Source organism: Actinoplanes subtropicus (assembly GCF_000721705.1).
Classification (GTDB): Bacteria; Actinomycetota; Actinomycetes; order Mycobacteriales; family Micromonosporaceae; genus Actinoplanes; species Actinoplanes subtropicus.
Map to the genome: position 1 here is coordinate 111,137 of NZ_JOJL01000024.1, position 46,995 is coordinate 158,131.

49 protein-coding genes (1 of these 49 running past the window's edge) are annotated in these 46,995 nt (G+C 71.7%); 27 read left to right on the top strand and 22 right to left on the bottom strand.

Annotation, left to right across the window (positions count from 1 at the left end; genetic code table 11):
- Positions 1–108, top strand: partial view of an aminotransferase class V-fold PLP-dependent enzyme gene (locus IH26_RS0131620; RefSeq protein ID WP_051808832.1) — the final stretch only. 1,242 nt of this gene lie to the left of the window's left edge; 108 of the gene's 1,350 nt are visible here — the last part of the coding sequence; the start codon falls outside the window, past its left edge; its stop codon occupies positions 106–108.
- A 27-nt stretch (positions 109–135) separates the two neighbouring features.
- Positions 136–1,362: a putative acyl-CoA thioester hydrolase gene (locus IH26_RS0131625; RefSeq protein WP_051808834.1), complete on the top strand. Its 1,227-nt coding sequence runs from the start codon at positions 136–138 to the stop codon at positions 1,360–1,362.
- Here the strand turns inward: IH26_RS0131625 and IH26_RS0131630 are convergent.
- A complete protein-coding gene (locus IH26_RS0131630) occupies positions 1,342–1,917 on the bottom strand; it encodes a dihydrofolate reductase family protein (RefSeq protein WP_030439919.1) in 576 nt (191 codons plus the stop codon). The genes IH26_RS0131625 and IH26_RS0131630 overlap by 21 nt on opposite strands.
- A 66-nt stretch (positions 1,918–1,983) precedes the next feature.
- Here IH26_RS0131630 and IH26_RS0131635 point away from each other — a divergent pair, with 66 nt between their 5' ends.
- Both IH26_RS0131635 and IH26_RS0131640 read left to right on the top strand, forming a co-directional pair.
- Positions 1,984–3,339 (top strand): pyridoxal phosphate-dependent decarboxylase family protein, encoded by a 1,356-nt coding sequence (locus tag IH26_RS0131635; protein ID WP_030439920.1) that lies wholly within the window; start codon positions 1,984–1,986, stop codon positions 3,337–3,339.
- 19 nt (positions 3,340–3,358) lie between these two features.
- Positions 3,359–4,792 carry a UbiD family decarboxylase gene (locus IH26_RS0131640; protein WP_034216355.1) on the top strand — a complete coding sequence of 478 codons (1,434 nt, stop codon included), beginning with the start codon at positions 3,359–3,361 and terminating at the stop codon, positions 4,790–4,792.
- Here IH26_RS0131640 and IH26_RS0131645 read toward each other — a convergent pair.
- The 7 genes from IH26_RS0131645 to IH26_RS0131675 all read right to left on the bottom strand — a co-directional run bounded on the left by IH26_RS0131645 (position 4,747) and on the right by IH26_RS0131675 (position 11,415).
- A complete protein-coding gene (locus IH26_RS0131645) occupies positions 4,747–5,856 on the bottom strand; it encodes a VWA domain-containing protein (RefSeq protein WP_030439922.1) in 1,110 nt (369 codons plus the stop codon). The genes IH26_RS0131640 and IH26_RS0131645 overlap by 46 nt on opposite strands.
- Positions 5,856–6,830 carry a VWA domain-containing protein gene (locus IH26_RS0131650; protein ID WP_030439923.1) on the bottom strand — a complete coding sequence of 325 codons (975 nt, stop codon included), beginning with the start codon at positions 6,828–6,830 and terminating at the stop codon, positions 5,856–5,858. The genes IH26_RS0131645 and IH26_RS0131650 overlap by 1 nt, the downstream gene beginning before the upstream one ends.
- Positions 6,827–7,711, bottom strand: a complete 885-nt coding sequence (locus IH26_RS0131655; protein WP_030439924.1) for a DUF58 domain-containing protein — start codon at positions 7,709–7,711, stop codon at positions 6,827–6,829. Before IH26_RS0131655 ends, IH26_RS0131650 begins: the two co-directional genes overlap by 4 nt.
- A 14-nt stretch (positions 7,712–7,725) precedes the next feature.
- Positions 7,726–8,724 (bottom strand): AAA family ATPase, encoded by a 999-nt coding sequence (locus tag IH26_RS0131660; RefSeq protein ID WP_030439925.1) that lies wholly within the window; start codon positions 8,722–8,724, stop codon positions 7,726–7,728.
- A gap of 16 nt (positions 8,725–8,740) precedes the next feature.
- Complete coding sequence (locus IH26_RS0131665; RefSeq protein WP_030439926.1) at positions 8,741–9,622, bottom strand: S1C family serine protease; 882 nt, start codon at positions 9,620–9,622, stop codon at positions 8,741–8,743.
- Between the two features lie 99 nt (positions 9,623–9,721).
- Positions 9,722–10,486, bottom strand: coding sequence for an ABC transporter permease (locus IH26_RS0131670; protein ID WP_030439927.1), 765 nt, complete (start codon positions 10,484–10,486; stop codon positions 9,722–9,724).
- On the bottom strand, positions 10,483–11,415 hold the full coding sequence (locus IH26_RS0131675; RefSeq protein WP_030439928.1) for a daunorubicin resistance protein DrrA family ABC transporter ATP-binding protein: 933 nt from the start codon (positions 11,413–11,415) through the stop codon (positions 10,483–10,485). Before IH26_RS0131675 ends, IH26_RS0131670 begins: the two co-directional genes overlap by 4 nt.
- Before the next feature lie 60 nt (positions 11,416–11,475).
- On the opposite strand from IH26_RS0131675, the gene IH26_RS0131680 reads away from it, so the two are divergent.
- From IH26_RS0131680 to IH26_RS0131700, 5 genes are all read left to right on the top strand, one after another.
- Positions 11,476–12,228 (top strand): TetR/AcrR family transcriptional regulator C-terminal domain-containing protein, encoded by a 753-nt coding sequence (locus IH26_RS0131680; protein WP_030439929.1) that lies wholly within the window; start codon positions 11,476–11,478, stop codon positions 12,226–12,228.
- A 66-nt stretch (positions 12,229–12,294) separates the two neighbouring features.
- A complete protein-coding gene (locus tag IH26_RS0131685; protein ID WP_030439930.1) occupies positions 12,295–14,022 on the top strand; it encodes a YncE family protein in 1,728 nt (575 codons plus the stop codon).
- Positions 14,019–14,435, top strand: coding sequence for a sigma factor-like helix-turn-helix DNA-binding protein (locus IH26_RS0131690; RefSeq protein ID WP_030439931.1), 417 nt, complete (start codon positions 14,019–14,021; stop codon positions 14,433–14,435). The genes IH26_RS0131685 and IH26_RS0131690 overlap by 4 nt, the downstream gene beginning before the upstream one ends.
- Positions 14,432–15,100 (top strand): anti-sigma factor, encoded by a 669-nt coding sequence (locus tag IH26_RS0131695; protein WP_030439932.1) that lies wholly within the window; start codon positions 14,432–14,434, stop codon positions 15,098–15,100. The genes IH26_RS0131690 and IH26_RS0131695 overlap by 4 nt, the downstream gene beginning before the upstream one ends.
- A gap of 69 nt (positions 15,101–15,169) precedes the next feature.
- The gene (locus IH26_RS0131700) at positions 15,170–16,546 is read left to right on the top strand and encodes a hypothetical protein (protein WP_034216358.1); all 1,377 of its coding nucleotides are present in this window, start codon (positions 15,170–15,172) and stop codon (positions 16,544–16,546) included.
- Positions 16,547–17,436: 890 nt separating this feature from the next.
- On the opposite strand, the gene IH26_RS0131710 is transcribed toward IH26_RS0131700, so the two are convergent.
- Both IH26_RS0131710 and IH26_RS0131715 read right to left on the bottom strand, forming a co-directional pair.
- Positions 17,437–19,974, bottom strand: coding sequence for a WD40/YVTN/BNR-like repeat-containing protein (locus IH26_RS0131710; RefSeq protein ID WP_245665699.1), 2,538 nt, complete (start codon positions 19,972–19,974; stop codon positions 17,437–17,439).
- Positions 19,975–20,216: 242 nt separating this feature from the next.
- Positions 20,217–20,507: a hypothetical protein gene (locus IH26_RS0131715; protein WP_157437482.1), complete on the bottom strand. Its 291-nt coding sequence runs from the start codon at positions 20,505–20,507 to the stop codon at positions 20,217–20,219.
- 397 nt (positions 20,508–20,904) lie between these two features.
- Here IH26_RS0131715 and IH26_RS0131720 point away from each other — a divergent pair, with 397 nt between their 5' ends.
- The 3 genes from IH26_RS0131720 to IH26_RS54220 all read left to right on the top strand — a co-directional run bounded on the left by IH26_RS0131720 (position 20,905) and on the right by IH26_RS54220 (position 24,280).
- Positions 20,905–22,251: a PepSY-associated TM helix domain-containing protein gene (locus IH26_RS0131720; protein ID WP_342668321.1), complete on the top strand. Its 1,347-nt coding sequence runs from the start codon at positions 20,905–20,907 to the stop codon at positions 22,249–22,251.
- A gap of 308 nt (positions 22,252–22,559) precedes the next feature.
- Positions 22,560–23,081, top strand: a complete 522-nt coding sequence (locus IH26_RS0131725) for a SigE family RNA polymerase sigma factor (RefSeq protein ID WP_034216362.1) — start codon at positions 22,560–22,562, stop codon at positions 23,079–23,081.
- Positions 23,063–24,280, top strand: coding sequence for a hypothetical protein (locus IH26_RS54220; protein ID WP_034216363.1), 1,218 nt, complete (start codon positions 23,063–23,065; stop codon positions 24,278–24,280). The genes IH26_RS0131725 and IH26_RS54220 overlap by 19 nt, the downstream gene beginning before the upstream one ends.
- Positions 24,281–24,600: 320 nt before the next feature.
- Here the strand turns inward: IH26_RS54220 and IH26_RS0131740 are convergent, their stop codons facing one another.
- A complete protein-coding gene (locus IH26_RS0131740) occupies positions 24,601–24,924 on the bottom strand; it encodes a hypothetical protein (RefSeq protein ID WP_157437484.1) in 324 nt (107 codons plus the stop codon).
- 290 nt (positions 24,925–25,214) lie between these two features.
- Between IH26_RS0131740 and IH26_RS0131745 the strand changes: the two genes are divergently transcribed.
- The 4 genes from IH26_RS0131745 (at position 25,215) to IH26_RS0131760 (ending at position 29,772) form a co-directional block, all read left to right on the top strand.
- The gene (locus IH26_RS0131745; RefSeq protein WP_030439939.1) at positions 25,215–25,718 is read left to right on the top strand and encodes a sigma-70 family RNA polymerase sigma factor; all 504 of its coding nucleotides are present in this window, start codon (positions 25,215–25,217) and stop codon (positions 25,716–25,718) included.
- 277 nt (positions 25,719–25,995) lie between these two features.
- Positions 25,996–26,277, top strand: coding sequence for a hypothetical protein (locus IH26_RS0131750; protein WP_030439940.1), 282 nt, complete (start codon positions 25,996–25,998; stop codon positions 26,275–26,277).
- A 170-nt stretch (positions 26,278–26,447) separates the two neighbouring features.
- On the top strand, positions 26,448–26,558 hold the full coding sequence (locus tag IH26_RS63285) for a putative peptidoglycan-binding domain-containing protein (RefSeq protein ID WP_245665701.1): 111 nt from the start codon (positions 26,448–26,450) through the stop codon (positions 26,556–26,558).
- 166 nt (positions 26,559–26,724) lie between these two features.
- Positions 26,725–29,772: an ExeM/NucH family extracellular endonuclease gene (locus IH26_RS0131760; RefSeq protein ID WP_034216366.1), complete on the top strand. Its 3,048-nt coding sequence runs from the start codon at positions 26,725–26,727 to the stop codon at positions 29,770–29,772.
- A gap of 159 nt (positions 29,773–29,931) precedes the next feature.
- On the opposite strand, the gene IH26_RS0131765 is transcribed toward IH26_RS0131760, so the two are convergent.
- The 9 genes from IH26_RS0131765 to IH26_RS0131805 all read right to left on the bottom strand — a co-directional run bounded on the left by IH26_RS0131765 (position 29,932) and on the right by IH26_RS0131805 (position 37,400).
- The gene (locus tag IH26_RS0131765; protein ID WP_084599209.1) at positions 29,932–30,681 is read right to left on the bottom strand and encodes an IclR family transcriptional regulator; all 750 of its coding nucleotides are present in this window, start codon (positions 30,679–30,681) and stop codon (positions 29,932–29,934) included.
- Complete coding sequence (locus tag IH26_RS0131770; protein WP_030439943.1) at positions 30,678–31,595, bottom strand: PDR/VanB family oxidoreductase; 918 nt, start codon at positions 31,593–31,595, stop codon at positions 30,678–30,680. The genes IH26_RS0131765 and IH26_RS0131770 overlap by 4 nt, the downstream gene beginning before the upstream one ends.
- Complete coding sequence (locus IH26_RS61530) at positions 31,592–31,765, bottom strand: hypothetical protein (protein WP_169789849.1); 174 nt, start codon at positions 31,763–31,765, stop codon at positions 31,592–31,594. Before IH26_RS61530 ends, IH26_RS0131770 begins: the two co-directional genes overlap by 4 nt.
- Positions 31,762–32,787 (bottom strand): aromatic ring-hydroxylating oxygenase subunit alpha, encoded by a 1,026-nt coding sequence (locus tag IH26_RS0131780; protein WP_030439944.1) that lies wholly within the window; start codon positions 32,785–32,787, stop codon positions 31,762–31,764. The genes IH26_RS61530 and IH26_RS0131780 overlap by 4 nt, the downstream gene beginning before the upstream one ends.
- Before the next feature lie 85 nt (positions 32,788–32,872).
- Positions 32,873–34,009 carry a hypothetical protein gene (locus IH26_RS0131785; protein ID WP_030439945.1) on the bottom strand — a complete coding sequence of 379 codons (1,137 nt, stop codon included), beginning with the start codon at positions 34,007–34,009 and terminating at the stop codon, positions 32,873–32,875.
- A gap of 88 nt (positions 34,010–34,097) precedes the next feature.
- Entirely contained in the window at positions 34,098–35,324 is a 1,227-nt protein-coding gene (locus tag IH26_RS0131790; protein WP_030439946.1) for a hypothetical protein, read from the bottom strand.
- On the bottom strand, positions 35,321–35,827 hold the full coding sequence (locus IH26_RS0131795; protein ID WP_245665703.1) for a SigE family RNA polymerase sigma factor: 507 nt from the start codon (positions 35,825–35,827) through the stop codon (positions 35,321–35,323). The genes IH26_RS0131790 and IH26_RS0131795 overlap by 4 nt, the downstream gene beginning before the upstream one ends.
- Before the next feature lie 111 nt (positions 35,828–35,938).
- Positions 35,939–36,781, bottom strand: a complete 843-nt coding sequence (locus IH26_RS54225; RefSeq protein ID WP_051808840.1) for a class I SAM-dependent methyltransferase — start codon at positions 36,779–36,781, stop codon at positions 35,939–35,941.
- Between the two features lie 10 nt (positions 36,782–36,791).
- A complete protein-coding gene (locus tag IH26_RS0131805; RefSeq protein WP_051808842.1) occupies positions 36,792–37,400 on the bottom strand; it encodes a TetR/AcrR family transcriptional regulator in 609 nt (202 codons plus the stop codon).
- A 110-nt stretch (positions 37,401–37,510) separates the two neighbouring features.
- Here IH26_RS0131805 and IH26_RS0131810 point away from each other — a divergent pair, with 110 nt between their 5' ends.
- The 6 genes from IH26_RS0131810 (at position 37,511) to IH26_RS0131830 (ending at position 43,058) form a co-directional block, all read left to right on the top strand.
- On the top strand, positions 37,511–38,398 hold the full coding sequence (locus IH26_RS0131810) for an alpha/beta hydrolase family protein (protein WP_030439950.1): 888 nt from the start codon (positions 37,511–37,513) through the stop codon (positions 38,396–38,398).
- A 281-nt stretch (positions 38,399–38,679) separates the two neighbouring features.
- Complete coding sequence (locus tag IH26_RS58535; protein ID WP_157437485.1) at positions 38,680–39,159, top strand: hypothetical protein; 480 nt, start codon at positions 38,680–38,682, stop codon at positions 39,157–39,159.
- Between the two features lie 125 nt (positions 39,160–39,284).
- A complete protein-coding gene (locus IH26_RS0131815) occupies positions 39,285–40,274 on the top strand; it encodes a C40 family peptidase (RefSeq protein ID WP_245665705.1) in 990 nt (329 codons plus the stop codon).
- Positions 40,275–40,387: 113 nt separating this feature from the next.
- Positions 40,388–40,780 carry a hypothetical protein gene (locus IH26_RS0131820; protein WP_157437486.1) on the top strand — a complete coding sequence of 131 codons (393 nt, stop codon included), beginning with the start codon at positions 40,388–40,390 and terminating at the stop codon, positions 40,778–40,780.
- A 60-nt stretch (positions 40,781–40,840) separates the two neighbouring features.
- The gene (locus IH26_RS0131825) at positions 40,841–41,455 is read left to right on the top strand and encodes a DUF305 domain-containing protein (protein WP_030439953.1); all 615 of its coding nucleotides are present in this window, start codon (positions 40,841–40,843) and stop codon (positions 41,453–41,455) included.
- Between the two features lie 79 nt (positions 41,456–41,534).
- Entirely contained in the window at positions 41,535–43,058 is a 1,524-nt protein-coding gene (locus IH26_RS0131830) for a multicopper oxidase family protein (protein WP_030439954.1), read from the top strand.
- On the opposite strand, the gene IH26_RS54230 is transcribed toward IH26_RS0131830, so the two are convergent.
- The gene (locus IH26_RS54230) at positions 43,055–43,549 is read right to left on the bottom strand and encodes a DUF1003 domain-containing protein (RefSeq protein ID WP_084599210.1); all 495 of its coding nucleotides are present in this window, start codon (positions 43,547–43,549) and stop codon (positions 43,055–43,057) included. The two genes, IH26_RS0131830 and IH26_RS54230, sit on opposite strands and share 4 nt — an antisense overlap.
- A gap of 107 nt (positions 43,550–43,656) precedes the next feature.
- On the opposite strand from IH26_RS54230, the gene IH26_RS54235 reads away from it, so the two are divergent.
- The 3 genes from IH26_RS54235 (at position 43,657) to IH26_RS0131850 (ending at position 45,577) form a co-directional block, all read left to right on the top strand.
- A complete protein-coding gene (locus tag IH26_RS54235; protein ID WP_281179804.1) occupies positions 43,657–43,866 on the top strand; it encodes a cupin domain-containing protein in 210 nt (69 codons plus the stop codon).
- Between the two features lie 255 nt (positions 43,867–44,121).
- The gene (locus tag IH26_RS0131845; protein ID WP_157437488.1) at positions 44,122–44,778 is read left to right on the top strand and encodes a hypothetical protein; all 657 of its coding nucleotides are present in this window, start codon (positions 44,122–44,124) and stop codon (positions 44,776–44,778) included.
- A gap of 61 nt (positions 44,779–44,839) precedes the next feature.
- Entirely contained in the window at positions 44,840–45,577 is a 738-nt protein-coding gene (locus IH26_RS0131850; protein ID WP_157437489.1) for an SDR family NAD(P)-dependent oxidoreductase, read from the top strand.
- Positions 45,578–45,644: 67 nt separating this feature from the next.
- Here IH26_RS0131850 and IH26_RS0131855 read toward each other — a convergent pair whose 3' ends face one another.
- A complete protein-coding gene (locus IH26_RS0131855) occupies positions 45,645–45,881 on the bottom strand; it encodes a DUF1059 domain-containing protein (protein WP_030439958.1) in 237 nt (78 codons plus the stop codon).
- A 99-nt stretch (positions 45,882–45,980) separates the two neighbouring features.
- Here IH26_RS0131855 and IH26_RS60195 point away from each other — a divergent pair, with 99 nt between their 5' ends.
- Both IH26_RS60195 and IH26_RS0131865 read left to right on the top strand, forming a co-directional pair.
- Complete coding sequence (locus IH26_RS60195) at positions 45,981–46,130, top strand: hypothetical protein (RefSeq protein ID WP_157437490.1); 150 nt, start codon at positions 45,981–45,983, stop codon at positions 46,128–46,130.
- Between the two features lie 329 nt (positions 46,131–46,459).
- Positions 46,460–46,918 (top strand): hypothetical protein, encoded by a 459-nt coding sequence (locus tag IH26_RS0131865; protein WP_030439959.1) that lies wholly within the window; start codon positions 46,460–46,462, stop codon positions 46,916–46,918.
- Positions 46,919–46,995 lie beyond the last annotated feature (77 nt).

Genomic DNA, 46,995 nt, shown 5'->3' on the forward strand with positions numbered 1-46,995 from the left:
GCCCTCTACAACACCGTCGAGGAGGTGGACCGCGCCGTCGAGGCGGTCGCCGAGATCGTGGCCGGCGACCGGATCCTATTGACATCGATCGATCATGAGCTAGCGTAGGAAAGCCCTTTCCTGCAGGAGGCTCCGATGAACATCGCGGTGGTCGCGACCATGCTCGCGCTCTCGATGGCCGCCCCTGGCACGGCCACCCGACCGGTCCTGTCCGCCGCCGAGGCCACCCCCTATGTCGCGGCCAACTACCTGGGCTATTCCGGTGCGTATGCGGCCCCGGTCGCCGACCCGTGGCACCCCGCCCCGATCGCCACCCCGCGCCGCCCCGACCTGCTCGTCGGCGGCCGCCACGGCTTCACCACCGTGCAGCAGGCGGTCAACGCGGCGTACCGGGCCGGCGGCACGAAACGGCAGTACGTCGGTGTCCTCCCCGGCGTCTACCAGGGCACCGTCTTCATCCCGGCCGGCTCGCCGCCGCTGACCCTCTACGGCCTGGGCCGCCCCGCCGACGTACGCCTGGAATTCAGCGTCGACGCCACGATCACCCCCGCCGCGTGGGCCGCCCTGGTCAACGCCGACGGCCGCTACGCCGAGGGCGACCCGGCCTGGCCGATGTTCCAGTCCTGCGCCACCAAGACCACCGCCACCGCCGCCCTGTGCGCCACCGTGGTCTGGGCGCAGAGCACCGACCTGCAGCTCAAGGGCGTGACCATCACCAACACGCTGCTCGACACGGTCGACAAGGGCACCCACCAGGCGCTCGCCCTGCGCACCGACGACGACCGCACCCAGCTCGAGGACATGCGCCTGATCGGCCGCCAGGACACCTTCATGGCCAACGCGAACGACGTGAACCGCATCGCCCGCGTCTTCGTCCGCGACAGCTACATCGAGGGCGACACCGACTTCGTCTTCGGCCGGGCGGCCGCCGTCTTCACCGCCACCAACTTCCACCTGGTCTCCACCCGCAAGCCCGCCGGCGGCGTCATCTTCGCCCCGAACACCGCACCGGCCTACCCGTACGGCTTCCTGGTCACCCACTGCCTGATCACCGCCGACCAGGGCTATGTCACCGCCCCGACCCCGACCGGCTACCTCGGCCGCTCCTGGGACCAGGGCGCGAGCGCCACCGGCTACCTCCCCGGCCGCACCCCGAACGGCCAACTCCTGATCCGCGACTCCCTGATCGGCCCCGGCTTCAACCCCACCACCCCGTGGGCCCCGGCCGCGACGACATCCCGCCCCTACCTCGCCCGCATCGGCGAGGGCCGAGACCTCAACGACATCAACTTCAACCGCCTCTTCGAGTACGCGAACCACACCCTCCCGGCCCTCCCCACCTCAGCCCCGGTCGCCGGGTAGGCGGAGGCCGTACCGCAGGTAGACCACGCCGCTGTCGAACCGGCGCTCGTCCACCGTCCGCAGATCGAGGCGAAGCCCGTCCGGCAGGAAGCGGGTGCCCCCACCCACCACGACCGGCGTGACGAAGAGGCGGACCTCGTCGATCAGCCCCGCGCGGAACGCGTGCGCCGCCAGCCCCGCCCCGCCGACGCTGAGATCCCGGCCGGCCGAGTCCTTCAACGCCCGCACGGCCTCCGGGTCGAAGGCGCGCGAAATCCGGGTGCGCTCGCTGCGCGCCGCCAGCAGGGTGGTCGAGTACACCACCTTGTCGGCGGCCCGCCACAGGGCGGCGTAATCCCGGACGGCCGGAGGCTCGTCCGGCGAGGCGCCCTCGGTCTCCCAGTAGACCATCGTGTCGTACAGGCGGCGGCCGTACAGATACGTTCCGATCGACCGTTCCTGGTCGTTGATGAAGGCGTGCACCTCCGCGTCCGGCGCCGCCCAGTCGAAGGTGCCCTTCTCGTCGGCGATGTAGCCGTCGAGCGAGGTAATTGCGGTACAGATCAGCTTGGCCATTCCTAGAGCTTGACGCCTCGCGGCCGCCCATGCTTATTTGGGTCCGAACGATCTGGGGGAGACGACGTGGATCTGAGCAGGTGGCTGGCCGCCGCGGCCGCGGCGAACGCCGAGTGGGCCGAGTCGTACGGGCCCTTCGAGCCGCATCCCGCGCTGGCCGTCGACGACGAGCGGTTCGCCGCCGCGTTCGGGCGGCTCACCGAGCGGCTCACCGACAACTATCCGTTCTTCCATCCGCGGTACGCCGGCCAGATGCTCAAGCCGCCGCACCCGGCCGCGGTGGTCGGCTACCTGACCGCGATGCTGATCAACCCGAACAACCACGCCCTCGACGGCGGCCCGGCCACCGCCGCGATGGAGCGTGAGGTGGTCGGGCAGCTGGCCACGATGTTCGGCTACGACACCCACCTCGGGCACCTGACCACCAGCGGCACCATCGCCAACCTGGAAGCCCTCTACGTGGCCCGCGAGCTGCACCCGGGCAAGGGCATCGCGTACAGCACGGAGGCGCATTACACGCACGGCCGGATGTGCCGGGTGCTGGGCGTGGCCGGCCACGCCGTGCCGGTCGACGACCGGGGGCGGATGGATCTCGACGCGCTCGAGGCGTTGCTGCGGCGCGAGGACATCGGCACGGTCGTGCTCACCGCGGGCACCACCGGGCTCGGCGCGATCGAGCCGGTGCACGAGGCGTTGGCGCTGCGGGAGCGGTACGGCGTACGGATACACGTCGACGCCGCGTACGGCGGATTCTTCACGCTGCTCGCCGGCGACCTGGGGATCCCGGCGGAGCCGTGGCGGGCCGTCGCGCGGGCCGATTCGATCGTGGTGGACCCGCACAAGCACGGGCTTCAGCCGTACGGCTGCGGTGCGGTTTTGTTCCAAGACCCCGCGGTCGGGCGCTTCTACCTGCACGATTCGCCCTACACCTACTTCACCTCGGAGGAGCTGCACCTGGGCGAGATCAGCCTGGAGTGCTCGCGGGCGGGTGCGTCGGCGGCCGGGCTGTGGCTCACCTTCCAGCTGCTGCCGCCGACCGCCGACGGGCTGGGCCGGGTGCTCGCGGCCGGGCGGCGGGCGGCGCTGCGCTGGGCCGAGCTGATCGAGGAGTCCGACCGGCTGCGCCTCTTCCAGCCGCCGGAGCTCGACATCGTCGCCTACTTCGCCGGCGACTCGCTCGCCGGCATCGACGAGGCCAGCAACCGGATCATGCACGCCGGCATGACCGACGCCGACGACCCGGTCTTCCTCAGCACGCTCCGGGTCGGCGCCGAACGGTTCGCCCGCCGGCACCCGAAGGTCACCGGGGGCGCCGACGGCGCGCGGATCCTGCGCAGCGTGCTGATGAAACCCGAGGCCGAGACGTACGTCGAAAATCTGCACCGCCGGATCGAGCGGCTCGCGACCCAGAGTATAGGTTGATACGAATATGGTGGCTCCCATGGAGCCACTCCTGAGCCTGCGCACCTTCCTGTCCGATGTGGAGAAGATCGGTGAGCTGCGCGACGTGCGCGGCGCCGACTGGGATCTGGAGATCGGCGCGATCGCCGAGCTCAGCTACCGCTCGCCGGAGCCGAAGGCGCTGCTCTTCTCCGAGGTGCCCGGCTACCGGACCGGCCGGGTGCTGACCGGCAGCACCGGCTCGGCCCGGCGGCTCGGCCTCACCCTGCGGCTGGGCGCCGACCACACCGACGAGTCGCTGGTCGACGCGTTGCGCGGCAAGCCGTCGGCGTGGGCCGCCGCGGCCGCCGACTTCCCGGTGCTGCCGGTGACCGACGCGCCGCTGCTGGCGAACCAGGTGGCCGGCGACATCAACCTGCTCGACTTCCCGGTGCCGCGCTGGCACCAGCACGACGGCGGCCGGTTCATCGGCACCGGCTGCCTGGTGGTCACCAGCGACCCGGAGACCGGGGTGCACAACGGCGGCTGCTACCGGATGGAGGTGCAGGACGACGGCCGGTCGGTCACCATCGCCGCCGTCCCCGGCAAGCACGGCGCCCAGCACATCGCCGCCTGGTTCGCGCGCGAGGGCAGGGCCCCGGTCACCGTGTCGTTCGGGCACGACCCGCTGCTGCTCGCGCTGGGTGGGACCGAGGTTCCGCTGGGCGTCTCCGAGTTGGCGTACGCCGGAGCCGTCGCCGGCGAACGCGTCCCGGTCATCATCGCCCCGGACACCGGCCTGCCCATCCCGGCCGGCAGCGAGCTCGCCATCGAGGGATGGCTGCGCCCCGGTTACACCCGGGAGGAGGGCCCGTTCGGCGAGTGGACCGGGTACTACTCGGGCAGCCGCCGCGCCGACCTGGCCATGGAGATCGTCCGGCTCTACCACCGGGACGACCCGATCCTGCTCGGCGCCCCGCCCGGCCGCCCGCCGCACGACTACTCCTACATGCGTACGGTGATGAAGTCCGCGATGATCCACGACGAGCTGGTCGCGACCGGGGTGCCCGGGATCGTCAAGGCGTGGGCGCACGAGGCCGGCGGCGGCCGGCTGTTCGTCGGCGTCGCGATCGAGCAGCGCTACGCCGGGCACGCCCGCCAGGTCGGCCACCTCGCCGCGCAGCTGCCGGCCGCGGCCTACATGAACCGGTACGTCGTGGTGGTCGACGCCGACATCGACCCGGCCGACCTGGACCAGCTGATCTGGGCGATCTCCACCCGCACCGACCCGGCCGAGGACGTCGAGATCCAGCGCCGCACCCGGGGCAGCCGGCTCGACCCGATGCTGCCCGACGGGGCGACGCCGTACAACAGCCGCGCGGTGATCGACGCCTGCCGCCCCTGGGAGCGGCTGCGCTCGTTCCCGCGGGTGGCCGAGAGCGACCCGGCCTACCTCGCCGCGGTGCGGGAACGCTGGGGAGCCGTCCTGGACTGAGCGGGACCGCGGTTCCACCACAGCGACAGCCCGGCACCGGCCAGCACCAGCAAGGTGCCGAGCAGCACGAACCAGACCGTGAGCTCCATCTTCTCCTTGTGCAGGCCGATCTCCCGGGGCAGGTCGTTGAGCACGCCGACGAGCTGGTCGGCGTCCTGGGCCCGGAAGTAGCGGCCGCCGGTGGTGTCCGCGACCTGCTGCAGCGCGTCCTCGTCGATCTCCTGGCTGCGGAAGCCGCCGCCACCGCGGCCGCCGAAGCCGCCGCCCGGGAAGCCGCCTGGGCCGCCGAACTGGTCGGCGCCCACCTGGCCGGGAGTGCACACCATCGGCGCCGGGTCGGTGGTGCCGAAGCCGATCGTGAAGATCCGCACCCGGCGGGCGGCGGCCTGGTGGGCGGCGGTGACCGGGTCGACGCCGGTGGTGTTCGAGCCGTCGGTGAGCACCACGATGGTGTCCGGCTGGTACTCGCCGAGCGTGTTCGGCGCGGCGTCGCCGAGGTCCACGCCGGTCTTCGCGACGTTCGGGTTGTGCTCGGCGATCGCGTCGATCGAGGTGAGGATCGCCTGGCCGATCGCGGTGCCGCGGGCCGTCTTCAGCCCGTCGATCGCGTCCAGCAGCGCGTCCTTGTCGGTGGTCGGCGGCACCAGCAGACCGGCGATCCCGGAGAAGGCGACCAGCCCGATCCGGGTGCCGTCCCTCTGCGCCTTGACGAACTTGCGGGCCGCCTCGCTGGCCACGGTCAGCCGGTTGGGCGGTACGTCGGTGCTGCACATCGAGCCGGAGACGTCGATGGCCAGCAGGATCGAGGTGTTGTTGGAGGGCACCTGCACGGTCGCCTGCGGCCGGGTCACCGCGGCGCCGACCGCGACCAGCCCGGCCAGGAACAGCCAGACCGGCACCCGGCGCCGCCACGAGCTGCGGCCGGGCAGCGCGGCCCGGATCAGCGCCACGCTGGAGACGGTCAGCGCCGAGCGCTTCCGCCGGCGGTTCATCCACCAGCGCAGGAGCAGCAGCACGGGCACGACGAGCAGGGCGAGCAGCGCCCACGGCCAGCTGATCGACATCAGATGAACCTCCCGTGCCAGCGGGTGCCGAGGAACGCGCCCAGCGCGAGCAGCAGCAGCGCGGCCCCGGCGAACGGCGCGGTCAGCTCGACCGGCTCCTTCTTGCTGGTCAGCCGCAGGTCGATCGACTTGGTCGTGGCGGCCAGCGCGGCGGCGTCGCCGGCCTGGTGGTACGCGCCGCCGGTGACGTGCGCGACGTTGGTGAGCAGCGTCTCGTCCAGGGTGGTGGCCAGCTGGTAGCCGTCCACCTCGACCGTGCCGCCCTTCGCGGTGCCGACGCCGACGGTCTGGATGCGGACGCCCGCGGCCGCCGCGAGCTCGGCCGCGGCCTCGGTGTCCGGCCCGCCGGTGTCCTGCCCGTCGGAGAAGAGCACGATCGTCGCCGACGGCCAGTAGCCGAGCGTCTTGGTGTCCGGGGAGGCGCCGTTGGCCGGCAGCGCCACCGGCTTGCCGGTGATCGTGCCGAGGGCGACCAGGATGGCCTGCCCGATCGAGGTGCCGCCGCTGGCGGTGGCCCGCCGGATCGCGGCCTCGGCCAGGCCGTGGTCGTCGGTCGGGGCCTGGGTGAGCAGCGCCTGGTCGCCGAAGACGACCACGCCGACGTCGACCGACTCGGGCTGGTCCTCGACGAAGCCGGTCGCCGCCTCCTGCGCGGCGGCCAGCCGGGACGGGGCCACGTCGGTCGCCTTCATGCTGTTCGAGACGTCGAACACCAGCAGGACGGTGCCGGCGACCCGGGGCACCTCGAGCTCGGCCGCGGGGCGGGCCAGACCCGTGATCAGGATGGGCACGGCGGCGAGCAGCAACGCGTACGGCAAATGTCGTCTGATGGACGCCCGGCGTGACGTGACCGGGGCGAAGCCGGACGCGGTCAGGGCGGCGGCGCGTCTCTTCTGGACGGCGACATAGCCGGCGATCGCCAGGGCCGTGACCACGGCGGCGATCCCGAGCACGAGCGGGTAGTCGAAGCTCATCGGCGTCCCCGTCTCGACTGCTGAACCATGGCGACCAGCGCGGCCAGCAGGTCCTGGTCGGTGGTGATCCGGTGCGCGGCCACCCCGGCGGTACGCATCGCCGCGGCCACCGCGTCCTCACGCGCGCCGACCTGGGTGGCCAGCCGGGAGCGCAGCAGCGGATCGCTGGTGTCGACCAGCAACTGCTCGCCGGTCTCCGCGTCCTCGACCAGGATCACGCCGAGGTCGGGCAGGTCGAGCTCGGCCGGGTCGACCACCCGGATCACCACGACCTCGTGCCGGTGGGTGAGCCGGGCCAGGTCACGCTCCCAGCCCGGGTCGCCGATGAAGTCGGACATCACGAAGATCAGGCTGCGGCGGCGGATCGTGGTGGCGGCGGCCAGGCTGAACATTTTTGACAAATCGGTAGTTTTACCGGTTTTTGCCGAGTAAGGCGGCTTGATCAGCTCGCGGGTGATCCGGAGGACCTGGTCGCGGCCGGTGCGCGGCGGGATCACCTGCTGGCGGTCGTTGTCGAAGAGGATCGCGCCGACCCGGTTGCCGCCCTGCGAGACCACCCGGCCCAGGGCGACCGCCAGATCGGTGGCCACCGACTCCTTACCCTGGGCGCCGAACCGCATCGACGCCGACCGGTCGATCACCAGCCAGCAGGTCAGCTCCCGGTCCTCGGTGTACAGCCGGACGTACGGCTCGTCGACCCGGGCGGTGACGTTCCAGTCGATGTGCCGCACGTCGTCCTCGGGCAGGTAGACGCGCAGGTCGGTGAAGTCGATGCCGGCGCCGTGCCACACCGTGCGGTAGGCGCCCTGCAGCCGCCCGTCGAGGCGGCGGCCGAGCCGCCACTCCAGGCGCCGCAGCAGCCGTTCCGGCGTGGTCGTCACGACTATCGCCCCTCTCAGCGGCCCCGCCCCGCCGGCTCCGGGACCGGCAGGTTCGCCATGATCTTGGAGAGGATCAGGTCGGGGCTGACCTCGTCGGAGAGCGCCTCGTAGGAGAGCACCAGCCGGTGCCGTAGCACGTCCAGGGCCAGATCGGTGAGGTCCTCGGGCACCACGTATTCCCGGCCGCGGACGTAGGCGAGCGCCCGCGCGGCCAGCACCAGGCTGATCGACGACCGTGGGCTGGCGCCGAAGGTGACGTACCGGGCCAGGTCGCTCAGGCCGATCCGGGCCGGCTCCCGGGTGGCATGGGCGAGCTGCACGGCGAACTCGATCAGCGACGGGTCCACGTACACCTGATCGGCCTGGTTCTGCAGCCCGACCAGGGTCTCCGGATCGATGATGCGCTGGATGACCGCGGCGGGCGTCAGCGCCCGCTCGACGACCACGAACTCCTCGGTCGCGCTCGGGTAGCCGACCAGCACCTTCATCATGAAGCGGTCGGTCTGCGCCTCGGGCAGCGGATAGACGCCCTCGTTCTCGATCGGGTTCTGGGTGGCCATCACCAGGAACGGGTCGGGCACCGGGTGCGTCTCGCGGCCGATGGTGACCTGCCGCTCCTGCATCACCTCGAGCAGCGCGCTCTGCACCTTCGCCGGCGCCCGGTTGATCTCGTCGGCCAGCAGCAGGTTGGTGAAGACCGGGCCGAGCTGCACCTGGAACTCGCCGGTCGGCTGGTGGTAGACCCGGGTGCCGACGATGTCCGCCGGCACCAGGTCGGGGGTGAACTGCACCCGGTGGAAGTCGCCGCCGATGGCCTGCGCGAGCGACTTCACGGCGAGCGTCTTGGCCAGGCCGGGCACGCCCTCGACCAGCACGTGGCCGCGGGCCAGCAGCGCCACGACGAGCCGCTCGAGCAGGGCGTCCTGCCCCACGATGGTCTTCTTGACCTCGTAGAGCACCTTCTCGATCGGGCCGGCCGAGGCGGCGGGGGCCGTGGTGTCGCTCCAGCTCATGCAGTCTGCCCTCTTTCTACAGTGGCGGGTTGCGGCCGTTGCCCTGACCGCCGCCGAGCGCCGCGCCGATGGGTACGGCGAAGCCGATGCCGATGAAGGTGCCCGCGTCGGTCGGGTTGGCCAGCGCCACCACGATCCCGGCGACCTGCCCGCGGTCGTTGAGCAGCGGCCCGCCCGAGGAGCCCGGGTTGACCGCCGCGTCGAACTGGATGAGCCCGGTGATGTCGCCGCCCTGCGCGCGGGCCATCGTGCGGTCGAGCCCGGAGACCACGCCGCTGGTGGTGCTGGCGGTCAGCCCGAGCGGGTTGCCCATCGCCACCACGTCGTCGCCGACGTTGACCGCGCCGCCCAGGGTGGCCGGCACCAGCGTCTCGGGCCCCTTGGCCGGGGTCAGCGTGGCGACGTCGTGCGCCGGGTCGGTGCCCTTCACCTCGGCGGCCGAGGTGGTGCCGTCGGTGTAGGTGACCTGGATCGCGACGGCGCCGGCGATGACGTGGTTGGCGGTGAGGATCGTGCCGTCCGCGTTGGCGATGATGCCGGTGCCGGTGGACGACTCGGTCATGCTCTTGGCCGCCGACGCGGCCGGCCCGGCCTTCCCGGTCGACCGGATCGAGACCAGCGACGGCAGCACGAGCTGATAGACCTGCGCGACGGTCAGCGGCGCGTCCGACGCGGACGGCGAGGCGCTCGGCCGGGCGGCGGCCTTCGATGTGTCGGCCCCGTTGCCCCGGAAGACCACGATGCCGGTGATCGCCACCGCCCAGACCACGACGGCGACGACCAGGGCCTTTTTGCGCAGCTGCGGGGTATTCCACTCCCGCCTGGGCTTTTCCTCTGGTTTGTCGGCGACGTCGGCCGCGAGCACCGTCATCTCCGGACGATCGCCGACGCTCCGCATTTCTCGACTGTAGGAGCGTTTTCTCAAAATTGGTTCGGAGCTACCTCAGGGTTCTTGGTCCGCGAGATCACCCACCGTCCGCGTACCCTTGCATTCCGGTCACGTCAAGCGCCGAAAACGACGCACCGCCAGCGGCCCGAAGACGGCGAGCAGGACCAGTGGCCAGACGACCGCCGGCCACACCGGACCGCTCCGGCCGGGGTTGCCGAAGAGCTCCCGGGTCGCGCCCGCGGTGGCCGACAGCGGGTTCCACGCCGCGATCGTGCCCAGCCAGGCCGGCATCGTCTCGGGCGCGGTGAAGACGCTGGAGAGGAACGCCAGCGGCCACACCAGGATCTGCACCGCCATCAGCGTCTCGGGGCGGCCCGCCGCCAGCGCCAGCCAGATGCCGAACCACAGCAGGGCGTACCGGAGCAGCAACAACAGCGCCACGGCCAACAGCGCGTCGCCGGCACCGTGATGCCAGCGCCAGCCGACCGCGAGCCCGCAGCCGACCAGCACGGCCAGGCTCACCGCCGCGTTCAGCATGTCGGCCACGCTGCGCCCGGTCACCACCGCGGCCGCCGAGATCGGCATGGTGCGGAACCGGTCGGTCACCCCGCGCTGCGCGTCCGTCGCCACCGCCGTATACGTGTTCTCCAGGCCGAACGCCATGGTCAGCGCGAACATCCCGGGCAGCAGGTACTCCCGGTAGTCGCCGCCGCCCGGCACCGCCATCGCCCCGCCGAACAGATAGGCGAACATCAGCAGCACCATCACCGGGAACAAAAGGCCCAGGATCAACTGCCCCGGTTGGTTGCGCCAGTGCAGAAGCGTGCGCCGGGTGAGGATCCAGCTGTCCGAGACCATCCAGTACGCCGTCACGCGGCACTCCGCACGGTGAGGGCGAGGAAGACCTCGTCCAGGGTGGGCCGGCGCACGCCGAGGTCCTCGGCCTCCAGCCCGCGGTCGGCCAGCTGTCGCGCGACCTCGGTCAGGGCGGCGACCCGGTCGTGGACCGGCACGCTGGCCAGCCGCCGGTCCGGGTCGAGTCGTGGCTCGCCGGCGCCGGCCCGGGCCAGCAGTGCGGCCGCCTCGCCGAGCCGGTCGGGGTCGCGCACCACGACGTCGAGGTGGTCGTCGCCGAGCCGGCCCTTGAGCTCGTCGGCGGTGCCGGCCGCGACGACCCGCCCGTGGTCGATCACGGTCAGCGCGTCGGCGAGCTGATCGGCCTCCTCGAGGTACTGCGTGGTGAGCAGCACCGTGGTGCCACCGGCGGCGAGTGCCCGGATGGTGCGCCACACCTCGGTGCGGGCCCGCGGGTCGAGCCCGGTGGTCGGCTCGTCGAGGAAGAGCACGGCCGGATCGGTGAGCAGGCCGGTCGCCAGGTCGAGCCGCCGGCGCATGCCGCCCGAATACCGCGCGGCCGGTCGCTCGCCGGCCTCGGCCAGGCCGAAGCGGTCGAGCAGTTCGGCGGCCCGGCGGCGGGCCGCGGCGGCGGCCAGGTGGTGCAGCCGGCCGAACATCTCGAGGTTCTGCCGGCCGGAGAGCTGCTCGTCGACCGCGGCCTGTTGGCCGACCAGCCCGATCCGGGCGCGCACCCGGTCGGCCTCGCGGACGGCGTCGTGGCCGGCGACCCGGGCCCGGCCGGAGCCGGGTCGCAGCAGCGTGGTGAGGATCCGCACCGCGGTGGTCTTGCCGGCGCCGTTCGGGCCCAGCAGCCCGTGCACGGTGCCGGCCGGCACGTCGAGGTCGAATCCGTCGAGAGCGGTGGTGGAGCCGAAATGCCGGGTGAGCCCCTCGGCAGTGATCATGACATCTCCTTACGGTGTACGGAGATGGCCGAGTATAGCCGACTCCGTACGCTGTATGGGGTGACCGTCGATTTCACCGGCGGGGGCGACCCGAAACGCAGCATCGAGCTGCTCTGGGGCCTCCGCGAGGGCCCGCGCCCCGGCCCCAAGCCGCGCTTCACCGTCGCCGAGGTGGCCGCCGCCGCGGTCGCGATCGCCGACGCCGAGGGGCTGGCGGCGCTCTCCATGCGCCGGGTCGCCGAGCGGCTCGGGGTCAAGGCGATGTCGCTCTACACGTACGTGCCGGGCAAGGCCGAACTGATCGACCTGATGTTCGACTCGGTGCTCGCCGAGGTGTCCGCCGCGGACGAGTCCGGCGGGGACTGGCGGGCCCGTCTCGAAGGCGTGGCCCGCGACAACTTCGCGCTCTATCTGCGCCACCCGTGGCTGCTCCAGGTGGCGACCAGCCGGCCGCCGCTCGGCCCGAACGTGGTCGCCAAGTACGACCGCGACCTGCGCGCCGTCGACGGCATCGGGCTCGGCGACGTCGAGATGGACCTGGTCGTGCAGATGGTCGGCGACTTCGTGCACGGCGCCGCGCGTACCGCGGTGGCCGCCGGCCAGGTCGCCCGGCGCACCGGCCTCACCGACGAGCAGTGGTGGGAGCGGGCCGGGCCGGTGCTGGCCCAGGTGCTCGACCCGGCCGCGCACCCCACCGCGACCCGCGTCGGCGCGGCGGCCGGCGCCGAGTACAACGCGGCCGTCGACCCGGCGCGGGCCTTTGAGTTCGGCCTCGCGCGCCTGCTCGATGGGGTCGCATCTTTGATCGAATAGATGCCAATCTTGCCCGCAGGGTTACGCTGACAAGCACCGTCACTGCATGATGATCGCGGGGACACCATGAGTGATCTAGGCCTGCCGACACAGGTGACGACCGAGATCGACAGCCCGATCCGGGAGACTCGTCTGACCGCGGTGGACGAGCTGTCCCGGCTCGCCGGCGAAGCCGATCTCGCCATGGCCGCTGCCGCGCGCCGGGCCCTCGAAACGCTCACCCAGGACGACAGCCGGACCGTCTCGGCCGCGGCCGCCGCCGCACTGGAACGCACGGCCATCCGGCTGCGCCCCGACCGCGTCGACTTCGGACAGGTCCCGCCCGGCACCCCGCGGGTGGTGGCCGACGTGCTGGTCGACGGGCCGCCGCTGGCCGCCGCGACGGCCACGGTCACCGTCTCCGGCCCCGGGCTGCGGGCCATGCTGGCCGGCCGTCAACTGCGCATCCTCTGGCAGCCCCGGTCCGAGTGGCTGGACGGGTCGGTCACCGTGCGCGGGCCGGCCGGCTGGGCCGACGTGCGGGTGACCGGGCAGGTGCCGGCGGCCGTGCCGCCGCCGATGACCCGCAGCGGGGTCGAGGCGCAGATGCGGGCGGTCGACGGGCTCAGCACGTACGGGCCGCCGCGGGTGACCGTGCTGCCGCCGCCGCGCCCGCGCCGCCGCAGCCGGGTCGGTGCGGTCGCGCTGATCGGCGGGCTGACCGCGCTGGTGCTGCTCGGCGGCGTCGGCGTGGCCTGGGCCCTGGTGAACGACCAGCCGAACGGCGACGGCCTCCTCGCCGCGCCGCCGCCTACCTCGGCCCCGGCGTTCGTAGCCGGCACCGCCCAGGCTGGCAACGCGCCCACCCCCGTCGCCACGCTCAACGCGGAACCGCTCGCGCACCGGGTGGTCAGCGTCGCCAAGCCCACCGTCATCGGCACGATCAAGGTCGGCAACGAGCCGGAGGGGATGGCGGTCTCACCGGACAGCCGCACCCTCTACGTGGCCGACCAGAGCTCCCACGTGCTCTCCATCGTGGACACCGGCACCCGCCAGGTGTCGAGCGTGACCCTGCGGGACACTCCGCGCTTCGTCGCCGTCTCCCGGGACGGCCGCCAGGTCTTCGTGTCGATGTACGAGAACGACAAGTCCGGCAGCGGGGTGGCCGTGCTCGACGCGGCCGGCCGCGACGTCGACCATTACCTCAACACCGGCAAGCAGCCGTACGCGTTGTCGGTCAGCCCGGACGGCCAGGTCTGGGTGCCGATCCACTCGGCCGGCCGGATCGAGATCTACACGGCCGGCCAGCAGCAGCAGGTCGGCCGGATCACGGTGCCGCCCAACCCGCACGCGATCGGCTACGCCGGCGACCTGCAGCGCGCGTTCACCGCCAACCACGAGTCCAACGTGGTCGCGGTCATCGACATGCGCTCCGACCAGCTGCTCGGGTCGGTGCCGGTGAGCAAGTCGCCGCACAGCCTCGCGGTCTCGCCGGACGGCCGCCGGGTGCTGGTGGCCGGCTACGACGCCGACGCGGCCGACCTGATCGACACCGTGACGCTGCAGCGCACCGGCCCGTTCAAGGTCGGTCACCAGCCGCAGAGCGTGGCCTGGGCGGCCGACGGCGCGCACGGCTACATCGTCAACGAGGGCGACAACACGATTTCGGTGCTGGACGGGCACACCGGTCAGGTGACCGCCACCGTCAAGGTCGGAAAGAGCCCGCGTACGGTCTCGGTCGCCCCGGACGGCCGGCTCGCCTACGTCTCGAACGGCGACGACGACACCGTCTCGGTCCTCCAGGTGGGTGAGTGAAGAGCCGCGGGCGCGCCGACGAGGTACTGATCCGTCGGGTCTGCGAGGAGCACGGGGCCGCCCTGCTCGCGTACGCGTCGAGGCTGGTCGGCGATCCGGCGCGCGGGCACGCGGTGGCCCGGGAGGCGCTGGTGGCCGCCTGGCGCGACCCCGAGGTGCTGGACGGCCCGGCCCGTACCCGGCTCTTCGCGATCGTCCGGGAGATCGCGGGCGCCGGCCCGGCCCCGGACATCGCCCTGCTCGGCGCGATGGAGGCGCTCGCGCCGGAGGAGCGGGACGTGCTGCGGGCGCTCTACTTCCAGGGGCGGGACGTGGCCGAGGCGGCCGAGTCGCTCGGGGTGCCGGCCGGGGCGGTCAAGATGCGCAGCTATCACGCGCTGCGGCGGCTGCGGGAGGCGGTGGCGGCCGGATGAGCGAGCACGAGACGGAGCTGCTCGGGGCGTACGTCCTCGGGGTTCTGGAGCATGGTGAGCAGGCGGCGGTGCGGGCCCACCTCGACGGCTGCGCGCCGTGCCGGCGCGAGGTCGAGGATCTCCGCGGGATGGAGGCGGCACTGGGCGAGTTGCCGCCGGAGGCGTTCCTGGACGGGCCGCCGCCGGATGGCGACTTCCTCCTGCAGAACACCCTTCGGGAGGTACGCCGGATCAGCTCCCGGCAAGCATGGCGGAACAGGGCCCTGGCGGCCGCCGCGGCCGTGGTCGCCGTGGTCGTGGCGCTCGGTGCCGGCGCGGTGGTCGGCCGGGGGACAGCCAGGCCGGTGGCCGTCGCGCCGACCGTTCCCGGCGCCCGTACCGGAGCGGGCGCCGACGCGGAGACCGGGGTGTCGATGAGCGCCACGGTCCGGCCGGCGGCCGGCTGGGTGCGGGTCAGCGCCACGGTGACCGGGGTGCCGGCGGGGGAGCAGTGCCGCCTCTTCGTGGTCGCGCGCGACGGATCCCGCGAGCCGGCCGGCAGTTGGCTGTCCTCGGCGTCCGGTTCGACCACGTTGGACGGCGCCGCCCTGATGGCCCCGGCCGACGTCGCCGCCGTGCAGGCCGAAACCTATGCGGGACAGATCCTCGTAGCGGTTCCGATCTAGGACGTTCGATGCATATCATCAGAGTGTGACTGCTCAATACACCCAGAGTTATCACGGCAGGTGGCTGCCATGACCGTCACCGGCTGGGTCATGTTGGCGATCACCATCTTCGGCGCGTTCGCGTACGCGGCTGCCTCGATCTTCCAGGCTCTCGGCGCGCGCCGCGCCACCAGCACGGTCAAGGCCTTCGGCCACCCCCTGTACATCATCGGCACGGTGCTCGACCTGCTCGCCTGGGCCGGGTCGATGGTCGCCCTCAGCGAGCTCGCGGTCTACGTGGTCGAGTCGGTGCTGGCCGGCTCGCTCGCGGTCACCGTGGTCGCCGCCCGGGTCATCCTCAAGTCCCGCCTCCGCGCGATCGACGTCATCGCGGTCGGCGTCTCGGTGGCCGCCCTGACCGTGCTCGCCCTCTCCGCCGGCGAGCAGGAGAGCGTCGCCGCCTCCGACCAGCTACGCCTGTGGTTCTGCGGCGCGGCGCTGCTGGTCGCGCTGCTCGGCTGGGGCGCCACGAAGGTCGCCCCGCCCGGCGTGGTGGCCGCGCTGGCCGGCCTCTGCCTCGGCGGCGCGGCCCTGGTCGGCCGCGCGCTGACCCTGCCCGACGGCGCGATGACCAGCGTCAAGACCGCCACCCTGGCGATCGTCACCGAGCCGCTGGTCGCGGCCCTGCTGGTGTTCGGCGTGACCGGCATGATGCTGTACGCGAACGCCCTCCAGCGCGGCCAGGTCGGCCCGGTCACCGCGGTCCTCTGGATCGCCGAGGTGATCGCACCCTCGGCCGTGGCCGTCCTGTTCCTCGGCGACACCGTCCGTCCCGGGTGGAACGTGGCCGCCCTGGCCGCCGGCGGCGTCACCGTGCTGATGGCCGTCCTCCTGGCCACCGCCCCGGCGAACAAGGCGACCGCGCTGCCCCCGACCCCCGCCCAACCCGCACTGCCCGCCGCCCCCGTTCCCACCCATGCCGGCGCGTCCGTTCCCGGCCTTGCCGGCGCGCCCGTTCCCGGCCTTGCCGGCGCCCCGGTCCCTGCCCTTGCCGGCGCGCCCGTTCCCGCCCTTGCCGCGGCGGCCGCCCCCGCCGGCCGCCCGGCCCCGCCTCGCCGCGCGCCGCGCAGCCCCGCGCCCCGTAGCCCCGCGCCCCGCAGCCCCGCGCCGCGCAGCCCCGCGCCCCCGCTGGTCGCGGCCAGCCGCGGGGAGCGCGTCGTGTGGTGGGGCCCGCCGCCGATCTGGGTCCCCCCGCAACGGGTCAGCCGAGCCCTGGCCGGCGCCGCCCAGCCGGCCCTGACCTGGGCCCCGCCCGAGCGCCGCCCACAGTGGGCCCAGCCCCGACCGTCCGACGCCGACGCAATCCCGGTGATCGCCCCACGCGACGACTTCGACCAGTTCGACCTCTTCGACGAGCCAACCACCCAGCCGGTCCGCCAACGCCCCTGGCACGACCTGTCCGCCTGACACCCGCCGTCTGCCGTGCTGCCCGCGGTCTGCCGTGCTGCTCGCGGTCTGCCGCCCGCCGCGCTGTCCGCCGGCTGTCCGTCGTCCTGCCCGCTGCCCGTTGCCGGCCCGCTGGCCGTTGCCGCCCGCTGGCCGTTGCCTGCCGCGCTGACCGCTGTCCGCCGGCTGTCCGTCGTCCTGCCCGCTGCCTGCCGCGCTGACCCGTTGCCCGCTGGCTGTCCGTCGTGCTGCCCGCTGCCCGTTGCTCGCCCGTTGGCTGTCGCGCCGCCCGTTGGCTGTCGGGTGTACGGCAGCAGACGGACCGGCCGCTGGCATTCCGACCCGCTTGCCGGCAGACGGCGGCGGCGTCCGAAAGGACCTCGGCCACCGATCTCAGCCCGGCGGTCGCCTCGCGGGCTTGGCCACCGACTGGGTCGCGTTGCGCCAGCCGCCGGAGGCGGAGTTCACCGCGCCTGCGGTTGGCCCGCCCCTCCGGCGTACGTCCGCATGGTTTTCTACATGCGCGGAACCGGCACAGTCCCGCGCGCCGCAGCGGAGGAGGGCGTGGAGCAGACCTGATGATGCGACCGTGGCGATCAGCCCGAGCAGGCCGAACGCCCGCGTCGTGATCGCGCGGTGAGCAGGCCCATGACCGCCGCGGCGACGAGCAGGAACACGCCGCCGGTCAGGATGAGCACCGCGAAGGTGACCATGGGCCCGACGGTAGAGCCACCGTGCTCACCCGGGTATCGGTGAATGCGTGGACTGTGTGGTTTCGGGGTCGCCGGTCATCTGCCGGCCTCCCAAGCTTTGTCCAACGGTCAGCCTCTCGGCCGGGCCGGCTCGGCCGCCGGAAACCTCGATGGGGCCCAGTCCGTGCGGATCGGGCCCCATCTACATACCGGTGAGGGTCAGTGCCGACGCAGCTGGTTCAGGTCGAAGGACCAGATGCCGCGGCCGTGGGTCGCCGCGTACAGGTACCGCCCGGTCGGGTCGGTCCGGAGCTCCATCGTCGTCGTGGTCGGGATCCCCCGGCCGAGCACGTACCAGGTGCGCGAGTGCGCCGCCCGGTAGAACACCGCGTTGTCGGTGGCGGCCACCAGGCCGCCGCCCGCGACGTACTTCACCGAGTCGGCCGGGATGTCCGGCAGGTTGGTGGAGATGTCGGTCCAGGTGGCGCCGCCGTCGCGGGACTCGAAGACGTGCCCGATGCCCGCGCCGGGGCCCTCGGTCCAGCGCCGGGAGAAGCCGTTGATCGCGACGACCAGGTGGTTCGGGTTCGCCGAGTCGACGTCGAACCCGGCGACGTACCGGTTGGGCAGCGTCCCGTCCACGGGCAGGGTGAGCTGGTGCCAGCCGGTCCCGTCGGTGCGGCCGACCGCGATGCCCCGGGTGAAGCCCTGATTGTTGCAGGGCCCGCACCAGCCGGCGTAGACGGTGCCGCCGGAGACGGCCACGGCCGTGGCGGTGTGCCCGGCGCCGAGGTCGAAGAGGCTGGTCCAGTCGGCGCCGGAGCGGATCGCGTAGCCCTTGGTGTTGAGCCAGACGTGCCTGCCACCGGCGATCCACAGCTTGCTGTTGCGGGGGTCCTGGGTGAGCGGGGCGATGAAGCGTGCCTCGCTGGTCGCGTTGTCCGCCGGCGCGACGCTGTAGGTGGTCGCCTTGCTGGGGTCGGTGCTCCAGGCGCCGTCGTTGACCGCGCAGTTGTTGGTCACCGAGACGGCCAGGTAGACGTATTCGGCCGCGACGTTGCAGCCGTTGGCCGGGTCGACGATGGTGTCGCCGCCGTCGCCGCCGAAGTTGGAGCCCATCACCTTGTCGCCCGGGCGCAGGACGGACTGGCCGTTGTCCTGCAGGCCGCCGGAGACCGCGGCGCCGTTGCGGTCGCGTCCCACGCCGACCGAGTAGTACTGCAGGACGTCCATGGAGCCGTCGTTGAGCGAGGTCCAGTCCCGCGCGTGCCCACCGGTGTCCACGATGCCGCGCAGCGGACGCCGGTAGGCGCCGCCGTCGTCGCCGACCACGACGTACTTCTGGCCGTGGTACGAGCCGATCGCCACCGCGTGCTGGTCGGCGTGCGTGGTCTGGAAGCAGTCACCGGTCTGCTTGCTCGGGTCGATGCTCCAGCACGGGAAACCGAAGTTCCAGTACGGGCCGGGCACCCGCCAGCTGGTGCCGCCGTTGACCGACTCGAAGACCTCCTCGAGCCCCAGGTACACGTGGTTGGGGTCGGTCGGGTCCACCTGCAGGAACTGGTTGTACCAGGCCTGGATGCCCGGCATGTAGCCCGGATCGGTCAGCGCGGAGCCGGAGGCGGCCAGCTTCTTGTAGTCCGCCGACAGCGTCCACGGCCCGAACGGCGACCCGGACTTGGACACGTAGATGCCCTGCAGGGCGCTGTCCGGGTTGGTGGCCAGCTGCGTCGGGGACTGCTCGATGGCGTAGTACTTCGAGCCGTCGGCGGCGGCCGCGAAGGTCACGGCGCCCACGTCGGCGGCGTCCGAGGCGATGTCGCCGGCCAGCGTCGTACGCTGCCAGGCCCCACCCACGCGGGTGTAGAAGCCGTTGTACGTGTCACCGCTGCGCCAGCCGGCCGCGATGATCACCTTCGACGGGTCCTTCGGGTCCGCGGCGAAGTCGTTGATGATGTTCTTGTACGGGGCGTTCGGGTCGGCCGCCTGCGCACCACCCGGCAGGAAGTCCGGGTTGGGGGCGAACTCCCGCTTCCACGGCCCGGACAGGTTCGTCACCGAGTGGCTGTACGCGCCATGGTTGGTGGCAGCCCACACCGTGCCGCCGAAGATGCGCAGCGACCGGATGACCGTGCTCTCCAGCTCGGTGCCGCCGACCCGGTCCCGGGTCGAGAAGCTGCCGTGCCGCGGGTCGCGCAACACGTAGACGCCGCTGCCCACGAACCCGGTGGCACCGGTGTTGGCCTCGCCGGTGGCGTACCAGAGCCGGCCCTTGCCATCCAGGCGCAGGTCCCCGGTGGACGGCGAGGGCAGCTTGTCGGCGATCGGCTGCCAGTGGCCGCCGCCCACGCTCGAGCGCCACACGCCGCCGTTGGCGGCCCCGGCGTACACGTAGCCGGAGTTGTCCGCCGCGAGACCGGTGATGCGGCCGGTCACCCGTCCGGCGCCGCCGGAGGAGTTGCTGTTGATGTCGCGGTACCGCGGGTCATCCGAGTCGTACGGCCGGTTCGTCGTGTGCTGCCAGCCGCCCGCGGTGACGGGCATGCTCTGCAGCGCCTGCCAAGCGGCGGTATAGGCGCCCGGCGCGACGACACCCGGTGCGCTACGCGCCTCGGCGTACTGCTCCGCCTGCTCGGCGATCTCCTCGGGATCCTCCCCGCCGTCGTCGTCCGCGGCGGCGACGCTGAACGCCTTCACGCCGGCACCCTTGTGCGCGGCGCGCTGCTGCGCGATCTCCACGTGCCGCTGGTACGGCAACGGGCGAGGCTTTCCCGCCGGGGCGGCTACCGATGCGCCCGGGATGAGTCCGATCGCGGCCAATGTGGCCGCTCCCGCCGCCCAGAAAAGGCGTGATTTGACGAATTTGAAATCAGGCGACAACGCCGTGATCCTCCCCCTTGAATGCGTGCCACGAGGGGTGGTGGGCACGCTGGAAGAGAATCTTCATCAACGGCACTGAATGCGCAACATCACATGGCATCTATACCGTCGGCGTCACATCACTGGACGTTGTCACGCAGTACCCGAATCCGGATGGTGAAGGCGTCTACCGCCGAGAAGGACGGCCCGGCCGGCACCAGCGAGATGCGTCCCTGGCCGACCGCAATGGCATCAAAACTGTGGCTGGTCGCCGCCGCGCCGCTGCCGTCGAGCCGGAGGATGTCCGCCGGGTATTCGGTCACCCGCCAGCCACCCATCCCGCCGGGCGGCGTCACCTTGAGGCGGTCCCCGTAACGGAGCACGACCTCGCCGTCCGGGCGCCCGGGCCCGACCTGTCGAAGATGCGGCATGACCGTCACCTCCGCGCTGGAGATGATCCGCGGCGGCTCGGTCGTCCGCTCAGCACTCGCGCAAGCCGACAAACCTAAAAGAAAACCCATCATTGCGTACGCCGGGGCCCGCCCCCAAGACGGTGAATGTCGCCGTTCGTTCATACCTCTTTGACGCCGCCACGGCGCGCGAGTTCCACGAAGGTGCCGGCGCGTGCTCAACCGTGGGTTGCCTCGAGGTCGGTGGAACTAATCCGGTCGCCCGCCCGACCATCCACGCAACCTTCCCGATGCCCGTGGACCCGAGCGAGGAGCCCATGACCGCTGTCGTCACCCCCACCCCCGAGAAGGCCATCCCCGGCAACGCGCCAACAGCGGATTCGAGCCGCTGCTCCGGCGACTGCACTTCTACGCGGGCGTGCTGGTGGCGCCGTTCCTGCTCGTGGCCGCGCTGACCGGCCTCGCGTACACCTTCACCCCGCAGCTGGAGAGGATCGTCTACGCGCACGAGCTCACCGTCCCGAACCCGGGCGGGACCGCGTTGCCGCTCGCCCGGCAGATCGCGGTCGCCCGCGCGACGCACCCGGGCGGCGCGCTCGCCTCGGTCCGGCCGGGCACCGGCGACGCCACCACGCAGGTCGATTTCACCTCCCCGCAACTGGACGAGGAACACCTGCACACCGTCTACGTCAACCCGTACACCGGCGAGGTCACCGGCCGGCTGACCACCTGGTGGGCGACCACCCCGCTCAAGACCTGGTTCGACGACCTGCACCGCAACCTGCACCTTGGCGTGCTGGGCCGGTACTACACCGAATTCGCCGCGAGCTGGCTGTGGATCCTCACCCTGGGCGGCGTCATCCTCTGGTGGCGCCGCCGGCGCGGCAACCGCACCGCCCGCCGCCTGCTCACTCCCGACCTCGCCGCCAAGAAGGGGGTCCGGCGCACCCGCGGCTGGCACGCCGCCACCGGCCTCTGGCTCGCCCTCGGCCTGCTCATCCTCTCCGGAACGGGCCTGACCTGGTCCCGCTACGCGGGCGCCAACTTCACCGCCGCCCTCGACACGCTGAACTCGCACACGCCCGCGGTGTCGACCGCCCTCACCGGCACACCAACGACCGCGACCGGTGGCCACCACGCCGGCATGACCACGCCGGCCACCTCGTCGAGCGTCGACCCGGCCGCCGTCGACGCCGTCCTGGCCACGGCCCGCAAGGCCGGCATCACCGGCCCCGTGCAGATCGGCGTCCCGCCGGACACCGCGACCGCCTGGACCGTCTCGCAGACCCGCAACCTGTGGCCGGTCGGACGCGACAGCATCGCCGTCGACCCCACCACCGGCACCGTGGTCGACCGCGTCAACTTCGCCGACTGGCCACTGCTGGCCAAACTCACCCGCTGGGGCATCAACGCCCACATGGGCACCCTGTTCGGCCTCGTCAACCAGCTTCTGCTCGCCGCCCTGGCCATCGGCCTGATCTGCGTCATCGTCTGGGGTTACCGGATGTGGTGGCAGCGCCGGCCCACGCGCGCCGACCGCAGCGCCATCGTGGGTGCGCCGCCGGTCGGCCGTGGCGCCTGGCAGCAGCTGCCGCCATGGGGGATCGCCGCCGGCGTACCGGCCGTCGTCGCGATCGGCTGGGTCCTGCCGCTGCTCGGCCTCCCGCTCCTCGCGTTCCTGCTGTTCGACGTCGTCATCGGCACCGTCGACGACCGGCGCCACAGGTCACGGATTCCGGTCTCGCCCGCCCCCGCAGGAAGCTGACGGCCCCGACGGCACGCCCGCGACGAGCGGCGACCTCGAGGGCCCCGAGGAACGAGTACGCGAAACTCGCCCGCCTGCAAAGGAGCCGCTGCGGTTGCGAGGAGCCCGGCCACCGAGCTCAGCCCGGCGGTCGCCTCGCGGGCTTGGCCACCGACTGGGTCGCGTTGCGTCAGCCGCCGGAGGCGGGGTTCGGGTCGACTGCGGTTGTCGCGGTCGCCGGGCGTACGGCCGCATGGTTTTGAATGTCTTGCAACCTTTTCGGGGGGCGGCTACGACGTTGTTTCGGAGTGGAGCGCGGGGGGAGCGGGATGCGGGCCGAGCTGGAACGGGAGTACGTCGAGTACGTGTCGGGGCGATTGCCGCGGTTGCATCGGATCGCCTACCTGCTCTGCTCGGACGCGCATCAGGCCGACGACATCGTTCAGGCGGCGCTCACCTCGCTTTACCTGAACTGGAAGAGCGCCTCGCGCGCCGACAACCTGGACGCGTACGTGCATCGCATCGTCGTGCGGCGTTATCTGGACGAGCGGCGGCGTCGCTGGTCGAGCGTGCTGCTCGGGGACGCGGTGCCGGAGCAGGTGGCCCGGGACGAGCACGGCATCGAGGAGCGGGACGCGGTGCAGGCGGCCCTGCGGCAACTGCCGAAGGGGCAGCGGGCGGTGCTGGTGCTGCGCTTCCTCGGGGACATGTCGATCGAGGAGACGGCCGAGGTGCTCGGCTGCTCGGTCGGCAACGTCAAGAGCCAGTCGTCGCGGGGGCTGGCCACGCTGCGTGAGGTGCTCGGCCGAGTCTGGATCGCGGAAGGGGAGTCATGGACGAGCGGGAACTGAGGGACCGGCTGCGAACGGTGAACGTGCCGGCCAGCCGGCTCGAGGTGGAGACGCTGGTCCACACCGGGCGGCAGCGGGTCGTGCGGCGCCGGACCTGGCGGGCGGCGGTGGGGGCGGCGCTGGCCGTCGGGGTGCTGGTGGCGCTGCCGTCGCTGCTGGCCCGGCCGGAGAAGCGGGCGATCGTGGTGGACACCGCGCCGTCGATCTCGGCGAAGCCGCCATCGCGGACGCCATCCCAGGCGCCATCCCAGACGCCGTCCCAGACGCCGGCCCGCGCGGTTTGTGCGATGACCGCCCTGCCGGTCCCGGCCGGGCTCGAGGACGTGCAGGTCGCGGGCGTCGATCCGACCGGCCGCTACATCGTCGGCAACGCGACCCGGGGCAACAACTGGAAGCCGGTGCTGTGGACCGGCGGGCAGGCGCGGGCGCTGGCGGTCCTCGGGCCGTCGATGCAGCTCACCGGGGTCAACGCGGCGGGCGTCGTGGTCGGGCAGCTGGGGCTCGGGTCGCATGAGCAGACTTTCCGCTACCAGAACGGGAAGTACACCCGGCTGACGACGCCGGCCGGTTCCTGGCACGCGTTCCCGCAGCCGGTCATCAACACGGCCGGCGACATCGTGGTCAACGTGGAGCCGTCCGGAAACTCCGGCGGCGAGGGCAGCATCGTGCTGTTCTGGCCGGCCGGCGAGGCCGCGGCGCGGAAGCTGCCGCTGCCCGCCGGGGCGAACGTGCTGGCCATTTTGGACGACGGGACGCTGGTCGGTGCGCTGTACAAGAACGGCTCGGCGATCGCCGCGTACACCTGGGACCAGCAGGGCCACGGCACCAAGCTGGCCACGCCGAAGGGCCAGACCTCGGCCGCGTATGCCGCCCGCGGCGACTGGGCGACCGGCGGCTTCTGGCCGGCGATGTCCACGGCCCGGTGGAACCTGCGAACCGGCGAGTTCGCCGAACTGCCCACGCCGCCGGGTACGGATCTGCCGCCGGCGCTGACGAGCCTGGGCGCGGGCTCGCAGGTCAACGCGAACGGCTGGGTGGTCGCGGACGGCTACGCGGTGCACGACGGCGGCGCCGCGCACCTGCCGGTGCCCAAGGGGCAGCGGGCCTCGGCGGTCGCGGTCGCCGACGACAACCTGGTGGTGGGGCAGGCGCTGTCGACGTCCGGGACTCTGCTGGGCCCGCGCATGTGGCGCTGCTAGCGGGTCACGCAGTCGGGTAATTGATGAAATCTTCAAGTTCGGCGATCCTGAACCGGGGCAACGTTGGGTAGGTGATCACCGGGCGAAGGAGCCGGTCATGACCGACGCGTCGATGCTCTGTCAGCGTTTCCCCGTGGTCCGGTCGTGGCACGACAACGACCGTGACCGCCGGCGGCCATCTCGCCGCCGCGCACCGTTTGGTCGTCGGGTTGCCGGCCGACTGCCGCACCGGCGACCGCATCGATTGACTCCCCGGAATGAACGCAGGGGATATAGCCGGTTGGTTATATCCCCTACGAGGCGTTCACTTCGCTAGTTCGTCAGGCCGCGCCGCCGCCCCGGTGGTAGCCGTAGGCGCTTCCGCCGCCGGCCCCGTTGTCGGCGGGCGCCGGCTTGTCGTGATGGTGGTGCGTCGAGGAAACGACGACGATGATCGTCCCGGGGTCGCGCTGCCAGTAGTCGCGTAGCGGGAAACCGAAACCGTCGTCGAAGAAGTCGAGGCCGTCCCCGAAAAACGCATCGCCGAATCCCGGCCCATTGCACGGGTGGTGCCTCGTCGCCGCCTGGGCCGCGCCGGCCGGCAGGAATAGCGCGCCGGCGGCAATCGCGCCGGCGAACGCCGCCTTGAACAACGTTGACGACATGGTTCTCCTTCGATCATTCGGTGAGTGAACGGTGCACTGCTGGACCGTTCACGCCGCTCAACGGCCATGATCGTCAAGAGATACGCAATGAATTCGTCGCCGCCGCGACGAGGATTAGACGGTGGTCACTCATCCGGGTGTGGTTCCGGAAAACCGTCGCGGGGCCCGGAAAAAACGGTACCGCCGGGCGCGGCGTGAGCCCGGCGGTACCAGATATGACCACAGATCCCTATAGAAACGGCAGCGTCAATATACCTCCGGATTCATCGTCGTCGCGTTCGAGATGATCAGTGCCGCGGGCCGCCGGGCTGACCGGCGCCCGGGCCGGCGTGACCAGCGCCCGGGCCGGCCTGACCTGCGCCCGGGCCGGGCTGACCGGCACCCGGACCAGGCTGGCCGGCGCCCGGACCGGCGTGGACGATCACCGGGCCGGGGTGAACGATCACCGGGCCGCCGTGGCCGAAGCCCGGGCCCCCGTGGCCGAAGCCCGGGCCGCCGAAGCCCCCCGTGGCCGAAGACCGGACCCGGCACACCGGGCCGGAACACGCCCGGCCAGACGGGGCGGAACCGGACCGGGAAGCCGTGAATGGCGCGGAACGGCACGCCGGAGGCGGCCGGAATCCGCCCGGACCATTCCCGCGCTCCCCACGGCGATCGCGGCCGCCGAGAGCGAGTTGTTCGGGCGCCTGCGGCGATCCCCCACGGTTGGCGAGGTCGCGGGCCACCTGGGGGTGGCCGAGCACCAGGTCATCGCCGGGCTGGCGGCCGGATGGAGTTTGCCGGCGGCCGCTTGACCGCCGACGTGAACGGTCGGCAGATCGGTCAGCAACGGCGGACTGCGCGTCCGAAGTCCCCTGTTGTCGGATACGAGTTTCTCAAACGCAACAAGCGGTTCGCGACGCGCTGGTCATCCCGAAAGCAATGGCCACTCTCAACCGGCAGCAATGCCGGCGGTGTGCCGGCGGGATCGCGACGCGAACCAGCCGGGGATTTCCGGATCCGCATTACGGAAATCCCCGGCCCTCACCCACGAGCCCACCGGCCCACCAGCCCACGAACGAGGACGGAACGATGACCGCCCCTGGACATGATCTCCTCTTCCTCGCCCTCACCTTCAGCATCCTCATGTCCAGCTCATATGCGCTCGGCCGGATCCACCAGTGGCACAAGCACGGCCACGAACAGGATGAGGAATACCGCCGCGGCTACGACCGGGCCTCCCTGGCGATCCTCAGCCTGATGAACCAGCACGGTCCGGCCGGCACCAGGCAGCGGGCCACCGGCATGCCGGTCGCCGGCGGTCCGGGTCCCCGGCTCCGCGGGCGGCACGCACGCAACCGGGTACGCACCTGAACCTCCGCCGCAGGCCCGGACGTCAAAAGGGTGGCCCTCCCCCGCGAACCGGGAGGGCCACCCTTTTCGCGTCGCACGCGAACCCCGGAACATTGGGATGATCGGCGGAAAGCGTCACACGAAAGTCCGGGGCGGTTGCCTTTGACGGCATTTCACCACGTCGTTTCCCGGTGCCGACCCTGCAACACCTGCTGCGGGCGCGCGGCAAGACGGTGACGGTCGATGGCATCGTCGGCCCCATGACGTGGCAGGCGCTCGTCAGCGGGATGCTGTCGTTCTGACCGGACCGAAGATGATGACCGTTCTGGTATGGGCCCCGGCGCGCGCCGGGGCCCGTACTTTTAGTGTTCATCGATAAATTCATGCCGTTCAGATCTTGTCCGCTCTCCGTCGGACCGGGACGCCTAGCGTCCGTTCGTTGACCCTTTTCACCTGGAGGTCGGGGTCGTGTCCCGTGCTCTCATCCGGCGCGTCGCCATCGGGGCGTTGTCGCTGTCCACCCTGGGCGTCGCCAGTTCGCTGACCGGCTCGCCGGCGCTCGCCAACCCGGCCGGCACCGGGCTGGTCATCAGCGAGGCGTACGTCAATGGCGGCTCCGCCGGTGCCAGTTACCTGAATAAGTTCGTCGAGCTGTACAACCCGACCGGCGACGCCATCGCGCTCTCCGGCGATACCTTGCAGTACCGCGCCCCCACCAGCACCGTGACCCCGAGCGGGTCGCAGGTGTTCGCCCTGTCCGGGTCGGTGGCGGCGAAGAGTCACTTCCTGATCCAGCTGCCGAGCAACGGTGCGAACGGGGCGGCCCTGCCGACGCCGGACCTGTCGACCGGCAGCAGCGTCAACCCGGGCGCGGGCGGCGGCACGCTGTACATCGCCGCCAGCACGACCGGCGTGCTGCCCACCGACGGCACGGTGATCGACAAGGTCGGCTATGGCACCAGCAACTCGCCCGAGGGCGCCGCGGCTTCCGGCAACTCGGTCGTGCTCAGCTATCAACGGTCCGCCGACGGCGCCGACACCGACAACAACCTCGCCGACTTCCCGGTCGCCACGCCGACGCCGACGGCCGCCACCCCGGTTTCCGACATTTCCGTCGTCAACCCGGGCGCCCAGAACGCGACCGCCGGCACCGCGATCGCGCCGATCACCCTCAGTGCCAGCGGCGGCACCCCGCCCTACGCCTGGACGGCTACCGGCCTTCCAGCCGGTCTGGATATTTCCGATTCGGGGGTCATTTCGGGCACGCCGAGTACCGCCGGAACGTCGACCGTAGTCGTCACCGCCGCTGACAATTCGGGCAAATCAGCGTTGGTGACCTTCAGCTTCGTCGTCGTGGCCCCGGCGGTGAACCTGACGATCGCCCAGATCCAGGGCACGGACACCGACACCTCCCCGTACGTCAATCAGCTGGTGACCACCCAGGGCGTGGTAACCGCGGCCTACCCGACCGGCGGCTTCAGCGGCTTCTTCGTCGAGACCCCGGGCCCCGACATCACCCCCGGCGCCTCCGACGGCGTCTTCGTCTTCGGCTCCGCGGCCGCCGCCCAGGTGGCCGTCGGCGACAGCGTCCAGGTCACCGGCAAGGTGCAGGAGTTCTCCGGCGAGACGGAGATCACCAGCCCCGCCGTGACCAAGCTGGACACCCCGCTCCCGGCCGTCGAGCCGCGCGCGATCCCGTGGTCCGACCTGGACACCAGCGCCGAGAAGGAGGCCCACGAGGGCGAACTCGTCGCGCCGCAGGGCACCTTCACCGTCACCGACAACTACGACGCCAACTTCTACGGCTCGTTCACCCTGGCCGCCGGCGACACCCCGCTGCGCCAGCCGACCGACGCCGGCCCCGCGGGCAGCGCCGCCGCGCAGGCCGTCGCCGCCGACAACGCCGCCCGGATGGTCACCCTGGACGACGGCTCGAGCCTCAACTACTCGACCGCCGCCAACTCCGGCAAGCCGCTGCCCTGGCTGACCCCGGCCGAAGCGGTCACCGTCGGCTCGAAGGTCACCTTCCACCAGCCGGTCGTCCTCGAGTACCGGTTCTCGCTGTGGAACTTCCAGCCGCAGCACCAGGTCACCGACGACGGCTCGGCGGTCGCCACGTTCAGCGACCTGCGCACCGGCAACCAGCACCCGCGCTCGTTCGGCAGCCCGATCCTGGCCACCTTCAACGTGGAGAACTACTTCCCGACCACCGGGGAGAAGTACGAGGCGGCCGGCCTGGGCACCTGCACCTACTACAACGACCGAGACGGCAACCACAACACGGTCAACACCTGCACCGGCACCGGACCGCGCGGCGCTGCGAACGACGCCAGCTTCGCCCGCCAGCAGTCGAAGATCGTCACCGGCATCAACCGGCTCGGCGCCTCGATCGTCTCGCTCGAGGAGGTCGAGAACTCGGCCTGGTTCAACCAGCCCCGGGACAGCGCGCTGGCCGGCCTGGTCGACGCGCTCAACACCGCCGCCGGCTCGCCGGTCTGGGCGTACGTCCCGTCGCCCCCGGCCGACAAGCTGCCGCCGCTCGCCGACCAGGACGTGATCCGCACCGCGTTCATCTACAAGCCGGCTGCGGTCGCGCTGGTCGGCCAGTCCCAGGTGCTGACCACCGCGTCCGGCCCCGGGCAGTCCTTCTCGATCGCCCGGGAGCCGCTGGCCCAGGGCTTCAAGAAGATCGGCGCCACCGACGACAACGCGTTCGTGGTGGTCGCCAACCACTGGAAGTCGAAGGGCTCGGGCACCCCGCTCTACCCCGGCGACACGGAGGACACCTCCTCCCCGGCCGTCGACCAGGGTGCGTTCAACGCCACCCGGGTACACGAGGCCGCAGATGCCATGGCGTTCGCCTCGTCGGTGGCCGCCGGCCTGAACACCAACCGGATCTTCCTGGTCGGCGACTTCAACGCGTACACCCACGAGGACCCGATGGAGGCCCTCTACACGGCCGGCTACACCGACATGGGATCCACCCTGAACCCGACCGAGCAGACCTATTCGTACAACGGTCTCGAGGGCTCGCTCGACCACGTGGTCGCCAACCCCGGCGCGAGGGCCATGGTCAACGGCGCGGACACCTGGCAGATCAACGCGCAGGAAGCGGTCGCCTACGCGTACAGCCGCTACAACTACAACGTCACCCAGCTCTTCAACGGCAGCGACCCGTTCGCCGCCTCCGACCACGACCCGGAGCTCGTCGGCCTGACCCTCCCGTCGGCCCCCGACTGGAACAACTCGAAGATCTACAACTCCGGCGACCTGGTCTACTACAACGGCTCCACCTGGCGCGCCCTCTGGTGGACCCTGAACCAGAAACCCGGCGACGCCTACGGCCCCTGGGAGCAGATCCTCACCACCCAGGACGGCACCGCCGTGTGGACCCCGTCCCGCATCTTCAACCTCGGCGATGTGGCCTCCTACCAGGGCAAGCTCTACAAGGCCCAGTGGTGGACCCGCAACCAGAAGCCCGGTGACCCCTGGAGCCCCTGGAAACCGATCAGCTGACGTAGCTGTTGGACAGGGCCGTCCGAGCGTCCAGCTTGGGCGGCCCTTCCGCTTTGGAAAATCCCGACATCGTACGGTTGAGCCAAGTCCCCGGTGCGGCGCCGAGCTGGCTGCAACTCACCCCCCGACCGCGGCCGCCGGGCTGTCCCGGCCCAAGACCTACGAGCGGAGGGCGCGGGTGATGCCCTGGGCGGTGGCGCGCACCGCCGGCGTCAGGGCCGCCGGCAGGGCTGTTCCGGCGGCTACCACGATCGAGACGGCGGCCACCACCGAGCCGTCGGGGGAGCGGATCGGGGCGGCCACCGACAGGGAGTCCATGGTTACCTGGCGGTCGTTCACGGCGAAGCCGTGGGCCCGGACGTCGGCGAGGATTTTGCGTAGTTCGTCCGGGTCGGTGACGGTCAGTGGGGTGAAGCGGGCCAGCGGCGCGGCGAGCACCGCTTCCTGGATGTCGGCCGGGGCGTGGGCCAGCAGCACCCGGCCGACGCCGGTCGGGTGCAGCGGGAAGCGGCCGCCGACCCGGGTCAGGACGGGGACCGCGGTCCGGCCGGCGAGTCGTTCCACGTACACCGATTCGATGCCCTCGCGGACCGCCAGCTGCACGTTCTCCCGGGTGACCGCGAACAGGTCTTCCATGTACGGCAGGGCCCGCTCGCGCAGGCCGAGGCCGCGCGGGGCCAGCGAGGCGATCTCCCAGAGCCGCAGGCCGACCCGGTACTCGCCGTCGGCGTCGCGTTCCAGCAGGCCGCAGTGCACCAGCTCGGCCACCAGGCGGTGGGCGGTGGTCAGCGGCAGCCCGGTGCGGCGGGCCAGCTGGGTCAGCGTCAGCGCCGGCTGGTCCGGCGTGAACGCGGTCAGCAGCTGGGTGGCCCGCCGCAGCACCGGACCGGTCTCGCCCCTCGCCGTCACAGGTCCAGGATGAGGCGTGGACCGGCCGCGCGGGACACGCAGACGAACATCGTGTCGTTCTTCGCCCGTTCCTCGGGGGTCAGCAGGCTGTCCCGATGGTCGACCTCCCCGCCGAGCACGGCCGTCTCACAGGTGCCGCAGGTGCCCTCGGTGCACGACCAGAGCACCTCGACCCCGGCCTCCTCGACGGCCCGCAGGATCGACGTGCCGGGCGGCACGGTCAGCGTACGGCCGCTGCGGGCCAGCTCCACCTCGAAGGACTCGGCGCGGACCGGCTCGCCCTGCTCCTTCGGGGCGAAGCGCTCCACGTGCAGTGGGCGGCCGGCGCAGCGCTGCTCGACCGCCGCCAGCAGCGGTTCCGGCCCGCAGCAGTAGACCGGGGTGTCGGCCGGCTCGCCGGCCAGGATCGCGTCGAGGTCGAGCAGGCCGGTCTCGTCCTGCGGGTGAAGGAAAACCCGGCTGCCGTACGCGGCGCGGAGCTCGTCGCGGAACGCCATCGAGCCCAGGGTGCGGCCGCCGTAATGGAGGCGCCATTCCGCGGCGGCGGCCATCATCGGCAGCAGCGGGGTGATGCCGATGCCACCGGCGATGAAGAGGTGGCGGGGCGCGGGCACGAGCGGGAAGTGGTTGCGCGGGCCGTCCACCTCGACCAGGTCGCCCTCGCGGAGCTTGTCGTGCACCGCCTGCGAGCCGCCGCGGCCGTCGGGTTCGCGGAGCACGGCGATCCGCCAGACCGAGCGGTCGGCCGGGTCGCCGCAGAGCGAGTACTGCCGCACGACGCCCGGAGCCGGCGTCAGGTCGATGTGTGCGCCGGGCGCCCACTCCGGCAGGTCGGACCCGGCCGGGTCGCGCAGTTCGAGGACGACGACGCCGTCGGCCGCGGCCTCGTGCCGACTGATGGCTAGCCGTTTCACGCTGCTTCCTCGCGTACCGGGGAATGGTCTTGATGGTTGGGGTGGGCCAGCAGCCACTGCCACATGGCGACCGGGTCCTCCGCGATCGTCTCGGCGCCGCAGTGGCAGCGCCCGCGCAGCTGGTCGGAGCCCGGCACCCAGTCGACCTGCAGCATTTTCCGGGCGGTCATCGGAGCTTGGCCATCATCCGGCGGGCGGCGAGACCGCCGGTGTCGATGTTGATCGAGAGCTCCTGGTAGCCGTCCGGCTCGGTGGCGATGACCTGCTCGAGAACGTTGAGCGCGGTCACGTCCTGCAGCACGACGGTCCGGTTGTTCTCCGCCAGGAAGTCGGAGACGCCCTGGTCCTCGAGGGCGAAGTCGCGGGCGACCGCCCAGAAGTCGTGTGTCGAGGTCTCCGTCTCCGGGGTGAGCGCGTAGACCACCTCGACGTGGAACCCGTCGGGATCGGTGCCGTCCGCGTTGGGCAGCACCCCGGCCGGCGCGATCCGGCTGTGCAGCAGGTAGAGGCAGGGCGGCGTGAACTCGATGTCCTGCCAGCGGGTGATCCGGCCGGTGATGCCGGTGCTCTTCTGGTAGAAGGGCGGGCAGGCGGCGTCCGCCATGTGCCGGGAGACGTGGACGACGCCGGCCTCCTCGTCGACCCGGGTGACGATCGGCGTCTCGGCGACCTCGGGCGTGCCGATGTATCCGCCGTGCAGGTACGTCTCGTGCGACAGGTCGAGCAGGTTGTCCATCAGCAGGCTGTGCCGGGCGGCCAGCGGCTCCATCCCGGAGACCGTGGTCCAGCCCGGCATGTCGAGCCACGGCGCCCGGGGGATCCGGGTCTTCTCGGCGTTGTCCGGCTCGCCGATGAAGACCCAGACGAAGCCGTCCAGCTCGGTCACCGGGTAGGAGGTGAGCCGGGCGGTCCGCGGGATCCGGGTCTGGCCCGGCACGGCCACGCAGGCGCCGCCCTGGTCGTAGGTGAAGCCGTGGTAGCCGCAGACCACGGTGTCGCCGACCAGGTGGCTGGGCGCCTGGGAGAGCGGGAATCGCCGGTGTACGCAGCGGTCGCTCATCGCGGCGACCGCACCCGCCTCGGTCCGCCAGAAAAGGATGGACTCGCCGCAGACGGTCCGGCTGAACAGCTCCCGGCCGATCTCCCGGCCGTAGGCCGCCACGTACCACTGGTTCCGCACGAATTCGCTCATGCGGCCCAGCGTGACGGCAGTCACCGGGCGGCCGGTCCGCCTCTTCCGCATTTCGGAAGAGACGAACCGGCGGCCAACCTGCGGATCAGTGCCGTTCGAGGATCAGCGGGGTGCCGGTCACCACCGCGGCCCGATTGCCGACGGCCCAGGTGTGCGTGGTGCCGGGCCGGGCCGACACCGCCCAGAGGTCCGGCGCGCCGTCGGCCGGCGCGGCGACCTGGGTCCACTGTGTACCGTTCCAGTGCTCGGTGAGCGGCGCGACGTACGGGATGTCGCTCAGCGCTTGCGGGCCGACCGCCCAGACGTCGCCGCTCGCCCGGGCGCTCACGCCCCGCAGGTAACCGCCGTTGCCGGGGATCGCGGGACCGGCCACCACCGACCACGCGGTGCCGTTCCAGTGCACCGTCGCCGGTTGGATCGTGTCCTGCACCGTGGGCGGGTTGATCTGCCCGACGACCCACGCGTCGGTGGCGCTGACCGAGGTCACCGACCACACCTGCAGGCCGGTCGGCATCGGCACGAGCGACCACGCGGTGCCGTCGTAGTGGATCGCGAAGGCGGCGGTGACGTGCCGGCGCGGCGAGTAGCTGCCCACCGCCCAGATGTCGTTCGCCGAGCGGGCCGTGATGGCCGTGAACGAGCCGGCACCCACCCCGCCCGGGTTCGGCGACGGCGTGGTCACGCTGGTCCAGGCGGTGCCGTCCCAGTGCTTGACGGTGTCGCCGACCGCCCAGGCGTTGTTCGGGCCGAGGGCGGCGACGCCGAACAGGGTGCCGCCGCCGGGCACGGAGACCGGACTCCACGCGGTGCCGTTCCAGTGCATCGCGATCGGCGACACGACGATGTGGTAGCCCGGCGGGTGGGTGCTCACCGAGCCGACCGCCCACGCGTCGTCGGCGGCGCCGGCGCTGACGCCCCACAGGAGGGTGCCGATGCCCTGCAGCGGTACGGGCACGTCGGTCCAGGCCGTGCCGTTCCAGTGCAGCGAGATCGGGTAGGTCGGCGAGGCGGTCGGCGGCTGGACGTAGCCGACGGCCCACGCGTCGGTGTCGGTCCGCCCGTCGACGGCCTGCAGGCTGGTGAACTGGACGTCGGGGTGGGGCGCCGGCACCGCGCTCCAGGCGCCCGCGGCGGCGACCGCCGGCCCGGTCGCGGCGACGACGGCGGTGATCGTTGCGGTGGCGGTGAGGGTGAGTGCGCGCGGCAGACGTCTTGGTCGCATCGGCTTTCCTCTCTCGGCGGAGCCGCCAGGTCCGCCGTCGAGTCTGACCAGCGACGCTGACGCGACCCTGAAGCGCGCCTGAAACCGCTCAGTCGCGGAACTGGATGGCGAGCGGCGCCCGGTCGTTGGTGTCGTTCGGGTCGTTGTAGCCGTCCAGCGGGATCACGTTGGTGTCCGGGACGTAGGTGAGCTGATAGCGCCGCGGCGAGTCGATCTTCAAGGTGACCTTGCGGGTCGCGCCGCCGGAGAGCTTGGCCGCGGTGCACACGACGTCGATCATCCCGCCGCCGGCGGTCGACGGATCCAGGGCGCAACCGTGCGGCGGACCGACCAGCCGCATGCCGTACGAGATGACGGTCTCCGTCTTGTACGGGATGGCCGAGGCGCCGGTGTTGTGCACGGTCAGCGTCATCGAACCGCCGTAGTGGCCGTTCGGCTGCTTGGTCAGCACGAGAGCGGTGCTGGTCAGTTCGAGGTCCGTGGCGTACGCGTTGGTCGGGTGTGCCGTCGTGCCCTGCTGGACGAAGGCCGACCCGCTCCAGGTGAAGGTCAACCACTGCCGGGTGACATACCGTTGGTTGGCCGAGCTGGGGTCGGCGCACCGCCAGGGTACCGGGAAATCGGCGATCTCGACCTGGACCGCGCCGTTCGGGCCGGCGCGCAGGCCGCAGATGGACATGAGCTTGCCGGTCTGCGCGAGGACCGGGCCGATCGTGCGGACCCGATCGCCATCCGCCGGTGCGAACGCGACGACCTGCGACGCGATGTCGTTCTGGTACATGCAGAAGATCCGGGCGAAGGTTTCCGCCCGGCCGTCCCCGTCGACGTCGGCGTAGGCGACCCCGGCTATCCAGTAGGCGACGTCGTCGGTCTGCCAGTCGCCGTTGTGGAACGGGATCGGGCCGGTCCCGCATTTCGCGCTACTCGTCTCGGCCGGCCACGCGGGCAGGTCGAGGGCGGCCGAGTAGAGGGCCGCCTCGGTGATGCCGCCGGCCGGAGCCGTCCTCGACGGGTGGGTGGTCTCGCCCGGTCCGACGAAGTAGGGCTCGCCGGAAGCGGAGGCGGACGGCTTCCGGACGACCGGCTTCGAGTCCGGCGAAGAGCCGCGCGGATCGCCGGTCAGCAGGACTCCAGCCGTCAACGGGATCGCCACGACCAGGGCCGAGAGCGTCGCGAGCGTGACGTTCCGGTTGCGCTTGCGGGTGCGGACCTCTTGGCGCGTACGGTCGGCGCCGGCCGGTTTCACCAGGGCAGCCGCCTGGCCGCGGAACTCGTCGAACGCCGCGGTCAGCGGATCGTGGTCGAGGTTGGTCATGATTCGTCCTCTTCCTCGGCGAGGCGGGCGGCCAGCGCCGCGCGGCCACGGTGCAGCCACGCCTTGACGGTTCCCTCGGGCGCGCCGACCTGGTCCGCGATCTCCCGTACCGACTGATCGGCGAGGTAGTGCAGGATCAGCACCCGGCGGTGCTGGGCGGGCAGGGTCGCGAGCGCGCCGGCCAGCGCCACCCGGTCCGGGCCGGGGGCGGGCACGTTCTCCACGCGGTGCTTGCGCAGGAAAGCCGCGGCGGTACGCGCGCGGCGCCACTGGCTGGTCGCCAGGTTCCACGCGACCCGGCGCACCCACGCCTGCGGATCGTCCAGTGCGGACACCCGTTTCCAGCGGGTCAGGGCGCGGCAGAACGCCTCCTGCACCACGTCCTGGGCGCTGGGCAGGTCACCGGTGTACGCGTACAGCTGGATCGTCAGCGGCTGGAAGTGGGCCGCGTAGAAGCCGTCGAAATCCAGGCCGACCTCGCGAGCTTGGCGCACATCGACCACGGTGCCCTCTCTTCTCCGCGGCGCCGGTCGGCCCGGCCGCTCAGCGGTAACACGCGCGGTGGCCGGCCTCGGTTACAGCTTCGTTCACACCGCGGCCGGCGGATTTCGCGCTCAGGGCACCCGCGCGACCGTGACCAGTTCGACCGCGTTGGCGACGAGGCCATCGGCGCGCCCGGCGAACAGCGGCTCCACCAGATGGGGTGCGCCGACCTCGCCGGCCGGCCGCAGCCCGCTCCCGGTAATCAGATCCCCGGTTGCTCGGCGGGTGAGGCGGGTGAGCCACGGTTCGCCGCCGGCCTCCACTATCGACGCGACCAGCCGGACGGACTCGAGATCGTCCGCGGCCACGTCGGCGTCCGGGATGAGCGTGGTGAGGACGATCTCGGTGCCGGACGGGGCGGTGGCCAGTCCGGCCAACGACGCGCCGACCGCGTCCGGGGTGAGGTACTGGGTCACGCCGAGCCAGGAGATCACGGTCGCCCGGCCGCCGTCCCCGGGGGCCGCCCGCTTCAGCACGTCGGCCAGCGGCTCGGTGGTCAGATCGCACGGAAGCTGCCGCCAGTTGCCGGGGATCCCCAGCCCGGCGGCGCGGACCCGGCGAAGCTTGTCGGCCGCGCTGTCGGGCTGGTCGATCTCGACCACCTCGAGGTCGAGATCGGTATGCCGCCAGGCCACACTGTCCAGGCCCGCGCCCAACGACACGTACCGAGCCGGCCCGGCCGCGGCGACGGCCCGCAACCGGTCCTCGGCGACGCGCGAGCGTCCCACGATCGTCGAGCGCAGCACCAGCAGCGCCTGCCGGGGCAACTCCCGGACGACGGCGGCCAGGGCAGCGGCATCCGCGCCGAGGAGAACCTCGGCAAACGGATCATCAAGCACCGGCGGTGAATCGTCATCCGACCGGTGCGTCATCCGCAGTGCGGCGGCGATCAACGCCGTACGGCTCGCGGCCATGCGCTTCACCCTAAGTCTGTCCACTTTCGCCGCCGGTCCCGAGTCGCCGATCGGACTGCGGGCGGGGGCGTAGCCCGTCGATGAGGTATCCGACCACGCGACGAGCGTCGTACTGCGGGTCCCGGCCCGCCCCGATGCACAGGTTGCCGATACCGCGCATCAACTCGTACGCCTGCACGCCGGGCCGGACCTCGCCGGCGGCGGTGGCGGCCGCCAGCAGGTGGGCGCAGGCCGGGACGAGGCGGTCGAGGAAGTAGACGTGCAGGGTCTGGTAGGTGGCGTCGTCGGACTGCAGGGCCTCGGCCAGGCCGTGCTTGGTGACCAGGAAGTCGACGAAGAGGTCGATCCACCGGGCCAGCGCCTCGTGCGCGCCGGCGGCACTCTCGAGCAGGGCCGGCGCGGCCTCGGCGCACGCCTCGACCTGGTGCCGGTAGACGGCCACGACCAGGTCGGCGCGGGTCGGGAAGTGGCGGTAGATGGTGCCGACGCCGACGCCGGCCCGCGCGGCGATGTCGCGTACGGGCACGTCGACGCCGGCGGCAACAAAGGCCGCACCGGCCGCGTCGAGCAGGGTCTGCTCGTTGCGGCGCGCGTCCGCCCGTTTGCGCGGTGCTGCCATCGAGCCGTTACCTCCGTCACAGTGCTGGATAAGCGGAACCGTGTTCCGTATCGTTTTAACGGAACTTGGTTCCGCTTGTTCGATGATGTCACCCCACAAGGAGAAAGACCATGCCTCATTCCCCGGTCGTCTCGGTTGCCCCGGTCGTGCTGCCGGCCCCCGATCGCGGCACGGACCTGCAACTGCGGGTCTCGGCCCCGGTCACCGGAGACGCGCTGCCCGTCATCGTCTTCTCGCACGGCTTCGGCTGGTCGATGAACGGCTACGCGCCGCTGGCCGACTTCTGGGCGGCACACGGCTTCGTGGTCGTCCAGCCGACCCACCTCGACTCGAGGACCCTGAACGTCACGCCCGACGATCCCCGCTACCCCGACATCTGGCGCATCCGGGTCGCGGACCTCCGGCTTTCGCTCGATCGGCTCGACCTCGTCGAAGCCGCCGTGCCCGGCCTGCGCGGACGGCTCGACCGCGACCGCATCGCGGTGGCCGGGCACTCCTGGGGCGGCCAGACGGCGAGCATGCTGCTGGGCGCCCGGGTCCTCGACGCCGCCGGCGTCCCCGGCGAGGACCTCTCCGACCCCCGGGTGCGGGCGGGCGTCCTGCTGGCCACCACCGGGACGGGCGGCGCCGACCTGAGCCCGTTCGCCGCCGAGCACTTCCCGTTCATGAGCCCGAGCTTCGCCGGCATGACCACCCCGGCGCTGGTGATCGCGGGGGACAAGGACGATTCGCCGCTGTCGCTGCGCGGGCCCGACTGGTTCACCGACGCCTACCACCTGAGCCCGGGACCCAAAAACCTCCTCTTGCTGTACGGGGCGGAGCACTCACTCGGCGGGATCGTCGGCCACTCGGTCACCGAGACGACCGACGAGAACCCCGAGCGGGTCGCTCTTGTTCAGCGACTGACCACGGCGTACCTGCGAAGCGCCCTTGATCTGGAGAACTCGGGCTGGGCCTCGGCGACCGCCGGTGCTCTGGGCCGGATCGACGCCAAGTAAGAGCCCTCGGCCGAAGTGCCACCATCCGGGCCTATCGGTGCCGCCGGCGCCCGGCCGCGCCCGGCTGGCGCCGCACCGCCGGCCACCGCCGGGGGCCGACCGGGCGGCCCTTGCCGGGCCGGCGGCACGGGACCTGCCGGGTGCCGGGCCGATTTCCGCAGCCGACCGCCGTCGATCGCGTCGGCGGCGACCTGCGCATCCTGCGGTGACAATCTTTGGTAACGCATAAGCCTGCCCGCCATGGTTCGCCGCGGGCGGTTTCACCCGCTACGGTATGCGCCGTGACGTCGGCCCCCGCAGTCAGCGACCGCCTCGTGCGGCTGTTGCTGCTGGCCTTGACCACGCTCGGCATCGCCGCATTGCACACCATCGGCCACGCGACGCCCACCGGCCCGTCACACCAAGCCGCCCCGCTCGGCGTCTCGCAGGCCGTCTCGTACGACGTCTCGCAGGCCGTCTCGCCGGCGGGGACCACCGTGGTGGCCGGCGCCCCGATCCCCGATGACCGGGACGGCTGCGACGGTGACGGCTGCACCCATGAGGCCGCCATGCCGGCGGGCACCGGCGACAGGTCGCGCTGGTGGGATGTGTGCGTGGCGGTCCTGGCCGTCTTGGCCCTCGCCACGCTCGCGCCGGCCATGCGGTGCCGCGGCGGCGAGTCGACCACGACCGCGTCCGGTCGGCGACGACCAGCGCCGCATCCGGTGGCCCTCCCGAGGCTGGGCCTGACGTTGGCGAGCGACGCGGTTCTGCGCACATAGCTACCCCCGGCTCGCCGTGCGCAGTTCTCGCCATCCCCGATGCTTCACGCGTATCCGCGTCCCTCGCGCCCCCTCGGGCAGCGAGCGGGCCTGTCGTGGAGCGCGACGAAAGGACCCCCCCGTTCGTGTCTCACCGCACCCGTACCGCCCGGTTCCGTGCCTGGACCGTCGCCGCTCTGACCGTGGCCATGAGCCTGGGTATCGCGGCCGCCCCGGCGTACGCCGCGCCCTCCCCGGCGCAGGTCGAGAAGCAGCTCGACACCGCCTGGAACCAGCTCGAACCGGTGATCGAGCAGTACAACCACACCCACGCCCTGCTCCAGGACAACCAGTCCCAGCAGCGGAAGCTCGCCAGTCAACTGCAACCGCTGCAGATCCGGGTCGACGTCGCCCTGTCCCAGGTCGGTGGCCTGGCCAGCCAGGCGTACCTGCAGGGCGGCCCGCCCGGGCTGGGTAACCTGCTGGTCAGCGGCAGCCCCACCGACCTGACCGACAAGCTCACGTACCTGGAATTCATGGCCCGTTCGCGGCGCGCCCAGGTCAGCGACGTCATCACCCTGCGCGACAAGTACGCCGCCAGCAAACGGCAGCTCGACACCGTCACCGCCGATCTCGCCGCCCGCGACAAGGACCTGGCGGGCAAGAAGGCGACGATCCAGAAGCAGATCGACGCACTGCAGAAACTGCGGATCAGGGCGTACGGTGCATCCGGCGGCAGCACCGGAGCGTTGCGTACCGGCCCCTGCCCCGCGACGTACAGCAACGACGCCGGCGGTAAAGCGGCGGCCAAGGCGTGCAGCCTCATCGGCAAGCCGTACATCTTCGGCGACGCCGGGCCCGGCGGCTACGACTGCTCGGGCCTCACCCTCGTGGCCTGGGCGGCGGCCGGGGTGAGCCTGCGCCACTACACGAAGTGGCAGTGGTCGGACAACAAGCCGGTCAGCCGCGGCGATCTCAAACCCGGTGATCTGGTCTTCTGGTACAGCGACCTGCACCACATGGGCATCTACGTCGGGAACGACACCGTCGTGCACGCCCCGCACACCGGCGACTTCGTGCGGATGGCCAACATCGACAAGGTCGGCCCGATCGCCGGCTACCGGCGGCCCGCGTAACCACGGTGGCGTTCGACCAGCGGGTGGGTTCCCGGCCATGGCCGGGAACCCACCGTCGTCCCCATCGTGGCCCCGTGCTGAACCATTCGCGTCCGGCGCCCGTACTGTCCGGGGTGAGGGCTGAACGCCGCGGCGCCCGCCGCGCCACGCTGCGGCCCTTGCTGCTGATCATCGCGGTGGTGGCCGGGCTGGTGGCCATGCACACCAACGCCTTCGTGGCAGACCCGGTGACACCCGCGAGCGCCGTGGTCGCGGTGCACGCGGGCCCGGCCGGCCCGGGCGACGACCCCGCGGGGTGCCCGTGCGCGGCCGGCTGCGCCGACATGTCGGCCTGCCAGGCGTTGACCGTCGCCCCCTGGGCGCCGGCCGAGCCCGCGCCGGCCGAGTTCGTCGAGATCACTACGGGCTACGGACCGGCCGTTCAGGGCGGGTCGTCGTGGGGGCGGGCACCGGCCCGGCCGCCGATCGGCTTGCGGGTGACAGCGGTGACGGTGACACGGATCTAGACCGGCCGGCTCTTCCTGGTCGTCCATATCCGTCACCCGAATGCAGGGAAGTCACCCATCATGAAATCCATCCGTCCCGGCTGCCGCGTGCTCATCGCCGCCGCGGCCGCACTGACCACCCTCACCCTGGCCGCCTGCGGCACCGACACCACCGGGGGCCAGAACACGCCGGCCGCGAACACCGGCAACATGGCCGGCATGTCGTCGGCGGCGCCGACGGGACGCGGCTTCAACGCCGCGGACGTCGCGTTCGCGCAGATGATGATTCCGGATCACCGGATGGTCGCCGACATGGCCAAGCTCGCCGAGACCAAGGCCAGCAGCAAGGACCTGAAGACGCTGGCCGCGCAGATGGCCAAGGACAACACCGCCGCGGTCGGCACCATGCGGGGCTGGCTGAGGAAGTGGGGCGAGCCGGCCTCCGGCGACATGGCCGGCATGACCATGCCCGGCGCGATGACCAGCAAAGACATGGACATGCTCAAGTCCATGAGCGGCATGCAATTCGACATGATGTTCGCCCAGATGATGGTCAAGCACCACCAGGGATCGGCGCAGATGGCCCGCGACGAGGCCAGCAAGGGCGCCAGCAGCGACGCCAAGGCGATGGCCACCGACCTGGTCACCAGCCTCGCCGCCCAGGCCAAGCAGCTGCAGGCGCTCACCAAGATGTAGTCGGCCCGGCGCGGGGGCCGGCTGCCGACCGGCCCGGCCTCCGCGCGCCATCTTCGCGTACAGAAAGCCCCGAATTTTTATGGTTTCCCTGCCTTTTTCCGCCCTGTCCCGGCGGCAGTTGCTGCGCACCGGTGTCGTCGCCGGTGCCGCGGGAGTGCTTGCCGGCTGCCGGAGCCCCCGGCGCGATGCGACGTTCGTCACGCCGGACGGGCCGCAGGTCCGCGCCGCCGAGGCCGCTCGCCACCCGGGCACCGTCCGCGAGGTGCGGCTGACCGCGTCCGCGGACACCGTCGACATCGGCGGCCGGACCGTGGCGACCTGGACCTACGGCGGCCGGCTGCCCGGCTCACCGATCCGGCTGACGGCCGGCGAGGTGCTGCGCGCCACCCTCGACAACCGGCTGCCCGGCCCGACCAGCATTCACTGGCACGGCCTGGCGTTGCGCAACGACGCCGACGGTGTCCCCGACGTCACCCAGCCCGCCGTCGCCGCCGGGGGCGAGAAGATGTACGAATTCACCGCGTCCCAGCCGGGCACCTACTGGTTTCATCCGCACCAGGGCGTACAGCTCGACCGCGGCCTGTACGCGCCGCTGATCGTCGAGGACCCGCACGAACCCCTTGGCTATGACGACGAATGGGTCGTGGTGCTCGACGACTGGCTCGACGGCGTCGACGGCACTCCGGACGACGTGCTGGCCGAGCTCGAGCACGGCATGCCCTCGGGCGGCGCCATGCCCAGCATGTCCGGCATGGACATGGGCGGCATGGACATGGGCGGGCACACGCTGATGGGCGCCGGCAGCGACCTGCTCGGCGGCGACGCGGGCGACGTGAAATACCCGTACTTCCTGATCAATGGCCGGCGCGCCGACGCCCCGGCCGGCTACCACGGCAAACCGGGCACGCGGCTGCGGCTGCGGATCATCAACGCCGGCGCCGACACCGCCTTCCGCGTCGCGCTCGGCGGTCACCGGCTCACCGTCACCCACACCGACGGCTACCCCGTGCAGCCGGTGCAGGCCGATGCGCTGCTGATCGGCATGGGCGAACGCTACGACGCGATCGTCACCCTGGAGCACGGGGTGTTTCCCCTCGTCGCCGCCGCCGAGGGCAAGAACGCCATCGCGATGGCGGTGATCCGTACCGGCTCCGGCACCGCACCCGCCGCGACCACCCGGCCGAAGGAACTCCACGGCAACGTCGTCGGCGCCGGCGACCTGCACCCCGACGAGGCGGTGCGTCTTCCGGACAGGCCGGCCGACCGGACCATAAAACTGGAACTGACCGGCGGCATGGACCGCTACAACTGGGCCGTCAACGGCAAACCCTACGACCCGGCCACCATCACGCCGGTCCGCGCCGGCGAACGCGTGCGCATCGACTACGTCAACACCACCACCATGTGGCACCCGATGCACCTGCACGGGCACACCTTCGCCGCCGGGCCGGCCGGCGTGCGCAAGGACACCGCCATCGTCCTGCCGAAACAGACCCTGACCACCGTCTTCGACGCCGTCAACCCCGGCATCTGGATGATCCACTGCCACAACGTCTACCACGCCGAGGCCGGCATGATGACCCTGCTCGGCTACCTGACCTAATTCGGGGCGGCCGCCAGCCGATTGAGGATCTCCTTGCCCTGGGCCAGTTGGGCGTGCAGCAGGTTGGCCAACTCCTCGACCTCCGCCTCGGCGCGCTGGTTGACCAGGTAGTCGTTGTGCGCCTGGGCGCGGTCGACGGCGGCCTGCCGGTTGGCGCTCATCAGCAGGACCGGCGCGGCGTACGCGGCCTGGAACGACAGCATCAGGTTGAGCAGGATGAACGGGTACGGGTCCCAGTGCTTTCCCCAGGCGACCGCATTGAGCAGGACCCACCCGCCGAGGATGACACTCTGCGCGATCAGGAACCGCCAGGATCCCATCGTCGCCGCGACCGCGTCCGCGGCCCGCTGACCGCGGGTGGCCCGGCCCGCCTCGGCGGCGGTGACTTGCTGCTGGCGCAGATCGCGCCGTCGGGCGGCCGCGGCACGGGCGGCTTCCAGGTGCTGTTCGGCTGCCCGCAGATGCTGCGACGTGGCGTCGGTCGGTTCCATAGTCAGTTTCCTACCGGACGGCGACTCACCATCCCAGGACCGGACGGTCCGCCGATCTGTGACGTCACACTCCGGGACTGTCACGGACGGGAACGCTGCGGGTCACCCTGTCGCCGGGCGACCCCGGCGCGCCGCCGCACCGGCATCCCGGGCCGCTGTTCGGCTACGTGACCGAGGGCGAGATCCTGTTCGAGCTGGAGGGGGAGCCGCCCCGCGTACTCAAGGCCGGCGACGCGGTCTTCGAGCCCGGCGGCGACGTGATCCACCACCAGGGCGCCTACAACCTTCCGGACGCGCGCAGTCGCAGCTGGTCGTGACCATGTTCGCGCCGCCCGGCACGCCGGTGCCGACCCTGGTCGGCCCACAGGAACTGGCCGAGCGGCGACATCGGCGATTCGCCCAGCCGTGACAACGTGACCGGGGCGTCTCGCCGTGGCCGACCGGCACGCCGGACCCGCCAGGTGGTCTTTCCCACTCCGTTGCGGCATCCTCCCGCCGTGCGCCGCCCGAAGATCGGCAATACGGTCGGGAGGAGCGCAGGATTTCGCCCGGCCGGCGTGGAGGGGACCGCGATGTCGATGTTCGTGCTGCTGATCATCGGTGCGATCCAGATCACCCTGGTGCTGGCCCTCGTGCTGCTCGGCATTCTTGCCCGCCGCCAGCGCGAGCGCGCCGACCCGCACTCGGAGCAGGACTGGGGCGTACCGATCACCGACGAGGTGGAGGTCGTGGCGGCCTACGCCGAGGAGGCGGTCGCGGCGGCGGAACGCGCCCTCGAGGAGGCCGACCAAGCCCACGACCGGGCGGTACGGGCCGCCGCGACCCGCGACATGGCGGAGCGCCGCTACCGGTTCGCCCGCAAGCACGCCGAGGCGGCCGGCGAACCCTACCGGCTGGTGCAACGGGCGGCCCTGGACGCGTATCAGCGGCGGCAGCTGTCGGTGACCGAGCTGAACCGGATCTGGCAGCACACGCAGGTGATGGTCGAACCCGCGCCGCGCCCCGCCGCGGTACCGCTCGGCTGGGAACTGCGGGTGCACGAGGCCCAACTGCGCTACGAGCAGGCCGCGGCGGACGCGGCGCGGGCGCAGGAGGACGCGCGTCTCCGGGCCGCCACCGCCGCCGCCCTGGCCGAGGAAGCCGAAGCCGCCCGGTCCCATCTCTCGGCGGCGATGCACTCGGCGAACACGGGTCTGGTCGGCCTCCTCCGGGCCAACTGGGCCGCGTAGTGATGCTGACCGGTCCGGTGGGTACAGACCGATCACGACGGAGGCTTCGGGGAGTGTGATCATGAATGACACGGCGATTGTCACCGGCGGCGGTGCCGGTTTGGGACGTGAGATCGCGCTCGGCCTGGCTCACGCCGGCTACGGCGTTGTTGTCGCCGACATCGATGAGCGGGCTGCGCGGGCATGCGCCGGCTTGCTTGAGGCGTACGGAACGCCGGCTCGAGCATTGCGTGCCGACGTGCGGGAGCGCGACGACCTGAATCGCATCCTGGAAGTCGCGCAGGCGCTCGGTGGCCCGCACGTACTCGTCAACAATGCCGGCGGCTGGACCGCCCGGCGGCAGTACCCGCAGGCGACCGCCACCGAATGGGCCGCGACGATCAACCTGAACCTCATCGCGCCCATGGTGCTCAGCCAACTCGTTCTCGATCCCATGCGCGCGCACGGCGGAGGCGCGATCGTCAATATCGCCTCGAGCGCTGGAATCGGTTTCGAGTCGTACGGCTCGCCCGAGTACGGTGCGGCCAAGGCGGGCCTGATTCGCTTCACCGCGAGCTTGGGCAGCCTGGCGGAGACCGACGGAATCCGGGTGATGTGCGTAGTACCGGACTGGATCGGGCTGAGCCGGGCCCAAGCCGAATGGCGTCGCATGAGCGCCGAGGAGCGCGCGGCATCACGCCCGTTGATTCCGCCGGCCGAGATCGTCGCCGTCGTCCTGCGCCTCGTCGAACAGGGAACCGGCGGAACGGTGGTAGAGATGTGGGGTGGCGCCCCGCCCCTCGTCCATGCCCCGGCGTAAAACCGGTTCCACTGTTCGCCGGAGCCTCGGCCGACCCGCGCCATGGGGGATCGGCGCCCATACGGGTTCAGGCTCCGGGCAGGTCGGCGAACGCCTTCTTCGTCTCGCGGTACCACCCCATGGCCCGAAGCGGGTGCCGCCAGCGACCCTTCATGTCCTCATGCGCCGGCCCGTGGGCGACGTCGCCGCCACGGACGGCCTCGCGTAGGTGCCGGTCCTGCGCCTTGATGATGTCATCGGCGGTCTCGCCGGTGAGCGCCAGATCGCACGGGCCGCCCAACTGGCGACAGGTCAAAGTCTTCATCGGGACCTCCTGGTAAGCGGTACGGAGTGCCTTGGCCGCACTCTCACCTTGATGACGGACCAGAGCCGCACGGTGTGACAGCCGACCGAGGCTACGCCCATGAGACCGAAGCGATTGTTCGCCGCCGCCGCGATTGCCGGCGGCCTCGTCCTGGCGCAGGCCGCCGTCGTCACGCCCGCCATCGCGGACGCCTTCGACATGGCCTGCAACTACGACTCGGTCCGGCTCGGCCGCGCGTCCGCGACATGATCGTTGATCGGGTGGCCCCTTCGGTTGGGGTGCGGCCGCTCGGCCTCATTGGGCGGCCCGTGGTCGCCGCTGCACCAAAGCGTTGTCGAACGCGAGTTCCCTACACCTCCCCGGACGGTCACCGACCACACACGGCAGCCCTACCCGGAATGGTTCACTGTTTCGACACCATGGCACGCCGGTCGTCGCGCCGGCGCTGCCAGCTGCGCGCGAGCGATCCGCCGAATCGGCGCGTGGCCGCGAATGATCGTCCGCTGTTTGCGACCAGCGGCACGAGGCTGGGCCGGTAATTGCTCGGTGATGATGAGCTTCGCCAAGTCATTGACCGCATGACCGAACGCGTCATCGAAATTCGAAAGCGTTCCGAGGTCGCCTTTGTCGCGGCCGAACGGGCGTTTCCGCGCTACGGCGATGTTGTCATGCGGAATTCCTCCGAAAGGACGCGCATGATTGCCAGACGCTCTGCCCTGCTGGCCGCCCTGGTGGTGGGCGTGCTTGCCGTACCGGCCGCAGCCTCCGCGGTCCCGGCCGGCGACCGGTCGTGCGGTCGGATCACGTGGATCCACAAGAAGGAGAGGTTCACCGTCGAATCGGGCGCGGTGAACAACGTCGACATACCGTTCAAGGCCGTCGCGCCGCCGAAACCCGTGTCTGGCAAGATCGAGGTACGCATCACCTCGAAACTGAACTCTGTGCTGCGCGTCGACATCGCCGCGGTGCGCCCGCGGCCGGACGGGACCTACGTATTGCCGGCGACCGTTACGGGCACGGCCGTTTCAAGATCATGATGTGATTCCGAGGATGGCGAAGGGTCTGGTCATGTTCCGGCCGGCCCATCGGGTGGCTTCGGTGATGTCGCGGCGTC

Coding starts and splice junctions, on each gene's coding strand:
- IH26_RS0131625 (WP_051808834.1), top strand. CDS start 136: ATGAACATCGCGGTGGTCGCGACCATGCTCGCGCTCTCGATGGCCGCC.
- IH26_RS0131630 (WP_030439919.1), bottom strand. CDS start 1,917: ATGGCCAAGCTGATCTGTACCGCAATTACCTCGCTCGACGGCTACATC.
- IH26_RS0131640 (WP_034216355.1), top strand. CDS start 3,359: ATGGAGCCACTCCTGAGCCTGCGCACCTTCCTGTCCGATGTGGAGAAG.
- IH26_RS0131645 (WP_030439922.1), bottom strand. CDS start 5,856: ATGTCGATCAGCTGGCCGTGGGCGCTGCTCGCCCTGCTCGTCGTGCCC.
- IH26_RS0131650 (WP_030439923.1), bottom strand. CDS start 6,830: ATGAGCTTCGACTACCCGCTCGTGCTCGGGATCGCCGCCGTGGTCACG.
- IH26_RS0131660 (WP_030439925.1), bottom strand. CDS start 8,724: ATGAGCTGGAGCGACACCACGGCCCCCGCCGCCTCGGCCGGCCCGATC.
- IH26_RS0131665 (WP_030439926.1), bottom strand. CDS start 9,622: ATGCGGAGCGTCGGCGATCGTCCGGAGATGACGGTGCTCGCGGCCGAC.
- IH26_RS0131675 (WP_030439928.1), bottom strand. CDS start 11,415: ATGATCACTGCCGAGGGGCTCACCCGGCATTTCGGCTCCACCACCGCT.
- IH26_RS0131685 (WP_030439930.1), top strand. CDS start 12,295: ATGAGTGATCTAGGCCTGCCGACACAGGTGACGACCGAGATCGACAGC.
- IH26_RS0131695 (WP_030439932.1), top strand. CDS start 14,432: ATGAGCGAGCACGAGACGGAGCTGCTCGGGGCGTACGTCCTCGGGGTT.
- IH26_RS0131700 (WP_034216358.1), top strand. CDS start 15,170: ATGACCGTCACCGGCTGGGTCATGTTGGCGATCACCATCTTCGGCGCG.
- IH26_RS0131715 (WP_157437482.1), bottom strand. CDS start 20,507: ATGCCGCATCTTCGACAGGTCGGGCCCGGGCGCCCGGACGGCGAGGTC.
- IH26_RS0131725 (WP_034216362.1), top strand. CDS start 22,560: ATGCGGGCCGAGCTGGAACGGGAGTACGTCGAGTACGTGTCGGGGCGA.
- IH26_RS54220 (WP_034216363.1), top strand. CDS start 23,063: ATGGACGAGCGGGAACTGAGGGACCGGCTGCGAACGGTGAACGTGCCG.
- IH26_RS0131740 (WP_157437484.1), bottom strand. CDS start 24,924: ATGTCGTCAACGTTGTTCAAGGCGGCGTTCGCCGGCGCGATTGCCGCC.
- IH26_RS0131750 (WP_030439940.1), top strand. CDS start 25,996: ATGACCGCCCCTGGACATGATCTCCTCTTCCTCGCCCTCACCTTCAGC.
- IH26_RS61530 (WP_169789849.1), bottom strand. CDS start 31,765: ATGACCGCCCGGAAAATGCTGCAGGTCGACTGGGTGCCGGGCTCCGAC.
- IH26_RS0131780 (WP_030439944.1), bottom strand. CDS start 32,787: ATGAGCGAATTCGTGCGGAACCAGTGGTACGTGGCGGCCTACGGCCGG.
- IH26_RS0131785 (WP_030439945.1), bottom strand. CDS start 34,009: ATGCGACCAAGACGTCTGCCGCGCGCACTCACCCTCACCGCCACCGCA.
- IH26_RS0131790 (WP_030439946.1), bottom strand. CDS start 35,324: ATGACCAACCTCGACCACGATCCGCTGACCGCGGCGTTCGACGAGTTC.
- IH26_RS54225 (WP_051808840.1), bottom strand. CDS start 36,781: ATGGCCGCGAGCCGTACGGCGTTGATCGCCGCCGCACTGCGGATGACG.
- IH26_RS0131805 (WP_051808842.1), bottom strand. CDS start 37,400: ATGGCAGCACCGCGCAAACGGGCGGACGCGCGCCGCAACGAGCAGACC.
- IH26_RS0131810 (WP_030439950.1), top strand. CDS start 37,511: ATGCCTCATTCCCCGGTCGTCTCGGTTGCCCCGGTCGTGCTGCCGGCC.
- IH26_RS0131825 (WP_030439953.1), top strand. CDS start 40,841: ATGAAATCCATCCGTCCCGGCTGCCGCGTGCTCATCGCCGCCGCGGCC.
- IH26_RS0131830 (WP_030439954.1), top strand. CDS start 41,535: ATGGTTTCCCTGCCTTTTTCCGCCCTGTCCCGGCGGCAGTTGCTGCGC.
- IH26_RS54230 (WP_084599210.1), bottom strand. CDS start 43,549: ATGGAACCGACCGACGCCACGTCGCAGCATCTGCGGGCAGCCGAACAG.
- IH26_RS0131845 (WP_157437488.1), top strand. CDS start 44,122: ATGTCGATGTTCGTGCTGCTGATCATCGGTGCGATCCAGATCACCCTG.
- IH26_RS0131850 (WP_157437489.1), top strand. CDS start 44,840: ATGAATGACACGGCGATTGTCACCGGCGGCGGTGCCGGTTTGGGACGT.
- IH26_RS0131855 (WP_030439958.1), bottom strand. CDS start 45,881: ATGAAGACTTTGACCTGTCGCCAGTTGGGCGGCCCGTGCGATCTGGCG.
- IH26_RS60195 (WP_157437490.1), top strand. CDS start 45,981: ATGAGACCGAAGCGATTGTTCGCCGCCGCCGCGATTGCCGGCGGCCTC.
- IH26_RS0131865 (WP_030439959.1), top strand. CDS start 46,460: ATGACCGAACGCGTCATCGAAATTCGAAAGCGTTCCGAGGTCGCCTTT.